Genomic DNA, 56,269 nt, shown 5'->3' with positions numbered 1-56,269 from the left:
GTCCAGCCGCTGCCGGGGCCTCTGCCTGAACAGCAGGCTCGCTTTCCCTGCACACAGCAGCGGAAGCCTTTGCCGTCACCCGGATGCGGGCAGGCTTGCCCCCGAAGAGGCCGAAGAAACCGCGCGACGGCTGCTCGATGACCTCATAGTCAACCTGCGAGGCATCGACCCCCAGCTGCGCCAGTGCCGTTTCCAATGCTGCGTCTACTGTTTTACCGGATGCTTCCAATACTTCTGCCATATCAGGCAGCCTCCTTCTTGCTATCCTCACCACGATACATCCACCACTGCTGGGCAATCTGTACCACGTTCATCGTTACCCAGTACAGGACAAGGCCAGACGGGAAAGACAAGCTGATCCAGCCGATGAACAGCGGCATGACTGTCATCATGATCTTCATCTGCTGATTCATTTCCGTCGTCGTCATCTTCTGCTGCAGGAACGTCGTCAATGCCGACAGGATTGGCAGGATGTAGAGCGGATCAGCCTCCGACATGCTCGGCAGCCAGAGGAACTTAGCCGCCTCGGCCGACGGATACGTGAAGTTGAACAGCGCATAGTACATGCCCATGAGAATCGGCATCTGGATCAGCAGCGGCAGGCAGCCAGCCAGCGGATTGACACCAGCCTCCTGATAGAGTGCGCCGATCTTCTGCTGCATGACCTGCGGATTGTCCTTGTACTTCTCCTGTATCTTCTTCATCTTCGGCGACAATTCCTGCATCGCCTTCATGGATTTTACCTGCTTGACCGTCAGCGGATACAAGAGCATCTTGATGATGACCGTCAGCAGGATGATTGCCAGACCATAGCTACCTACACCGGCAAGGTCAGTCAGTGAATATAACGTCTCAAGCACAAAGTGCAGGAGATTCTCAATCGGTGCAAATATCGTTCCAAAGAAACCCAAACCATCACGTCCTAATCTAAAACTATAACCAAAAACTTCAACTTATGGGACAGGATCATAACCGCCCTTGTGGAAAGGATGGCAGCGAAGGATGCGCTTTGCAGCGAGCCAGCCGCCACGGCATGCTCCATATCTTTCAATTGCAATCAAGGCATACTCCGAACACGTCGGGATATACCGGCAGGAAGGCGGCTTCAGCGGCGAAATGAAGTTGCGATAGAACTTTATCAGCAGCAGCAGCACTTTCTTCATTCTCTTGCCTTCTTTCGTACCGGTGGCTCCGTCCCTTCAAAGATGCCCGCCCGGCGCCCTAAGGACACGAAGGCCTTCTCGACCACATCGCACTTGACATCGACCATGGCCTTGCGGCCCACGAGCAGTAGCGCCAATCCCGGCTTTATCTGTGCCTGGTTCTTGCGGTAACTCTCACGCAGCAAGCGTTTGACGCGGTTGCGCACGACAGCGCAGCCGAGCTTCTTGCCAGCGGCAAAGCCGACCTTGCCATCGAGATGGTCCGAGGCAAAGACATACAGCACAAAATACCGGTTTGCCCACGAGCGGCCCGTGCGGTAGACCCGCTGGAAATCACTGCGCCGCTTGAGCATCCGCTTTCTCGGTAATTTAAGCATTCGTAATTTCACCAAAATCTATAAAAACACTTCGGATGATTATCCGAAACTACTTGATAACTAAAAGAAAAGGCCACATAAAGTGACCTTACTGTAAAATTTATGCCGAAAGCTTCTTTCTACCGCGCTGGCGTCTTCTCTTCAGAACGAGACGGCCGCCTTTCGTCTTCATGCGCTCACGGAAGCCATGAGTCTGCTTTCTCCAATGGTTGTTCGGCTGGTAAGTCTGTTTCATTCGTTAAACACCTCCTTATTCTAATTTCTGACTTTTCGTATAGAAGCAAAAAGCATCAGATCGTTTTCATGCGAAGCGCAGGGCTGCCCCCGCACTAAGAATCACTGTAAATTATATCTTGTCCCCTAGATGGTGTCAAGATTTTCTCTGTGCATTTTTTCCACGGAATTGTGGATAAAATACACGCTTGCTGTACTTTATCCCCGAAAAACTGTTGATAACTTACTTTTATTCTGATAAGATATTGTTGATTATTGTGCGGAAAACTCCACAGGAAGCGAAAAAAAGCAAAAAAGCCTATCTATATATATTATCTGCAATTCCCGCCTCTTCTCCTGGGAATACCTTCAGTTATCCACATGTGTGGATAAAAATGTGGATAAAATTATACACCTGTGGAAAAAGCTTTCTACATATTCTATAAGCAGAAAGGGTTATTTTAATGGAGCAATCACAGTTGCAGGCAGTCTGGGAGCAGATTCTTGACAATATGAAAGAACAGCTCGCAGCATCTGCCTTCAAATGGCTCAATCCGGTCAAACCACTCTCCCTGACCGACTCCGAACTCGTCCTTGGTGCACAGAACGCCATGTCCAAGGAGTGGATCACGAGCCATTACCTGACGATCCTCGAGGATGCCGTCGCTGACGTACTGGGCACACCTCACAAGATTGTCATGAAAGTCATCGAGGCCGAAAAGCCAGAGGAACCAGAGGCGCCAGCAGCGCCGGTACGCCGCCCCGCCAAAGGGGAGAACCCCGATCAGGGAACGCTTTTCCAGGAAGGGAATGGCGCCAGCGCACCAGCTGAGACCAATGATATGCACATCATGGCCGCCGGTGACAGCTCCTCGCTGAATCCGAAATATACTTTTGATACCTTCGTGACCGGCAGCAGCAACCGCTTCGCTCATGCCGCAGCCATGGCCGTCGCCGAGTCGCCGGGCAAAGTCTACAACCCGTTCTTCATGTACGGCGGTGTCGGCCTTGGCAAGACGCATCTGATGCATGCCATCGGCAACCGGGTCCTGCAGAACCATCCCGAGATGCGTGTGCTCTATGTCTCCAGTGAGCAGTTCACCAACGAGATCATCCGCAGCATCCAGGAAGGCACGGCCGAGAAATTCCGGCAGAAATACCGCAACATCGACGTACTGCTCGTCGACGATGTCCAGTTCCTGTCGGGCAAGACCAGTACCCAGGAGGAATTCTTCCATACGTTCAACACGCTGCACGACGCTCAGAAGCAGATCATCCTGTCCTCGGACCGTCCGCCGCGTGAGGTCGAGCGCCTCGAAGACCGCCTGCGTTCCCGCTTTGAGTGGGGTCTTATCACGGACATCCAGGCACCGGATCTCGAGACGCGTATCGCCATCCTCAAGAATAAGGCACAGCTCGACCATTTCAGCGTGCCGAACGATGTCATGGTCTATATCGCCAGCCGCATCGACAGCAACATCCGTGAGCTCGAAGGCGCATTGACGCGCGTCGTCGCTTACGCCTCGCTGATCAAGCGTCCGGTCACGACGGATCTCGTCGCTGAGGCGCTCAAAGACGTTTTCCCGAACAACAAGACAAAGGAAGTAACGATGGAAGTCATCCAGGAAATCGTTGCCTCCTATTTCAAGATAAAGATCGATGACCTGCATGCCAAGAAGCGCACGCGCAGCATCGCCTACCCGCGGCAGATCGCCATGTACCTCTGCCGCGAGCTTACCGATACGTCACTGCCGCAGATCGGCAACTTCTTTGGCGGCCGCGACCATACGACCGTCCTGCACGCCTGCGACAAAATCAACAAAGAAAAAGAATCCGATAAGAAGCTCGGCAGTATCCTGACCGAACTTATCGAGCGCATCCAGAAAATGTGACGCCAACGCGCTTATTTATGAACAAAATCGTCGTGGATAACTCTGTGGAGAGCCTTGCGAATTTCTTGTTGACAGAATGTGGATAAATGAGAGGGGAGATTATCACCGTGGATTGTGTGGATAACCTCCCCTCTTGTTATGAACATGTTACCCACAGCAAAAACGTTGATAACATCGCCTGATTCTGGCTTATCAACATTTCCACAGGTCCTACTACTACGACGGCTATTTATTTAAAAATACTCCGAGTAATATTAAAAAAAAGAAAGAGGCCAAGCAAAATGAAAATAACATGTGCCAAAAGCGAATTAGTGAGCGCCTTGCAGATCGTATCCAAGGCCGTAGCCAGCAAGCCACAGACCCCCATCCTTTCGGGTGTTTATCTGAGAGCAGAAGCTGGTGTTTTGGAGCTCCAGGCAACAAATTATGAGATCGGCATGATTTCCCGCATTCCCGTAGAGATTGCCGAGCCAGGACAGATAGCCATCTCCGGACGTTATTTCCAGGAAGTTGTCCGCAAGCTGCCTGGGGATAGTGTCACCATTTCCTTCAATCGTGAAGAAAAGATCGTGCATATCTCTTCCAATCAGGCAAATTTCACTCTTCTGAGCATGAACGCTTCGGAATTCCCGACCATCAAAGAGATGGAGGGCAACCTGCAATTCAAGATCAAGGACAATGTCCTGCGTTCTCTTATCAAAAAAACTGTCTTTGCTTGCTCCACAGATGAATCCCGTCCTGTATTCACAGGCTGCTACCTCGAAGTTGCCGATACGAAAGTGACGATGGCAGCGACGAACACGCACCGTCTGGCTGTCAAATATGAGACCTTCGATGAGTCCATCGGCAATATCAAGATCATCATTCCCTCGCGTATCCTTCAGGAACTTCTCCACAATATGACATCGGAAATCCCGACGGATGTGACGGTCACCTGCACTTACAACCAGATCAGCTTCTCCTTCGAAAACCTCTATATGACTTCACGTCTGATCGAAGGTGCTTTCCCAGACTACCATCGCGTCATCCCACCGGAATTCGCTACGAAAATCACGCTCAATGCCGCCGAGTTGAACTCAGCCGTTGACCGTGTCTCGCTGATTTCGCGTGCTGGCGACTACAATATCATCAAGCTCGAATTCGCCAACAATCAGGTGCATATCACCTCGAACAATCCGGAAATCGGCAATGCAGAGGAGACGATCCCTGCGACGATCGACGGGCCAGAGCTCTCGATTGCCTTCAATGCCAAGTACATCATGGATGTGATGAAGACTGTTGACAGCGAGACTTGCCAGATCAAACTCAACCAGCCGCTTTCCCCGGCAGCTATCCGCGAGTCCGACGATGAAGAGTTCATCTACATCGTGACGCCGGTCCGTACGGCTCATTGATTTTTTGCAGGAGGTTATACACATGCAGATTGAGGATATCACGATCGATACCGAAGAAATCCAGCTTGACCAGTTCCTGAAATGGGCTGGCGTGCTGGCTTCGGGCGGCGAAGTCAAGGCTCTGCTTGCCGAGCGACGCATCAAGCGCAATGGCGAGACGGAAAGTGCCCGCCGCCGCAAACTCCATCCCGGTGATGTCATCGAGATCGAGGGCATGGGTGCCTGGAGGGTGGCAAAGGGCTGAGGCCATCCGTTACCGAACAGGAGATTAGAAATAATGTTTGTACGTTCGCTTACATTAAGAAATTATCGGAACTATTCGGAGCTGCACCTGGATTTCGACCAGAATATCAATGTTTTCTTGGGCCAGAATGCCCAGGGCAAGACGAATATCATCGAGGCCGTCTATTATGCATCGCTGGGCCGCTCTCATCGCACGCACACGGATACGGATCTCATCTTTTGGGATAAGCCGGCGGCATCGGTGCAGCTCGATTTCGACCGTCTCGGTGTTGGCAATCATCTTGAATTCCAGTTCAGCCGCGAGAAACGGCGGCGGATACTCTTGAACGAACACCCCATCCGCCCCAAGGAGCTGATCGGCAGCATCAATACCGTCCTGTTCTCACCTGAGGATCTGTTCCTTATCAAAGGAGCGCCGGCTGGCCGCCGGCGCTTTTTAGACGGTGAGATATCGCAGGCGAGTCCTGCCTACTATCACGAGCTGCAGCAGTACACGCGCATCGTGACGCAGCGCAATACGCTCCTGAAGCGCATCCGTGAGCGCAAGGCAGCCCCTGACATGCTGGACCTCTGGGACCCGCAGCTCGTGGACAGTGCCGTCAAGATCACAAGGAAGCGCCAGGAGGCCGTGCGCAAGCTCAACATGCTGGCTAACCTCATGCAGCGCCGCATTTCGGGCAACCAGGAAAACCTGGCGATCACCTATGAAATTCATGGCATGGAGGCAGAGGACATGACAAAGGACCTCGCTTCATGGTATAATAAAGAGCTTGCATCTCACCGGGAGGTCGATATCCTGCGTGGTTCCACGAGCCGTGGGCCGCATCATGATGATATCATCCTGACGGTCAATGGCATCAATCTGCGTTCGTTTGGCTCGCAGGGACAGCAGCGCACTGGCGTACTGTCCCTGAAGCTGTCTGAGCTGGAGTTCCTGCGGTCAGAGACGGGGGAATACCCAATCCTGCTGCTGGATGATGTCATGAGCGAGCTCGATGTGAACCGGCGCCATCAACTCATGGAGTTCATCCGCCGCGAGCGCATCCAGACGATGATTACAGCGACGGACGCGGCCTATTTCCCGCAGGAGCGTATCGGTACCTATTTCCATGTCAAGGCGGGCCAGATCACGAGGTAATAAGATGGCGAAGCGCAATCCAAAGCTGGAGAAGGTGAAGGAAATCCTCCCGCGCTGGGTGAAGGGCAAGGGCGAGGCTTTTGGCAAGAAATTCTATGCGCATTGGGTGCTTTGGCACTGGGCGGATATTGTCGGCGAGTTCAATGCAAGACAGGCAGAACCCCAGGGAATCCGCAAGGATATCCTGTATCTGTATTGCGGCAACTCGACGCTGCGCAATGAACTCATGATGATGCAGGAGCAGATCACGCAGATGGTCAATAATTATGCCGGCCAGCGCATGATCACGGGCATTGCTTTCGGCAGGCGCTGGGAGCATCCGGACACCGAGGAGATCGATGAGATCCGTCTTGCCCATGCGGCTCCTGAGGAGAACTGGGGGCAGGCACGGCGCAAGATTGTGCTGTCGGCTGAGGAAGCTTCGGCCGCAGATGGTATCGGGGCTGAGGTGCAGGACGAAGAACTGGCGCAGAAGGCGCGGCAGCTCTACAAGAAGCATCTGCAGATGGAAAAGCTGCGGGCCGAAAGGGACTGGCATCCCTGTGCAGTATGCGGGACGCTCTGCCCGCCGGAGAAGCGGTATTGTCCGGTGTGTGCGAAGAAGCAGCGCGATCAGCTGCTGGCGGATATCCGGCAGGTGCTCAGGGATATTCCCTGGGCGCGCTGCAAGGAGGTACAGGAGTACGTTCCCGGATGCACGCCGAAGCTCTTGAATGAGCAGCGGGCGGCGATGGTCCAGCAGCTGGCTTCTGAGGTCGATGTCAATGACAAGACGAGCATCAAGGCGATGAATCTTGTCATGCTCTGCCGCTGCCTGCCGCCGGAGCACCTCACCGAAGAGGAGATAACGCGCACGCTTTATGGGCTGCGGTTCAACCTGCACCGCCCGAAGGACTACAAGGCGCCGAAACGGTACTCGGTCATCCCGTTAGGGAAGAAAGGCAAGAGGAAAAGCTGATGTTCCTGCATTTAGGCAACGGTGTTTCCGTGCGGACAAAAGACGTCATCGCCATCCAGAGCTATGCCCTTTTCCAGGATGGCCCGGGAAGTGCCCTGCTGGCAGCCGGACAGGCTGACGGCAAGGTCATAAATACCCTCGACCTCGGCTCTGAGGGCGAGGGAGAATCCATAAAGTCGCTGATCCTGACTACGGATAAGATTTACCTGTCGGCTATCTCGCCGCTGACACTCAAACGGCGTTCAGAGCTGGCATTTCATACGATAGATACGTCAGATACTACTGACAGACCAGATAAAACAGAGATGCGTGATATTGCTATTACGGATACGGAATGATGGGAGCGTAGGATTTTCATGGCAAATGACAAGGAAACGAAAGTAATTGACCTGACTCCGGCAGAGGAACAGCCTGTTGTCGATGAGTTTGCAGACAAGGACCTCGATACGACCGGTGTCGAAATCCATACGGATGAGGAAAGCGCGGCCGTGACGGCTGTCGACGCTGACTATGGCGCTGAACAGATCCAGATCCTTGAGGGTCTGGAGGCTGTACGCATGCGTCCAGGCATGTATATCGGCAGCACGTCGGAGCGCGGCCTGCACCATCTCGTCTACGAGGTCGTCGATAACTCCATCGATGAGGCCTTGGCTGGCTTCTGTGACCATATCGATGTCACCATCAACAAGGACAACAGCATCACGGTAGTCGATAACGGCCGCGGTATCCCCGTCGATATGCACGAAAGCGGCATGCCGGCCGTCGAGGTCGTTCTGACGGTGCTGCATGCCGGCGGTAAATTCGGCGGCGATGGCTATAAGGTGTCGGGCGGCCTGCATGGCGTCGGTGTCTCGGTCGTAAATGCCTTGTCGACATCGATGGATGTCCAGGTAAAACGCGATGGCAAGATTCATGAGATCGCATTTGAACGCGGTGTCACGACGCAGCCGCTGACCGTCACGGGAGACACGGAAGTGACGGGGACGCGCGTCCATTTCGTCCCGGATCCGGAGATCTTCTCGGTCACGACGTACAGCTATGAGACGCTGCGCCACCGCCTGCGTGAGCTGGCGTTCCTCAACCACGGCATCACGATTGCCCTGCACGATGCGCGCGGCGAGGAACTGCGCTCGGAGACGTTCCATTTCGAGGGCGGCATCAGTTCCTTTGTCGAGCATCTCAACCGCAAGAAGGAGAAAATCAATCCGCAGCCGATCTATTTCAATGGCTCGAAGGATGATACGGTGGTCGAGGTCGCTCTGCAGTACAACGACAGCTATCAGGAGAACATCTACTCCTTTGTCAACAACATCAATACTGAGGAGGGCGGCACGCATCTGGCTGGCTTCAAGCTCGCCCTCACGCGTGCGGCCAATGACTTCGCGCGCAAGCAGGGCATCCTCAAGGATAAGGACGGCAACCTCTCGGGTGATGATGTCCGCGAGGGTCTGACCTGCGTCATCAGCCTCAAGATTCGCGAGCCGCAGTTCGAAGGCCAGACGAAGACGAAGCTCGGCAACAGCGAGGTCCGTGGTATCGTCGACAGTATCGTGACGGAGGGGCTCTCGGAGTATTTCGAGGAGAACCCGGTCATCACGAAGAAGGTCATCGAGAAGGCCATCATGGCAGCGCGGGCGCGTGAAGCCGCCCGCAAGGCCCGTGAGCTCACGCGCCGCAAGAATGCGCTGGAGGTATCGAGCCTGCCAGGCAAGCTGGCAGATTGCTCGGTCAAAGATCCGGAGCAGGCAGAGATCTACCTCGTCGAGGGTGATTCGGCAGGCGGCTCGGCCAAGCAGGGCCGCGACCGCCGCTTCCAGGCTATCCTGCCGCTGCGCGGTAAGATCCTGAACGTCGAGAAGGCACGTCTCGACAAGATTTTCGCCAATGCCGAGATCCGTACGATGATCACGGCGTTTGGAACGGGCATCAGCGAGGATTTCGATATCGCGAAGCGCCGCTATGGCAAGATCATCCTCATGACAGATGCCGATGTTGATGGCGCGCATATCCGCACGCTGCTCCTGACTTTCCTTTACCGCTACATGAAGCCGCTGATCGAGCATGGCCATGTATTCATCGCCCAGCCGCCGCTCTATCAGATCCGCAAGGCTAAGAAGCATTGGTATACTTACAGCGATGAAGAGCTGGCCAAGAAGCTCGACGAGGTTGGCCGCGATGGCACGACGGTACAGCGCTACAAAGGTCTGGGCGAGATGAACCCAGAGCAGCTTTGGGAGACGACGATGGATCCTGCGACCCGCACGATGCTGCGCGTCGACATGGAGGACGCCGAGGCTGCGGATGAGCTGTTCACGATCCTCATGGGCGACAAGGTCGAACCGCGCCGCCAGTTCATCGAGGAGAACGCCAAGCTCGTGCGCAATCTCGACATCTAATCAAAATATAATCTGACTTTTTGATATTTATCACTTGTAAAGTCAGTAGAGCTATGCTATATTATATCCATAGCCAAACAAAAGAATACTTCCACAAGGGGAGTAGCTGAACGGTCAGATATCGTCAATACGGTGCATGGCACCCGGTATGGCCGGCTAAGATTAGTAAGCAAGACCTTGTCTTACAGGTGGCCTGCGGGCGGCGTGTGGGACAAGGTCTTTTTGTATGAAAAAGAAGGAGTTGTAAAGGACGATATGGAAAATCTACTAGCGGGGATGTTCAGTCCCGAATGGTTTGCTGCACTGTCGGGAATCTTGCTGCTGGATCTGCTGTTATCCGGTGACAATGCTATCTTGATCGCGCTGGCGTGCAAGAACCTGCCGCATCACAATCGCAAGAAGGCGATACTGGTCGGTGGTCTTGGTGCGGTGCTCATCCGCATTCTCTGTACGCTGGGAGCCACGAGCGTGCTCGCGGCCCCTTATATCGAGTTCATCGGCGGTGCTGCGCTGCTCTACATCGCGGTGAAGCTCGTGACTGACCACAAGGGGGAGAACAAGGAGGATGGCGAGGCGCCCGCAAGCTTTGGCGCGGCGATACGGACGATACTGATTGCTGATTTCATCATGAGCATCGACAACATCCTGTCGCTGGCTGGCGTGGCCAATACCGTCCCGGATGGCAAATGGAGCCTTATCATCTGCGGTCTGCTGATCTCGATCCCTATCGTGCTGTTTGGCGCGCAGTTCTTCCTGATGATCATGCTCAAAGTGCCGGCGCTCATCTATGGCGGTGCCGCCATCCTCGGCTGGACGGCAGCGGCTCTGATGGTCGGAGACAAGGCCCTGGGCGTCTATCTCCTGCCGTATGCACTCGTGCTCAAAATCGTATTTGTCGCTGCCGTTCTGGGCATCGGCTGGTATATCAATCATAGAAATAAAAAATAAAGAGGAGTGACAGTTATGAATAACCTCAAAACCCTTATGCTGATGGTGCTGATGGCCGCCATCATGATGTTTATCGGCGGTATGTTGGGCGGAAAGACTGGTCTTATGTTCATGTTGATGATATCGCTGGGCATGAATTTCTTTTCGTACTGGTTCAGTGATTCCATGGTGCTAAAAGCCTATAATGCGCAGGAAGTGACCCGCGAGGAGGCACCGCAGCTCTATGGCTTGGTAGAGAGACTGGCAGGCAATGCCAACCTGCCGATGCCGAAGGTCTGCATTATCAATTCTGACGTGCCGAATGCTTTCGCTACGGGCCGCAACCCGGATCATGCAGCTGTCGCCGTTACCACGGGCATCATGAATGCCCTCGACTACAATGAGCTCTCGGGCGTCATCGGCCATGAGCTGGCTCATGTCAAGAACCGCGATATCCTGACGTCGACGATTGCTGCCATGATGGCTACGGTCATCACCTATGCTGCCCAGTTCATGGCCTTCTTCGGCGGCCGCTCGGATGACGAGGAGAGCAGCAACCCGCTGGCGGCAGTTGCCACGATCATCCTGGCACCGATTGCGGCCATGCTGATCCAGATGGCTATCAGCCGTTCGCGTGAGTATGAGGCTGACCATGATGGTGCCGAAATCTGCGGCAACCCTAACTTCCTCGCAGATGGCTTGGAGAAAATCGAGTATTATGCAACGCATGCACGTCCGATGCAGGATGCCAGCCCGGCAACGGCGCATATGTTCATCATCAATCCTTTAAAGGGCGCAGGCAAGACGCTGGCAAATCTTTTCAGCACGCACCCTGATACCAGTGAGCGCATCGCTCTGCTGCGCCAGCAGGCCAGAGATATGCGGGTAGGCTGAAAAGGCTGATTGGAAAAAAACGTATAAATAAAAGGCTGGGCCGGAAGTCAAGGAACTTCCGGCCCAGCCTTTTTCGTTTTGGCAATCATGACAGGGCGGCAAGCAGGGCGATTATGGTGAAGCAGGGGCCATAGGCGAAGTACTCGCCGCGTTTCTTCTTGCCGGTGATGAGCAGCAGCAGGGCGGCGATGCCGCCGAGGACGAGACCCGCGGCAACTACGCCCAGCAGGGCATCAGATCCCAGCCAGAGCCCGAGAGCGGCAATCAGCTTGATATCGCCGCCGCCGATGCCGCCGCGGGTGAGCACTGCCAGCAGCAGGAAGACAGCACCGCCTGCCACAGCGGCCAGCAAATGGTCAAGGACTGGCAAGCCCAGCATCGTGGTATAGAGTGCACCGAAGATGGCAAAGGGCAGCAGCATGTCGTCAAAAATAACTTCTTGCTCGAAATCTGTAAAAGTATAGAGAATGAGGAAATATTCAAAACCAATCACGAAATACAGCCGCAGGGGGACGAGATCTGCATGTTGGAGCGCTGTAAAGGTGAATAGGAATGCGAGCAGTGGTGCCAGACAGCGTTCACGAATACGGCTGCGTTGGGCCAGAGTTTCCGGATAGCTCAGGATAGCTATAGATTTTGCGTAGAGTTTTCCTATCCAGCGGTTGCCGGCAATACTGCCCAAAACAGCTAGGATAATAGTCATGCTGGTCAAAAGAAAAGTAGTCATAATATCTCTGTCCTATCTCATAGAAAAATAATTTATCTATAATCAGTATACGACTAAACACATGGGAATAGCTATAATCATTTAAAATTTTGACATGATTTTTTATAAAAATACATTTTTTATGAAAAAATTACGTTTTGAGAGGACAAAAATTTATCTATGAAAGAAAACGAAATAAAAGTATTCTGAAAAAAACATTTTACAATGATAAGAATTATGCTATACTCATAAGGGTATTAAAACAAGATTAATAATAAATAAAGGACTTTTGAACTACTTATTCATGACAGGGAGATTGTTGTAGATGTTGAAAATGCCGAATTCATCGGGAAGTTTCAAGGATTTACTGGACAAGATCACTTACCGGCAATGGGTTATCATGGCGGTCATGTTCAGCTGTATGATGGGATTGTTCGTATTCTTTTCGTTATCAGGAGTGGATTCCAATGCGGAAAGTGCGGCCAAAGAAATCAAGGTAAAAGTAGTAGTAGCAAAGCAGGATATACCAGAGCGTACGATCCTCAAGGAGGAAATGCTCAAGGTAATCGAAGTTCCTGCAGATATTGCACCAGCAGGAGCGTTCAGCGAGGTGTCGGAGGCGGCTGACCGCCCAACTTGTGCGGCGATCCAGCAGGGCGACATCGTGACGGATAAGAAAGTCTATACGGATGTACGCATGGCAGGTTTTACGGGAACGATTCCTCCTAACTGCCGGGCGGTATCGGTAGCCATCACGGACATCACAGGTGTATCGGGCTTTGCCAAAGCTGGCGACTATGTAGACATCATGGTCGTAAGCGGTAAGAAGGAAAACGGACTAAAGGGCGAAGTGCTGATGCAGAACGTCCTCTTGCTGGGCATAAATAAGACCGGCGAGCAGGCGGTGAAGGACGACGACAAAAAAGACGATTCGAAGGACAAATCAAAGGATAAGAGCGAGGGAAATATCGAAGGCTCTAAAGATGCGATGGCTACGGCAACACTAGCCTTGCCGCTCAATGAGGCGCTGAAACTGGCAGTGGCTTCGCAGAAGGGCACGATCTATCTGGCTTTGCGTCCGTATAATCCGACGGATATCTTTACCCTTGACAAGGATTTCTATATGCCTGGCGACAAGCGCGAGGCATCCCCTGCGCCGCAAGCTGCGGCACCTGCAGCGGCGGCAGCACGTCCTGTCGCCGCTGCCCCAGCACCGGCCCCTGCGCCAGCGCCGGCGAAAGCTGCAGCAGCGCCAAGCTATGGAACGGGCATTGAGGTCATACGCGGTGTCAAATCAAGCAGAGTGGGGGTAAACTAAGCAGATGAAACAGTGGAAAACAGCTTTCACCCTCGGCCTTACTACTGTGACGGCCGCCGCTATCGCGCCGGCACCAGCCTATGCCTATGTACAGCCAATCTGGCTTGGGGTGAATCAGTCGTACTACATGAATACGGGCAGCGCCATTACCCGCGTAGCCGTAGCGAATCCGGAAATCGCTGATGTCAAGATACTCGGGGCAAGTGCCTTGAATGTCGTGGCATTCAAACCGGGAACGACAACGCTCAATATCTGGACGCAGAACGGTATGCGTCAGGAATACAGCGTGACGGTATCGAAAGAGGACAAGGGACTGGCGGCCATCATCCAGAAGGCCATCGACTTGCCGCATGTCGAAGTGACGATGGTCGGCGATCGTATACTGCTGAAGGGACGGGTCAAGAATCAGTATGAACGGGATTTGGCCTTTAAGATCGCTTCGCTCTATGTTGGCGATGATGCCGTAGCGAACAAGAAACAAGTCAAGAAAAAGATGCAGAACGGCGTAGCTGGCCAAGATGCGGATATTGAAGGTGAAGAAGATATCGATACGAGTGCCAAGGTCGTCAATCTGCTGGAGATGATAAATCCTGACCAGATAAACATCGAAGCGATGGTTCTGGAAATCAACTCGAATGATGCGGCCAAGCTCGGTATGGAATACAGTTCGCCGGAAGGTATAACGGGAGAATTTTATGCTGGTGAGACATATGGTGTCCAGCGCAGCAAAGGCAGCCATTGGTATACGCGCAATTGGCTCTATACGCATTTCTCGCAAATCAATGCGCGTATCCATGCGCTGATATCCGATGGTCGGGCCAGAATCATCTCGCGCCCGAATATCACGACCATGAGCGGCAAGACTGCCGGCATACTGGTGGGCGGGCAGATTCCTGTACCGGTAAAGAGCGATAACAATGTATCGGTGGAATATAAGCCCTATGGCATTCAGCTGAATCTGATAAGACCTACGGTGGATAATGATGGAAATATTACTTCGGATGTACAGGCTGTTGTTAGTCGTTTGGACTGGGCTAATGCGGTAACGGTCAATGGTTTCAATATGCCGGGCCTGATTACGCGCCAGGCCAATACGATGGTCAATATCCCGACAGGCATGACGATGGCTATTGGCGGCCTGCTGGATTCGACGGACAGCAAGTCGGTCAGTAAGGTGCCACTACTCGGCAATATACCGATACTTGGCGAGTTGTTCAAATATCATAATGACTCGAATCAGAAATCGGAAATCATGATACTGATTACGCCGCGTGTTGTCAATGAGCAGACAAGGGTGGCGATGTCGCAGAAGATGAAGAAAGCGTTCAATGACAGCCGCCGCGAAGTACAGAAGATGGAACCAGTGGATGTCAATGGGACGATACCGCCCTCTGAGGAGGAACTCAAGGTTAAGAAAACGACGGAAGCCGCTGAGATGGCTAAAGATCTGTTGAACAAGCCATCGTTTGCCGAGCGCTATGCGGCGCTGCGCAAGGAGATGCAGGCGGCTAAGGCAGCGAAGGAAGCGTCACTCGATAACATCCTGCCACCGGATCAGGTGCAGAAATAAGCCATGCAGAAAGGAGCAGCGGTAATGCTGGAATTAGAAAAAGAAGTCAATGGCGTTGTCATTACTTTCTTCAGTACGGCCTCGGCCGTAGGCAAGACGCTTATCAGCTGCAATATGGCCTCGGAGCTTGCAAGGCAGGGGAAAAGCGTTTGCCTGGTGGACTATGACTTGCAGTTTGGCGATGTCTGCAACTATTTGCAGCTGCTGCCGAAGAATACGATTGCCGATGTGCAGCGCGGCTTCACTCTGCAGGGCGATGCCTGCCATGTGGAGGAATATCTGACACCTTATGAGTATCGCGGTGTCCTGTTCTATGTCATGGCTGCCCCGCGGAAGCTTGAAGAGGCTTATAACATCAAGACGGAATATGCCATCAAGGTTATCCGTCAGCTGCAGCTGAAATTCGATTATGTCATCGTCGATACGACTTCGATGTTCAGCGTACTCAATCTCGATCTGCTGGACATGTCGACCATCGTGACGTTCCTCGGCATCGTGGATTTCATTCCGACCATCAAGAATATGAAGATTGGCCGGAATACGCTCAATGAACTCAATTATGACCGGCAGAAACTGCGCCTTGTGCTCAACCGTAGCAATGCCAAGACGCGCATCAGTATCGATGATGTGGAGAAGCTGCTTGGCGAGGAGTTCTACCATATCCTGCCAAACGATTTCCGGGCGGCCAGCCAGTCCATCAAGGATGGTATCCCGCTGGTACTCAAACAGGAGCACACGGAGCTCGGCGAGGCCTTGCGCGACTTGGTCCTGCGCTATACGAATCAAGGGCAGATGGATTTTGAAGAGGATGATGCTGAGGAAGCCGGGGAGTCCTGGCTTAGCAGGATTTTTAGCTGATATTACAGGAGGAAGGAGGGACGTACATGGGAAATCGCGTTATGCTGGTAGAGCGTGATCGCCTGATGCTGGAAAAGCTCACGCAGGTCGTGCAGGGCACGAATGGCTTTGAACTGGTAGCCCGCTACCAATCAATCAGCGATGCGCTCGGACAGGGAACCATATTCAATCCGAATCTTATCCTGCTCGATATCGAGGAGCAGAATTCTGTGGCCTTGATTGCTGACTTCTTGAAGGTATATCCGAAGGCAGCAATCCTGTGCATGGGCGAGAAATGGAAGGCCGAAAGCGCCAGCCATATCGTCCAGGCTGGCGCCCGCGGCTATATCATCAAGCCATTCACAGGGCTGGAGCTGCAGGAAGCGGTCGATACTTTCGTCAAGCTCGGCACGGAGGCTGGCTGTGAGACGTTGGTATTCTTCAGCCCCAAGGGCAAGAGCGGCAAGACGACGCTGATTGCCAATCTGGCAACGGCATTGGCCCGCAAGACCCATGAGCAGGTCGGCATCATCGATGCGGATCTGCAATTCGGCGATATGTCGGTATTTTTCAATCTCGCACCTAAGACGACCATTGTCGAGGCGGCGCGCGATGCCAAGTTCCTGTCGCCCGTCACTTTGCATCCCTACTTTATGCCGGTCATGCAGAATGTCAGCGTGCTTTGCGGCACGGCGACGCCAAATCTTATCGACAAGGTATCGATCCGCCGGTTCGAGAATATCATCAGCATGAGCCGCAGCCTGTTCCGTTATTTGCTTATCGATGTACCGCCAGGGTTCAATCCGACGAGTATTGCGGCGGCGGAACAGTCGAATACGACCTTCTTGGTCAGCATGATCAATGATGCCTACGAAATCGACCATATGAAGCGGGCATTGGAGATATTCAAGGACTGGGAGGATTATGAAGAGCGGGTAAAGGCCATCTTCACGCGGGTCGAGCCGTGCAACAGCCAGTCCCAACGGGAGCTGGCGCGCCAGCTCGGTTATCCGGTCACGGCCATCATCCCGAACGAATACGGCATCGTCTCCGATGCTGCGGATAATGGCAAGATGGCCACCGATATCCGTCCGGACAGTCCCCTCGCGCAAAGCGTGGATCGTCTGGCCGATGAAATCACGGGCCGTGGCCATAGGATAAGGTGGTCGGCATCATGAGGTTTCTACTGGCAATATTGGCGACAATCCTATGTCTGGCGTTTTTCCTGCTGCTGCTGCGCATCAAGGCGCGTGAGCATAAGAATATCGTCAATCGCATGGAATATTTCTCGGGCAGTGCTGTAAAGCTGCGCCAGCAGCAGCTCCGCAAGAAGCGCAGTGCTGCCGTGAAGGGGAAGTTCCGCGATGTGGTCCATAGGATCGCGATGAAGCTGCAAAGCATCCAGAAGGAAAACCGGATGGATATGAAGATGCAGCAGGCAGATTGGCCGCTTCTGGGCTCCGAATACGAGGTCATGCTCGTGATTTTCGGTGTCCTGTGCGGCATCATCACGCTGGCGGCCACGCTAAAACCGTGGATAGCTTTAGCGGCGGGCTTAGCCGGAGTGATTTTGGGACTTATGTTCCTGGATATATACATAAAAAGGCGGCAGAAGGCCTTCACCAACCAGCTCGGTGATATGCTCACCATGGTGGCGAATGCCCTGCGCGCCGGATTCAGTTTCATGCAGGCCTTCGAGCTGATTGCGCGGGAAATGGATGCGCCAATCGGCCGCGAGGTACAGAAAGTCGTCAATGAGGTGAACGTTGGCGCGACGCTTGATACTGCGCTCGAGAATATGAAAAAGCGCGTCGGAAGCCCCGATTTCGAGCTGGTGGTGACGGCTGTGCTGATCCAAAGGCAGGTCGGCGGCAACCTCGCGCAGATCCTCGACACTATAAGTGAGACAATTAGTGAGAGAATCAAGATGAGGCGCGAAGTAAAGGCTCTAACTGCGCAAGGGCGTGCTTCCGGGGTAGTGTTAGCAATATTGCCTGTTGCATTGGCTGGTATATTGATGCTTGTCAATCCTGGATATTTAAAACCTTTGTTTGAAGAACCTATCGGTCAGGTTTGTATGGCTGGAGCGGTGGTATTAGAAATAGTTGGCTATTTTGTCATCCAACGGATTGTTGATATCAAGATTTGATTGTATGTGATATCCTTTGGGGATTTTACATAAATATATTCATTTATTTTTAGAGGAGGAATTATTTATGTTGGAGATTTTGAATTACCTGAAAGCTCGTTATGTAAGCGAGAAAGCACAAGGCATTGTGGAGTATGCTTTGGTACTTGCTTTTGTCGTAGTAGTGGCTGTGGCATTGGGAACGAGTGGTGATCTTACTAAAAAGGTTACGAACGCTTTCAGTGATATTACTAATGCGTTTGCATCTAAACCTGCTGGGAAATAATTAATAAAAGATAAGGGAGGGAGTAAAATGCAGCAATGGCAAAGAGGTCAAGGTATAGTTGAATTTGCACTAGTACTCCCTCTTTTTTGTTTATTGGTATTTGGTATTGTTTTTGCAGGTATGATGTTTGCTGATTATATGACACTGGCTAATATTGCCCGTAGCAGTGCAAGAGCAGCAGCAAAAGCGGATGCAGCCGCTTTTGCCAATCGATATAAGCTAATTCGTGACGATTATCAAAATCAAAGTTTGCCACTTGGTTTTTTTACTTGGGACCCCAAGGATGAAAAGTATTTCAAGATAGAATATGATAGGACGCATAGCAATGTCATTGTTAAGATGTACGCGCCGATAAATACAGTCGGTTCAACTGTTGCTAATGTTGTTAATTATTTAACAAGTAATAAAAATGACCCAATAAATTTGCAAGTTACTTATACGATGTATAGTGAAAATAAACACTGATAGTATTGAGGGAGTGGAGATACGATGTCGCTATTGACGCGCCTGGGGCGTATGGATGGGAAAAATAAGCAGGTCATGATTTTTGCCTCGCATGACGAAAGCCAGGAAATGGCCGAGGAAGTTTCCTATCAGAATATCAAGCATCGTATCCACCAGCGTATCGTTGAGGAGATGACGCCGGAAGAGCAGATAGTTCTTTCCTCTGTCAATCAGGATGCGCATCAGGTTGAGACTGTTATCCATAAATACTGCAAGGAAATCATGGATGAGGAGCCATTTGCGGTACCGCGCGGCGAAATCCATCATTTGATTGCCGATATCCAGGATGAGATGCTGGGGCTTGGCCCTATCCAGTCGCTGCTCAATGATGATTCCATCACCGAGGTCATGGTCAATGGCCCGAAAAAGGTGTTCGTCGAGCGGCTCGGCAAGCTCGAGCTTACCGATGTGAAGTTCCATGATAATGCGCATCTGATGAATATCGTCGAGCGCATTTTGATGCCGCTCGGCCGCCGCATCGACGAATCTTCGCCCTTGGTCGATGCCCGCCTTGAGGATGGTTCGCGTGTCAATATCATTATCCCGCCACTTTCGCTCGTTGGCCCGGCAATAACGATCCGTAAATTCTCGAAGACGCCACTTAGTGTGGAAAATCTGATTTCTTTTGGTACAATGGATGAGAAGATGGCGCTTTTCCTGCGGGCCTGTGTCAAAGCGCGCATCAATATCCTTGTATCGGGCGGCACTGGATCGGGCAAGACAACGACGCTAAATGTCATCTCGTCCTTCATTCCCGAACAGGAACGCATCGTGACCATCGAGGATGCGGCTGAGTTGCGCTTGCAGCAGGAGCATGTCGTGACGCTGGAGTCTCGTCCCTCCAATATCGAGGGCAAGGGACAGATTACGATTCGCGATTTGGTGCGCAATGCCCTGCGTATGCGTCCGGATCGTATCATCGTCGGTGAGGTCAGAAGCGGCGAGGCTCTCGACATGTTGCAGGCCATGAATACCGGTCACGATGGCTCACTGACGACGGCACATGCCAATAGTCCGCGTGATGCCTTGTCTCGTCTGGAGACGATGGTGCTCATGAGTGGTTTGGAGCTGCCGGTGCGTGCCATCCGCGAGCAGATTTCCTCAGCTATCGACCTTATCATCCAGCAGTCGCGTATCCGCGATGGCAGCCGCAAGATTACCTATGTGACGGAAGTTCAGCATATGGAGGATAACACCATCACGACGCAGGATATCTTCCGCTTCGAGCAGACCGGCTTTGATGAATCGGGAAAGGCTATCGGCCATTTTGTGCCGACGGGGCTTCAGCCGGGCTTCCTCGATAAATTCGAACTCAATGGCGTTGAGCTGCCTGATGATTTCTTTATGCCGGATGGCGGCGATAGCAGGAATTATAACAGGAGTGTGTTCTGATGCTGATATTTTGCTTTGCCATGTCGCTGGCAGTCGTGATATTCCTGCTTTTATACGGGCTGATTGAGAAGAAAATCCGTCCCCAGTCGCAAATCCATAAACGCATTATGAGCATTCAGGATGATGCGGATAAAAAAGGCGCGGGGTACCGGCAAGCGGCTAGGGAGCGGAAACTCAGCGACATTCCTTTTGTCGAGCGTGTGGTTCAGCCTTTGCTGCGGGCTTTGGTACAGACTGTGACAAGGCTGGCACCGAAAGAAATGAATCAGGTGATTGCCGCGCGCATCGCTATGGCGGGCAAGGCAAAGGCCTGGACGGTCAATGAATTCATCCTATCCTGCTTGCTAGGCTCGGCGGTCATGTGGGGCTTGATGCTTATGTTGACCTGGAATGCGCACTATGCGTTAATCCAGAAAATCATGTTCCTGGTATTTAGCGGCCTGCTGGGTGGTGCCATGCCTATCGTGGTGCTCAATATCATGATTCAGAAGCGGCAGGAATCTATCCAGCATCAGCTGCCAGAGGTGTTGGATTTGCTTTGTGTCAGCGTTCAGGCTGGTTTATCCTTTGATGCATCCATGCGCAAAATCATTGACCGCATGAAAGGGCCCTTTGTCGATGAATGCCGCCGCATGCAGGAGGATATCCGCATGGGCATGGTACGGCGGACGGCCATGCACAATGTTTCCAAGCGCTGTCAGGTACAGGATGTTTCGCTATTCATGACATCGCTGATTCAGGCCGAACGGCTCGGCACGAGCATGGGGCAGACGCTGAAAAATCAGGCGGATAATATCCGGGAACGGCGGCGGCAGTATGTAAAGGCGAAAGCCATGAAAGCACCGGTAAAGATTGTCTTTCCGCTGGTGTTGTTCATTTTTCCAGCTTTATTCGTCGTGACACTGGTACCGACGCTGTTGTTCCTCGTAAAGAATATGTAAGCGGAGGCAGATTGATGGAGATAGACGTGGGCGGAAAGAAAGATGTGCAGCTCCGGCTGGAGATTGCGGATTCTTTTTGGCAACGTTTCCTAGGCCTGATGGGCCGGAAAAAACTAGCCAGGGGTACAGGCTTATTGCTGGCTCCTTGCAATAGCATTCATATGTGCTTTATGCGTTTTAGCATTGATGCGGTGTATATTGACAAGGAATACCGCGTGCTGAAGGTAGTCCGGGATTTGCGTCCCTGGATAGGAATATCCTGGTGCCCAAAAGCCTGGGCAGTGATTGAAATGAATGCCGGCGAAGTAGCGCGTTATGGACTCGAAAAAGATATGATATTGCATACTAAAAAAGTCACGGATTGGCCGTGACTTTTTTAGTGCCAGTAAATGATTGGGAATCAGACCAGAGTAATCGTATAATCGCCAGTAGTTTGGCTGCCTTCAGAGGAAGAGCTGCTGTCATCCGAAAGCGGCAGATATTTGGTATAATCCTTGAAATGGTATTGGGCACCATTGGCCTCAAGGCGAATGCTTTCACTGACAATGCTTCCATAGAATTTGAAATTATTATCGTTGCAGTAAACTCTTGCATACGGCGCATAGATAATACCGTAGAAACTGCCACCGCTTCCATCGAAGTTAATATCTTTTGTACCCAGATAGGTGTAAATGATAGGCTGGTTCTCGTTGGAACTATTGTTGTTCAGATAAATTTTGATGGTTGAAGCTGAATCAACGGTAATATGGATAGGATCATTGCTTATTTTATTGGTATTTTGCGATAAGTCAAGGACAGCTTCATTGGCATTCTTTATATAATATTCGGTTTGGTTGATTGCGTTTGCTGATAGCCGGAAATTGTCATTTTCCCGATTGGAATATTTTGTGGTGTTTTTATATTTTTCCTTGAGTGTATTGGCATAGGAATAAAGGTTCAAGTTCTGGTGTTTGGCGGTAAATCCCTTGGCGACCACCTCAGGATCATTGGCGCGTTTTCCTTTTGTTTCTGAAGGGTAGAAAGCCTTGGCAGTCGGATCGTCGGCATTATACTGAAAGGTACTTGTGCTGTTGGTATAGACGATATTGCCATTGAAGGTGGTAAATATCGTCTTATTATTCGGATCGAGGTTCATGACGTTCTTGGTGGTCAAATCCTTGGTAAAGGTAAAAAGGTTCTTGAAGGGGTTATTATTCGCTGGCGTTCCTTTATAGGTAATCGCGGCGATGCTTTTTGCTGGTACCGTAAAGGTATCTTTATCGTAGAAGATTTTCAGGAAATAAAGCGGAACTTCCTTGGAAAGTTCTACATGAAAACGAGTGATATTTTTATCGGTGTCAGCTGTATATATTGGTTCGGCTATAGGTTCATCGGTGTTAAGATTATGATAGTCACCCTGTATATATTGGCTGGCTGTTGTGTTGGCATATGGATGCTTGCTGGTCGTTTCGTTATTGACGGCATAGGCTTTTGCTCCGGCCAGGGCAGCGGCGTCTGCTGTGTTTTGCAGACGGGTTTTTTGTACGTAAATATTGCCTAAATCAACGGCTAATCCTGTTCCGCAAATCAGCATAGGAAGCAGTAATGCTGTCAGAATCAAAATGGCGCCTTTTTGGTGTAGATATTTTGCGAACATATGCCAACCTCTTCCTTTATTTTGATGAGATAATATTATATATCTATATACAATATTTTACCCTTTTTCTCCTGTTTTTGAAAGAGAAAAAGGGTAAATTTCAATACGAAATACGAAAATAATCGAGATGTTTTTTGAAGGCATCCTGTGCAGTCAGACAAGTATCGCGAAGCCAGCCTTTTTCGTTTTTCCAGTTGGCTAATCCGCGGTAATAAAAGAGTTTTAGCTGGTCGGTTATGATAAAGGGGACGATTTTATGATGCAGACATTCTTTGAATAAAAGGAGGCGGCCAACGCGGCCATTGCCGTCCTGGAAGGGATGAATCAGTTCAAAGCGATGATGGAATTCCAGCAGATCGTCGAAGGATATGTTTTTTCGTTCGTTGTACCATGTTAGCAGTTCTTTTATCTTGGTGGCTACTTCCTCGGGAGGACAGGTGGGGTTACCGCCGACTTCATTGGGAAGGCGTTTATAGTCGCCGACGGCGAACCAGCTTTGGCGGCTGTCAGAGGTCCCGCTTTTGAGCTGCCGATGGAGTTCCTTTATCATTTTTTCGGTAATGCGATTTTCGGCTGTGTCGATGATTCTATCGATGCAACGGAAGTGGTTCATGGTTTCGACGATGTCATCGACATTGATGTTTCTATTGTTCGTTTGGCCGATAGTATTCGTTTCATAGATATAGCGCGTTTCTTCGTGGGAAAGGCGGCTGCCTTCGATATGATTGGAGTTGTAGGTCAGATCAATCTGTATCCGGTGGTAGATGCCCCCTTTTTGCTGATTGGCTTTTTCCTGCCGGAGTATGGTCAGTAGTGTACGCGGCTTTGTTCCTGTTCGTGGTTTGCGGTGGGGAAGCTGAGCATCAGCAGGGATATTCCAGCTGCGGCCAGTCTGAAAAGCACCGGCAATGCGGCCTGCTGCGCAGTAATTTCGCACGCTGCGCGCTGAAAGGCCCCATTTTTCAGCTGCTTCCTGTACGGACAGATAAGTCATAGCAACTTCCTTTCTTGCCATTTACGGCAAAATATAGCCAATAAAAAATACATATATCGAAATATAAATTGCCGATATCGGCAATTTTATTATAACGCTCTAGTTTGTGATTGGCTATAGGTAGAATGAAAAACACCGCTAGATAATCTAGCGGTGTGGAGCTTACGATATCCTTGTTCATTTTATCATGGCGTTGAAGTCCTTTTGCGGGATGACTGTGGTGAGCCCCATGATGGACAGGAGCTGGACGAGCGCCATTTCCGGTGTGCCGGTGTTCTTGATGACATAGGTCGCGATTTTCCAGGTGTCGAATTCTTTGTTGTTTTCGGCATACTGGAGGTGGTATTTGATCTCTTCGTTGGTGTGGCCGGTATTCAGCATGCGATCGATGAGTGCGACGTAGTCGACCATGAGATAGACGGTCGCAAGCTTTTTCTTGATGAGCTTGTTGAGCTGCTTGATGCCGTTGGCCTCGAGGATCATGACGCTGATTTGATGGTCCTTGAGCGAGTTGAGGATGTCATCCTTGCGGATGCCGAAGGCATCGCCCTTGTGCGTGAACTGCACGACGAGGTCGAGGGAATTGAACTCCTCACGGCTCACACTGCGGTAGAGGTGGGCACTTTCGGATTTCTGATGCGTTTTGCCACGCTCCGGGAAGACATAGGTCGTATATGTCGGTATGAAATGGATGCCCATGGACATGAGGTGTGAGGCGAGTGTCGCCTTGCCGGATGCATGAGGACCTACTAGTGCATAAATCTTATTTGTCATAGTATATTCATCCTTACATTACAGCTTTACAGAAAATCTATATGTCTATTTTAGCATAGGAATGCAGGCAATACAAAAGCGGGAACAACCGAACGTTCCCGCTTTTGCCGCCTCTATACCTTCTGCCTACAACAACATATACAACATGTTGTTGTTCTCCCATAGATATAATACAACATTTGCCAAGTTATTTCAATAGGGTATATTTATAAAAATTTTAATTCCAAAGTGTAAAGGGAATTGTACAGTTTTGCCGAATACCTATGTTAAGATATTCTTATAGAAAAGGGGGCTTATCCATGTACTTTTATTGTGAGAAATGCAAGAAACAGTATCCACTCAATAGTCATTCCTATATGTGTGAATGTGGCGGCATGTTCCGTCTGCATAAAGATACCGATGATGAGCCAGTCCATGAAATCAGTCTGGGAGAGTTCCAGACGCCGCTGCTGCCGTTCCGGGATGGCAAGCTGGAATTCCTGCTGAAGCTGGAGAACCTGCTGCCGACTGGCTCCTTCAAGGATCGTGGTGCCTATACGCTGATCAATGAAATCCATCATCTGGGGGTCAAGAAGATTGCCCTTGACTCGGCAGGTAATGCCGGTGCAGCGATTGCAGCCTATGCGGCAGCAGCAGGGATGGAGTGCACGGTATATGTGCCCGATGATGTGTCGAATGAGCTCGTGACGCAGATCGAGGCCTATGGGGCCAAGATCATCAAGGTCGCCAATGGCCGCATGAAGGCCTGTGCAGCAGTCAAACAGAATCTTGGTGATGCATACTATGCTTCCCACGTCTATAATCCCCTGTTCTTTGAGGGCATGAAGTCGATTGCCAAGGAGATGTATGAGCAGCTCGGCGGCCATGTGCCCGACTATATTTTCGTGCCGGTGGGCAACGGCACGCTGCTTATCGGCTTGTTCCTGGGCTTTATGGAGATTGGCCGTTTGCCACATTTCGTGGCAGTACAGAGCCGTAAATGTGCGCCGCTTTATGATGCCTATCATGGCTTGCCGGAGCAGCCAAAGAAAACGACGATTGCTGAAGCTATCCGCATCGAGCGGCCGAAGCGGCTCGATTGGATGATTGAGGCAATCAAGGCCAGCAATGGCGATGTCGTGACGATTGAGGATTGCGAAATCCTGCGGGCCAAGAAACACCTCGCACATTGTGGTATCTATGTGGAGATGACCTCAGCGGCAGCACTGGCTGGAGCTGAAAAGTTCTTCCAATCGGGCAAGCCAGATAATTACCGTGTAGTGGTACCTCTTACGGGCAATGGCCTCAAACGTTGAAATAAATCCTGGCGGGAGTGACAGTATGCTTCATGGAATCATAGATATCGGTTCGAATACGGTGCGCATGGCCATCTATCTGATAGAGGGCAGCCACATCGAGATGCTGCTGAAGAAAAAACATACGGTGGGGCTGGCCGCCTATCTGCGCGATGGTGTGATGCAGCAGCAGGGCATCGATAAGGCGGTGGAGATCCTCGGGGAGTTCAAAGATTTCCTGGCGACGTTCCGCATCACGCAGGTGACGGCCTTCACGACGGCTGCGCTGCGCAATGCCAAGAACAGCCGGGCGGCCGTAGGCGAGATTGAGCGGCGGACAGGCCTTGCCATACGGGTCATAACGGGCGATGAGGAGGCGACGTTTGATTTCATCGGGGCGACGCATAATCTGCAGACGTCATCGGGGCTGCTCATCGATATCGGTGGTGGCAGCACGGAGATCGTGACGTATCGCGAGCGGCAGATACAGTATAAGACTAGCTTGCCGCTGGGGTCGCTGGCCTTCCGCACGAAGTATGTGAGCAAGCTCCTGCCGTCGCTCAGCGAGTGCATGTCCATGCGGGCGGAAGCTGAGGCGACAATCCAGGCTGCTAAGGATTTTGCCTATGTCAACGAAGCGGAGATCGCCGGTATCGGCGGCACGTTCAAGGGCGCCTCGGCTCTCTATAACATCATGTTCAATCAGCCGGCGGCCAATACGCGCATGGAGACGAAACGCCTGAAGTCCATCATCGGGATGTTCACGAGTGAGCAGGAGATGACGCAGGACATGGCCATCATGCTGATGCGGGCTGTACCGGAGCGCATGCATACCATCATCCCTGGGCTCATCATTGCCGATGTGCTGGCGCGCCGCTTCAAGAGCGGCGTCATCACTTACAGCGATTCGGGGGTGCGCGAGGGCTATATTTATGACCAGATCATCGGGCAAAAGGCGTAAAATCCATGGGGATTGGGAGTATTTGTTTGGATTTCCGGCCTTTTTATGGTAAAATATAAGTTACTGAAAAGTCTTTTTTAAGCCTTCCTCAGAGGGGAAGGCTTTTACTTTGTAAGCTAAGAATTTGTTTTGAGGTGAGATTGTGGATTTTGGTCAGGGAAAGATAGTCCCGGTCAATCTGGAACACGAGATGAAGAACTGCTACATCGACTATGCGATGAGCGTCATCGTCGCGCGTGCTTTGCCAGATGTCCGTGACGGCCTGAAGCCGGTACATCGCCGCATCCTTTATGCGATGCAGGAAGCCGGCATGGGTTCCAATAAACCGTACAAGAAGTCGGCGCGTATCGTCGGCGAAGTTCTCGGTAAATATCACCCGCATGGTGATTCCTCGGTCTATGATGCCATCGTGCGTATGGCACAGGATTTCTCGATGCGCTATATGCTCGCTGACGGCCACGGCAACTTCGGTTCGGTCGATGGCGACCCGGCGGCAGCAATGCGTTATACCGAGGTCCGTATGTCGAAGATTTCCGAGCTCATGCTGCAGGATATCGACAAGGACACGGTGGAGTTCGTGCCGAACTACGATGAGTCGATGAAGGAGCCGTCGGTGCTGCCGGCGAAGTTCCCGCAGCTCCTCGTGAATGGTACTTCGGGCATCGCCGTCGGCATGGCGACGAATATCCCGCCGCACAACATGAGCGAGGTCATCGATGGCACGCTGATGCTCATCGATAATCCGGATGCGACCGTCGATGAGCTCATGACGGTCATCAAGGGACCGGATTTCCCGACGGCTGGCCTTATCCTCGGCAAAGAGGGTATCCGCCAGGCGTACACGACGGGCCGCGGCATCATCAAGATGCGTGCCAATGCGCATATCGAGACGATGTCGAATGGCAAGCCGCGCATCATCGTGACGGAATTGCCGTATCAGGTCAACAAGGCACGCCTGGTCGAGAAGATCGCCCAGCTCGTCCGCGACAAGCAGATTGAGGGCATCACTGACCTGCGCGATGAGTCTGACCGCAATGGTATGCGTGTGGTCGTCGACCTGCGCAAGGACTCCAACCCGAATGTCATCCTGAATCAGCTCTACAAGCACACGCAGCTGCAGGAGAGCTTCGGTGTCATCATGCTGGCGCTGGTGGATGGCAAGCCGCAGGTACTTAACCTCAAGCAGGTCCTGCACTACTATATCAAGCATCAGGAAGATGTTATCACCCGCCGGACGAGATACGAGCTCGCCAAGGCGGAGGCCAGGGCGCATATCCTCGAAGGTTTGACGATTGCCCTCGATCATCTCGATGCAGTCATCACGACCATCCGTGAGAGCCGCACGGCCGATATTGCCCGCGAGGCCCTGATGTCGGGCTTCAAGCTCAGTGAGAAACAGGCACAGGCCATCCTTGACCTGCGCTTGCAGCGCCTGACCGGTCTCGAGCGCGACAAGATTCAGGAGGAGTATCAGGAAGTCTTGAAAGCTATCGAGGAGTACAAGGCGATCCTCGCAGACGAGCAGCGCATCCTGGGCATCATCAAGGATGAGCTCACGGCTGTCAAAGAGAAATACGGCGACGAGCGCCGCACGAAACTCACAATCGATACGTCGGAGATCGATGTTGAAGACCTCATCGCTGAGGAAGATGTCGTCATCACGCTTACGCATAACAACTACATCAAGCGCATCCCGCTCGATACCTATCGCCGCCAGAATCGCGGTGGCAAGGGAATCAAGGGAATGGGAACGAAGGAAGAGGACTTCGTCGAGAATATGCTCATCACGACGACGCATCATACCATCCTGTTCTTCACGACGCGTGGACGCGTATATAACCTCAAAGCCTATGAGATCGCTGAGGCCAGCCGTCAGGCGAAGGGCACGGCCATCATCAACCTGCTGCAGCTGGAGCAGGGCGAAAAGATTACGGCCATCATCCAGGTCAAGGGCTTCGATCCGGAGCGTTTCCTGTTCATGGCAACGCGCAAGGGTATCGTCAAGAAGACGAGTCTGTCCGAGTTCAGCAACATCCGCAAGGTGGGCCTGATTGCCATCAACCTCGATGACGATGATGATCTCATCGGCGTCAAGTTCACGGATGGCGAGAGCTATCTGATGCTCGGCACAAAGGGCGGCAAAGCCATCGCATTCTCGGAGGATGATGTCCGTGCGATGGGCCGTACGGCTCGCGGCGTCAAGGGTATCAGCCTGGGCATGGGCGATGAGGTCGTCGGCATGGATATCCTCACGCACAATGCTGAGGTACTGACGGTCACCGAGGGCGGCTATGGCAAGCGCACGCCGACCGAGGAATACCGCAGCCAGACGCGCGGCGGCAAGGGCCTCATCAACATGAAGGTCACGGATAAGACAGGCTATGTTGTCGGCATCAAGGTTGTCCATCCGGAGCAGGAGCTCATGCTGATAACGACGGACGGCATCGTCATCCGCACGAACGTCGAGGACATCTCGGTCATCAGCCGCAACACGCAGGGCGTCAAGCTCATGAGTACGGCAGAAAATGACAAAGTCGCATCGATGGCCACGATGGATCAGAAGAATGATTGATTATAAGAATAGATGAGCAGAAAAATAGCAGGTTCCTAAGGGAACCTGTTATTTTTTTATACAAATCAAATGACGAATCTTCCTGTCAGGTGAAAAAGGATTTTCCGGTTGCTTGCCGAAGTATTGCCCATAGGGAATTTTGTCCGTTATTGGATATGTGATAAGGAAGAGAGGTTGAGAACTATGGGAATAAGGCAGAAATTCTATGTATTGGCTGGTGTTATCGGTGCATTACTGGCGGTAGTATCTGTCATCGGTTTCTACATGGCGGATACGAATCTGGAAAAGGCAGTAGAACAGGAATTGACGGCAACGATGGGGGATGCTGCTTCGCAGATGGACGGATGGCTGCAGTCTAAGGGAGTATCGGCTCAGCATACGGCTGATTTATTGACAGAGTTCAATGGCGATGAAACCCGGACCAAGAGCATCGATTCGCTGGCTATCGGAGCTTCGGATAAGGAAATCCTCGATGTCAACGTGGGAATGGAAGATGGTTATTTTGCCTCTTACCGCACGCAGAATAAGAGTACAGGCACGCTCGATCCCCGTACCCGGCCTTGGTATAATGATGGTAAGAAGGCTGGAAAGATGGTCTTTACGGACCCGTATGTAGACAAGAATACGGGGAAATTGGTAGTTTCGGCGGTGGCTCCTTTCAAGAAGGATGGACAGTTTGCCGGTAACATTTGCACGGATATCGACTTGGCGGTAGTTGATGCCCAGGTCGATAAGCTCAAATACCATGGTGAGGCTGGCATGGCAGCGGTAGCAGATAAGAGCGGCATGATTCTGGGCATTGGCACGGATGAGGCTATTGGCTCCAAGTTCCAGGATTTGCCAGGGATTGGTACTCATTTTGAAGAAATGCAGAAAAATGGCAAAGGTGTCTTCGTCTTTGACAGTCCGCACGATGGCAAGATGATTTGCGGATATACGGTGGTGCCAAGCACGGGCTGGCTGCTGGCCATGAGTGTTCCTTATAGCTATGTATTTGCTTCGGTTACGACACTCAAGACGGTATATGCCATCCTGACGGTGGTCGGACTTATCCTGGTACTAGGCGTATGCTTCCAGTTCGCTGGCCGTATTACGCGCCCGCTGGTGGCTCTTGAGGCACATGCAGCTGAGATGGCTAAGGGAAATCTCGGGCTCAAGCCGCTGCCCGTGGAAACGAGTGACGAGATTGGCTCGCTTACCGGCGCCTTCAATACGATGAAAGAGAATCTGCATGAATTAATCTCGCAGATGGCTTCGACGGCAGAGCAGGTGGCAGCATCCTCGGAGGAGCTGACGGCTAATGCCCAGCAGTCGGCAGATACGGCCGTACATGTAGCGGAAACCGTAGGCGATGTCAGCACACAGGTAAATCAGCAGCTTGGCGAAGTGGAAAAGGCAAAAGAAAGCGTGGATGGCGTTTACCACGATATCGACATCATGTCGGAAAAGGCCGTGCAGGTAACGGTAGCTTCCACGCATACAGCAGAAGCGGCAAAACGTGGAGCTGACCTTATGGAAGAAGCCATCCGCAAGATGGGCTCTATCGAGAAGAGTGTTCTGGAGTCGGCTGCTGTGGTCAAGGCGTTGGGCGAGAATTCACAGCAGATTGGCCAGATTGTCGAAGCGATTTCCTCAATTGCCCAGCAGACGAATCTCTTGTCGCTCAATGCAGCGATTGAAGCAGCTCGCGCTGGTGAGCAGGGCCGCGGTTTTGCTGTCGTGGCGGAAGAGGTAAGGAAGCTGGCGGCTGAATCGCAGGAGTCGGCTGAGCAGATTAAGGCACGTATCAGTTCGATCCAGCAGGATACGGCGCAGGCAGTTGAGTCTATGCAGAATGGCACGAATGAAGTGACACAGGGAACGAAAGCTATCCGTGATGTCGGCGAGCAGTTTGAGGATATCATGACGAAAGTCGATGATATCAATAAACAGATGGAACAGATCAACGATGCGGTCAGCAAAGTTTCGGCCGGTGCAGAGCAGATTGTCACGGCAGTGGATGCTATTGATAGTGTTAGCAATAAGACTTCGAACAGCACGCAGACGATTTCGGCTGCAACGGAACAGCAGTCGGCATCGAATGAGGAAATTGCTGCGGCATCGCAGGCTTTGTCGACGCTGGCTAGCAAGATGCAGGAGGCAGTAGGCAAGTTCAAGATTTGATTTCGGTTGAAAAGCAGAGAAAAGGCGTAGGCCGGAGCGGTTGCTCCAGGCATACGCCTTTTTTGCTTTGGTATTATTTGCTTATTGAGCCAGCAGCTGGCGCGTGTGCGCAGCAACCATAGCGGGGGTCATTTCCCGGTTGCGGGCGACGCCGGTCTGGCGGGCAGCATGGGCTACGGCGGCGGCAACTGCCGGTGCGACCTCGGGATTGAACGGGCTCGTGATGACGTGGTCTTCGTCGAGCTCCTCCGGCTTGATGAGGTCAGCAATCGCCTTGGCAGCGGCGACTTTCATGGCCTCGTTGATCTCGCTGGCGCGGACGTCGAGGGCGCCGCGGAAGATGCCCGGGAAGGCCAGGAGGTTGTTGACCTGGTTCGGGTAGTCGCTGCGGCCGGTGCAGACGATGCGTGCGCCAGCCTCCTTGGCCAGCTGGGGCAGGATTTCCGGTTCGGGGTTGGCCATGCCCATGACGATGGCATTGGGGTTCATCGTGCGTACCATATCCTGCGTGACGCAGCCAGCGACCGAGACGCCGATGAACACATCGGCCTTGCGGATGACCGATTCGAGGGGGCCGGCTTCGTTCTGCGGGTTGGTGATCTTGGCGATATCCTCCTTATATGGATTCATGCCGTTCGGACGGCCGGTGTAGATGGCACCGCGGGAGTCGCAGAGGATGATATTGCGGCCACCAGCACTGTACAGGAGACGCGTGATGGCCTGTCCGGCAGCACCTGCGCCATTGACGACGAATTTGGCATCGGCAAAGGTCTTGCCCGTGAGCTTGAAGGCATTGATGAGGGCCGAGACAACGACGATGGCCGTGCCGTGCTGGTCGTCGTGGAATACGGGGATGTCAAGGCTCTTCCGCAGGGCTTTTTCGATGTCGAAGCACTGCGGGGCCTTGATGTCTTCCAGATTGATGCCGCCAAAGGTCGGTGCCATGAGCTCGACAGCCTTGATGACCTCGAAGGGATCCTGGGTATCGAGACAGATGGGGACGGCGTCCACGCCGGCAAAACCCTTGAACAGGATGGCCTTGCCCTCCATGACCGGCAGGCCGGCACCCGCACCGATATTGCCAAGGCCGAGGACGGCCGAGCCGTTGGTCACGACGGCTACCATATTGCCCTTGGATGTGTAATCGTAGATTTTCTTTGGATCGTCCTTGATTTCGAGACAGGGGGCGGCAACGCCGGGAGAATAGGCAAGTGTGAGGTCGTCGGCGTTCTCCAGAGGAACCTTGCTCGTGACGGCAATCTTTCCCTGTGCTTGCTTATGTAAGGCTAAAGCCGCAGCATTTACATTACTCATGGTGATGACTTCCTTTCCCAATACTGTTACGTAAGAAATGTTACATTTTATAAATATATTTTGGTAATATTTTCGTAAAAGTGTAATCATACAGCTAGAATACATTATAGACGAATGCAGGATAATTACCAATACAGAATATTCATATCGCCATAGTTTTTGGCTATTTCGTAGCAGAAGAAAGAGGCTGACGCCAGCGTGGTTGCTGGTATCAGCCTCTTGGGATATGCTATTGCGTTTTTGCTGGCGCTGCGGAGCGGCTAGGTACGGAACGATCCGAAGCTGCCGGGGTGCTTTCGCGGCTGGAGCCAGTGTCATTGTCCGCCGCGTCGCGGCCCGAACGATTGTCGCTGGCAGAGGATTTGCTGCGCTTCTTCTCCTCGGCATTGTCTTCACGCTGCTCGCTGCGCTTCTTGGCCGTGCTGTCAGCAGCTTTGTGTTTCTTGGTGCTTTCTGTGCTGCGGCCGATGGAGGTATCGCTGGCGGGAACTTCGCTGGCATTCGCTGGAATGGAGTTCTCGTATTCGCGGGCATCCTGCTCCAGACGGTGGCGGACCTTGGCGCTCATCGTGACATCAAGGGTATCGGCGACCGTGGAACGCAGCTGCGTGAGGTCAGGGATCCAGTAACTGATGCCGTCGATATAGAGCGGGCGGCCCGGGACCATATCGGTCTTGAGACCGTTTTGCTTCGATTCCTTGAGCGTGCCGGCGAATTCGAGCAGCTGGCGGAAGCTCAGGTCGGTCTGGATGGAGTCCATGACCTCGCGGATGATGGTCGGGAGCTTCGGGATGATGGCCGGCGAGACCATCTTGTCAAGGCAAGCCTTGATGAAGTCCTGCTGGCGGCGGATGCGGCCGAGGTCGCCTTCCTCATCGCGGTAACGCACATAGGTGATTGCCTTGGCACCGTCCATGTGCTGCATGCCTGGCCTGAAATCGATGATGAGGCCGCCGTCATCGTCCCAAGGGTCCTCATAGTACATGCGCTTGGGCACGTCGATGTCGATGCCGCCGAGGGCATCGATGATCTTGGCGAAGGATTTCGTGTTGATGATGACATAGTGGTCGATATTGACGCCGAGCAGGTTCTCGACAGTATCCTGCGTCAGGCGCTCCTTGCCATAGGCATAGGCGGCATTGACTTTGTCAAAGCCATGTCCCTTGATCTTCACGCGGGTGTCGCGCGGGACGGAGAGCAGCGAGGCCTGGTTCTTCTTCGGATCGATCGAAGCGACCATCAGCGTGTCACTGCGGCCGACATCATCGTCGCGCTCGTCGACGCCCATGATCATGATGGTGGATTTGTCTTTGGCGGTCAGCAGTCCGTCGTCGATGGCATGTTCGATTGGCTTGTCGAGCAGGCTACTGCTGGCAAAAAGGGCTCCGCCGATGGCGGCAGCGGCAAAACAAAAAAACAGAAGAAGCCAAGGCCAGATGCGGCGTTTCTTCTGTGCCCTCCGTGGAGGGATATTGGATTTTTGCAAAGTCATACCTTCTTTTCGTTTAGTTCCGTACAGGTGTTAAGCACTACATAGCTATTATAAAGAGATACGCGGCATTGTGCAATTACAATTTTCATATCGCGCGTATATATATGGAATCTTACGCTTCCTTTCTGAAAAACGCGGGGAGAGCCGGTGATTTTGTCATGTTTATAGTAATTTTTAATTTTGGGGCTGAATTGCCAGTGTTTTGTAAACTGTGTTTTGGCGGGAAGCTTATCCACAGAATTTGGGGGTAAAATCGGGGGATAAAAGCACAAAATATGGAAAAAGGCAGGAAGAAAGACCTAATATATGGGGTTATCCACGGATTTATCCACAATATCCACAGAAAATGGGGATAAGGATACGAACATTATGAACAAGATGCTTATATATTATAGAAGGAAACTGAAAAGTTTTATGTGTGTTCGCTTTTGTTATCCACAGGTGTGGATTGTTTTGTGGATAACGAAAGACTGTTTGCTTATTTCTTAGCAGGAGAATCAAGCATAAATGACGAATATTATAGTGATTAACGGATAGGGAGATGAGAGCATGCTGACAGAGGGCGAATTGTTTTTACGGCTGGTCCTTTCCTGTGTGCTGGGCGGCATCATCGGCTATGAACGCCAGTCGCGCCGCAAGTCGGCTGGCCTGCGCACGAATGTGCTGGTCTGCCTGGGCGCTTGTCTCATCATGGTATTGTCGCAGGCGATGTATCAGCAGGTCGAGGGCTTGACGAACGCCGATCCGGCACGTCTGGCAGCACAGGTGGTGAGCGGCATCGGTTTCCTCGGTGCAGGTGCCATCATGAAGGAGGGCCTGACGGTCACAGGACTCACGACGGCAGCTTGCCTATGGGTAGTGGCTGGTGTCGGCTTGGCGGTCGGCGGCGGCTTCTATTCGGGGGCGCTCATCACGACGGCGCTGGTCTTTGTGACGCTCGGCAGCCTGTCACGGCTCGATGACTGGGTGGATCATGAGAAGAATCTGTCTTTGACCATCCATACGGTGGACAGGCCGGGACAACTCATGCGCATCAGCCGCTGCCTGGAGGACCTGCAGCTCAAGGTGCGTGGCGTCAAGGTCAAGGCGGATGAGGACGAGGCCGATGAGAAGGATGAACGCTGCATGTATATCGATTTTGAGATCTTCAACAAGCAGAGCGTCAAGAGTGTCATGATCGTCGATGCTGTGCGTCAGATCGATGGCGTGATCCGCGTCGATGTCGTCTGAAGGATTTTATTTTGCGCGCGAGAGGATTTTCGCCGTCCGGTGCGGAATAATATCCAAAGAGTAAATATACGGCTTTTCCAGTCAGAAGGAGAGGGTTTGGAATGAATACAGAAATCGTAGATACTATGGTGCGCGTTGCCATGCAGGCGATGGATAATGCGTATGTGCCTTATAGCAAAGCAGCTATCGGTGCCTGTGTACTGGCGAGCGATGGCACATTCTATACGGGATGCAACATTGAGAACGCCATCCCGCGCTTGTCGGTTTTTGCGGAAGAAGTAGCTATGTATCGCGCTATCGCTGATGGCAAGCGGGAATTCGACGGCATTGCTGTCATCGCGGATACGGAAAAGCCGTTCATCCCGAACGGTGCAGTCTGCCAGCTGCTGGCAGAGTTCAACGTGCAGGAGATCATCATGGCCAATATGCATGGCGTGCTCAAGACGGTGACGCTTGACGAGCTCATGCCCTATGCGCGGGAACTCATCGGCAATCCGATGCAGCCTGACGAAGAAGATTTTTGAATAGCCAGCCGCTCCTTCAGGAGCGGCTTTAAGTTTGCACCGGTTTTCGCCGATATATGGAGAAAGGGAGGTGCACAGCATGGCAGGTGTGAATATGGATTCCCTGCTGGTTCTGCAGAAACTGGCGGAGATGCAGAAGGATAAGAAGCGGCAGGATGATAAAAAGGACAGTGCCAGCGGCGAGGCTGCGGCAAGCTATAAGGATATCTGGGCGCAGGTCCGGCGGGAGCAGGAAGAGTGGGACAAGACGCTCAACGAGGTCGATATCACCCAGTACAAGCTCGCCCTGATGGACAGCTTCTGGTCGGACCGCCACGATGCGCAGAACTATCTGGCCAGCTATTATAAGCGGCAGCAGCGGGCCATCAACCAGCAGTCGCTGACGGAGATCACCCAGGATATCGCCTGGCTCAACCAGCTCAACAACGCTGGTATCCTGAACCCAGCCATTGGCACCGAGGCCTCCCAGCAGCTTGGCAAGGCGCTGACAGCAGCGCTGCAGACCTCGGTGATGGCCAGTATCCAGAATATGCAGCTCCAATCGCTTTGGGGCTTCTGACATACAAAAACAGCTCATCTTGCGATGAGCTGTTTTTGTTGTATGGAATTATTGCGATTATCCTTTGAGCGGCTTCTTGAGCACGGAGAGGATAGCACAGCCGACGATAGCGCCGACGAGGATAGCGACGAGGTACATGACCGGGTTGCCGATCGTCGGAACGACGAAGATACCGCCGTGCGGTGCACGCAGCGTGCAGTCAAAAGCCATGGTCAGAGCACCAGCCGTAGCGGAGCCGATAACCATCGACGGGATGACGCGCAGCGGGTCACCAGCTGCGAACGGGATAGCACCCTCGGTGATGAAGGAAAGGCCCATGACGTAGTTCGTCACACCAGCTTTGCGCTCGCTCTCGGTGAAGCGGTTCTTGAAGAACGTCGTGCAGAGAGCAATGGCGAGCGGCGGAACCATACCACCAGCCATGACAGCAGCCATGACGTGGAACTCGCCGGAAGCCAGCAGGCCAGTACCCGTTACATAAGCAGCCTTGTTGATCGGGCCACCCATGTCAACAGCCATCATACCGCCCATGACGATACCGAGCAGGATGCGGGCATTCGGGTCCATGTTCTTGAGGGTGTCCACCATCCAGGTGTTCAGAGCGCCGACCGGCGGAGCGATGACGAACATGCTGATGACACCGATGATCAGGATACCGAAGAACGGATAGAGCAGGACCGGCTTGATGCCGTCCAGGGATTCCGGCAGGCAGCTGAAGGCCTTCTTGAGGAAGTTCACAGCATAACCACCGACGAAACCAGCGACGAGAGCGCCGAGGAAGCCGGAACCCGTCGTGCCAGCCAGAGCACCGCCGACGAAACCGACAGCCAGACCCGGGCGGTCAGCAATGGACATGGAGATAAAGCCGGCGAGAACTGGCAGCATGAAGCCAAAGGCAGCGCCACCGATATCCTTGAAGAATTTAGCCACCGGCGTGTTGGAGCCGAAGTTCTTCGGGTCGATGGAGTAATCATCGAGCAGGAAGGCGAGGGCAATCAGGATACCACCGCCGACAACGAAAGGCAGCATGTGGCTGACACCGTTCATGAGGTGTTTGTAGATCTGACGGCCGAGGCTCTCGCCTTCCACATCAGCAGCGCCCTCAGCAGCGTCGGAGCCGTTTGCCTGGTATACCGGGGCATTGCCCGAAAGCGCGCGGTCGAGGAGCTCGTCGGCTTTGTTGATGCCGTCAGCAACCTTCGTGATGACGACGCGCTTGCCAGCGAAGCGGGCCATAGCGACGTTCTTGTCAGCAGCGACGATGATGCCGTCAGCAGCAGCGATTTCTTCATTCGTCAGGATGTTCTTCGCACCGCCGGAGCCGTTGGTCTCGACTTTGATGCTGATGCCGCGCTTCTTGGCATGCTGCTCAAGGCTCTCGGCAGCCATGAACGTGTGGGCGATACCCGTCGGGCAAGCCGTGACAGCGAGGATCTGGATGTGGTCAGCAGCCGGAGCAGCCGTCTCTTCTTCAGCAGCCGGAGCGACGAACTTGCCGTCTTCTTTGTCGTCAACGAGCTTGAGGAATTCTTCCTTCGTCTTAGCGGCGATCAGAGCCTCTTTGAAGTCCGGATCCATGATCATCGTAGCGAGCTTCGACAGGATGGCGAGGTGCTCATCATTGGCCGAATCCGGTGCAGCAATCATGAAGAACAAGCGGCTCGGGTTGCCATCCATGGACTCAAAGTCCATGCCAGATGGAACTGTCATGGCAGCAAGGCCAGCTGCTTTAACGCCTGCGCTCTTGGCATGCGGCGTGGCAATGCCATCACCGAGGCCCGTCGTGCCCGAAGCTTCACGGGCAAAGACGTCTTTCGTGTATTGTTCCTTATCGGACAGGTTGCCGCCGGCCTCCATGAGGTCAGCGAGCTGATTGATTGCAGCGGCTTTGTCAGCCGGAGCCGCACCCAGCAGGATGCTGTCGCTCTTGAGCAAATCAGTGATACGCATGGTATTCTCTCCTTTTTTTGAATGATGTATATGATTTATATGATACTAACAGAGTTTCAGGCAATAGTAGCCAGCAGTGCTTCGACTTCCGGACGCGTAGCGAGATTCTCGCTGAAGGCAGAAGCCGAGCCCGTTGCGACACCCATGTGGAAGGCTTTCTCGAAGTCGCCGTTGGACTCCATGTAGCCGGTGATGAAGCCAGCTACCATCGAATCGCCAGCGCCGACGGAGTTGATGAGCTTGCCTTTCGGTGCCGGGCACTTGTAGGACTTGCCCTCGGCCGTCAGCAGGATGGCACCGTCGCCAGCCATGGAAATCAGCACGTTCTGCGCGCCTTTTTCCTGCAGCTTCTTGGCATAGGTGATGATCTCTTCGTCGGTCGTAAGCTTCACGCCGAACATGTCGCCGAGCTCATGGTTGTTCGGCTTGATGAGGAACGGATGATACTGCAGAACGTTCAGGAGCAGGTTCTTCTCGGCATCGACAACGATGCGGATGCCCTTGCCGTCAAGGCGGGCCATGATTTTCTGATAGATGTCATCCGGCAGCGTCTTGGGAATCGAGCCAGCCAGGACGAGGGTGTCGCCTTCCTGCAGCTTGTCGAGCTGTGCGAAAAGCTCTTCGCGCTTGGCTTCGCTGATGTCCGGGCCCTGACCGTTGATTTCGGTCTCGCAGTCAGCCTTGGCCTTGACGTTGATGCGCGAGAAGCCCTTCTCAAGCTGGACGAATTCGCTCTTGACGCCGAAGTCCTTGAGCTGGTTCTTGATCTCTTCGCCCGTGAAGCCGGCGAGGAAACCGAGTGCCGTGCTCTCATGGCCGAGGTTCTGCAGGACGATGGACACGTTGATGCCCTTGCCGCCAGCCAGGACCTGCTCGTAGTTCACGCGGTTGATGGTACCGGCAGTGAACTTGTCCAGGCGGACGATGTAGTCCAGCGACGGGTTGAATGTTACGGTGTAGATCATGAGTTATAAATCCCCCTCAATGATAGTGGTGTAGTCCCGATACTTCTTATCTTCCAGCTGTCCCGTGATGATCGAGGCACTGGAGATATTCGCAAAGGTGATGGGCGAAATCTTGTTGAATTTCGACCGGTCAGCCAGAATGAACGCATGGCTGCAGCGGGAAAGCGCTGCGCCTTTGATGATGCCTTCGCTCGAGTCTGGCGTAGAAAAACCGGATTTGGTGCTGATACCGTTGGTACCGAAGAAACCTTTTGTAAAGTTGTAAGATTTCAGATTATTCAGTGCCTCCGTACCGACCACAGCTTCGGTGACGGCCTTGATCTCACCGCCGAGGATGAAGACCTTGAACCCCTTGGCAGCAAGACGGGCTGCATGGGAAATGCCGTTCGTCACATATACGGCACTGGTTTCAGTCAAGAAGTCAATCATGCGCAGGGTGGTAGAACCGGCATCGATGTAGACGAAATCCTTGCGCTTGATGAGACTGGCTGCCTTACGGGCAATGGCGATCTTTTCCTCCGGGTAGAGATCGCGCTTCGTCTTCATGTCTTCCTCCGACGAGCTGTAATTGTTGTCGATGGAAGTAGCGCCGCCGTAGACCTTGTAGAGGCGGCCGCTTTTGTGCAGCGCCGTGAGGTCGCGGCGGACGGTGGATTCCGAGGCATCGAGAGCCTTGGTCAGATCCAGTACGGTAACAGCCTTTTTCTCTTCGAGAATGCGGAGAATCGTTGCATAACGTTCTTCCGTAAGCATGGCTATCACTCCTTATTTCTTAATATAATACAACTAAAGTCCGTCAAAGTCAATCAAAAGCACGATAAACCCCGCAAAAAAAATTATAAAAGGGCATAGTCTGGCAAAAAACACCGACCAAAACGATAATCGTTGACCAAAGTCACGAATTTTATTAAAAATTAATGGCAGGAAAAGCAAGAAGTTGGCTATAATATAAATAGGTAGAAGTCTATGACGGGAGTGTGAACCTATGGAAGAAAAGAAAAAGATTGTCCAGCACCGGCCCAAGTCGTTTTATGTGAAGAAGTACCTGACGATATTCTTCGGCGCGATCATTGCGGCAGTGGGCTTGGAGCTGTTTTTGATCCCGAATGAAGTCATCGATGGCGGCATCGTCGGTGTCTCGATCATGATGAGCTCGCTGACGGGGATGTCCCTTGGTGTATTCCTGGTTTTGCTCAACATCCCGTTCCTATATCTGGGCTATAAGCAGATCGGACAGAATTTTGCCATTGCGACCCTTGTCGCCATCTGTTTCCTGGCTGTATGGTCTGCGGTGTTTTCGCCCTTTCCGCAGGTCACTGACGACCCGTTCCTCGCGGCCATCTTTGGCGGCATCATCGACGGTCTGGGCGTCGGGCTGATCATCCGTGCGGGCGGCAGTCTCGATGGCACGGAGATCGTCGCCATCATCATGGATAAGAAGTCGGTGTTCTCGGTCGGCGAGGTCGTCATGTTCATCAATCTCTTCATCCTGTCGAGCGCGGGCCTGCTCTATGGCTGGGACAAGGCGATGTATTCCCTCGTGGCCTACTTCGTCATCTCGAAGATGATCGATGTGGTCATCAAGGGACTGGATGAGTCGTATGCCGTCATGATCGTGACGAATGAGCATGATGAGATCACGTCGGCACTCAATGACCGCCTGGGCCGCGGTGTGACGCTGCTGCATGGTGCCGGCGGCTATACGGGGGAGAGCAAGGAAGTGCTCTACTGTGTCGTCACGCGCCTGGAGGTCGACAAGCTCAAGGAAATCGTGCTGGAGAAGGATGAGAACGCATTCGTCACCATCAACGCCGTCCACGACATCATCGGCGGACGGTTCAAGAAAAAGGCGATCCATTGATTCGATGAAGGGAGGAGAAAGCATGCGACGTATTGCATTGCTGGCATTTCTTGTCATGTTGTTCCTGACTGCGGCCGCAAGTGCGGCCGAGCGGGTTCCCTTGCGGGTCGCGCAGCTGCCGCTGCGGGTACAGAGCTGCTATCAGCCGTCGCAGCAGGTGATTGATGGCCTGGAGCGGCAGGTAGACCGCAGCCTGCATGTGCCACTCAACGAGACGCTCAAGGCTGTGGAATTCATTCCGGAGCGGCAGTGCCTGGCGGCATTGGCAGAGACGGCCGATGAGGTCGGCGGCAAGCCGCGGCTGAAGGATATCGTGAAGCCGCTGGCCGAAAAGCTGCAGGCTGACCTCGTAGTCGTGCCGGTGGTCACTGGGTATGAGCAGTATACCTATATGAGCTGGAACTGGCGGCGCGGGCAGATGCTCCACAGCTACGCGGCGGTGCAGATTGTCGGCTATGACCGCAAGAAAGACGAGGTCTTCAAGAAGGAGGGATCGCGCCGCTATGATGACGAATACATGCCCTCCGGCGAGGTGACACGGCTGGTGGCGGAAGCTATGGATGATGCCCTGCGCGAGGCTGCAGTCCATGACCGCGTCTGGAGTTGGAAAACGAATATAAAATGAGAGTAGACAGGCTTTGGCAAGAAATGGCCAAAAGCCTGTTATTTTTTAACAAAAAGTATTGACACTTAACAATGTTACAGATATAATGTAAACATATTAATCAGATATGTTTACAAAACGCATAGCTTACGAAAAGAGGTAATCGCCATGAGTGAAGAGAGAAAATACAGATTTGAGACCCTGCAGCTCCATGTCGGTCAGGAGCAGGCTGATCCAGCCACCGATGCCCGTGCCGTTCCAATCTATCAGACGACGTCTTATGTGTTCAGCGACTGCGAGGATGCTGCTGACCGCTTCGCTCTGAAGAAAGGCGGCAATATCTATGGCCGTCTGACGAACCCGACGGAAGATGTATTCGAGAAACGCATTGCAGCGCTGGAGGGCGGCTCGGCGGCTCTGGCGGTAGCCTCGGGTGCCGCTGCTGTGACCTATGCCCTGGAGGCTCTCGTGCATCATGGCCAGCACATCGTGGCTGCGACGACGATCTATGGCGGTACGTATAATCTCTTTGCCCATACCTTCCCGAGCCGTGGGGTGGAGACGACCTTTGTCGATCCGACGCAGGGTGTGCAGGTATTCGAGGATGCAATCCAGGAAAATACCCGCGCCGTCTACATCGAGTCCATCGGCAATCCGAATGCCAACCTCATCGATATCGAGGCGGTAGCGGCTATCGCTCATAAGCATGGTCTGCCGCTGGTTGTTGACAGCACCTTTGCGACGCCGTATCAGCTGCGTCCGTTCGAGTATGGGGCAGATATCGTCGTCCATTCGGCGACGAAATTCATCGGCGGTCATGGCACGACGCTGGGCGGTGTCATCGTCGAGAGCGGCAAGTTCGACTGGAAGGCTTCGGGCAAGTTCCCGCAGCTTGTCGAGCCGAATGAGAGCTACCATGGCGTAAGCTTCTACGAAGCGCTGGGCCCGGTGGCCTTTGTCACCTATATCCGTGCCTTGATCCTGCGCGATGAGGGAGCGGCTATCTCGCCGTTCAACGCCTTCCTGCTGCTGCAGGGGACAGAGACCCTGTCGCTGCGCGTCGAGCGCCATGTGGAGAACGCACTCAAGGTTGTCGACTATCTGGCGAAGAATCCGAAGGTCGCCAAGGTCAACCATCCGGCAGTAGCCAACCATCCGGATCATGAGCTTTACAAGAAATACTTCCCGAATGGCGGTATCTCCATCTTTACCTTCGAGATTGCTGGCGGTGCGGCAGAAGCCAAGAAGTTTGTCGATCATCTGAAGGTATTCAGCCTGCTGGCCAACGTCGCTGACGTCAAGTCCCTCGTCATCCATCCGGCATCGACGACGCATAGCCAGATGAATGAGCAGGAACTGGCCGCTTCGGGCATCACGCCGGCGACTGTCCGCCTGTCCATCGGTACGGAGCATATTGACGATATCATCTATGATCTCGATCAGGCTTTCCAGGCGGTAGACTGATATAAATAACGAACAGCCTCCTTTGATTTTGCTGATAAAATTAAGGGAGGCTTTTATCATGGTTAAAGTTTTGTGAGAATTGTCTGATTATGGTTGAAATAGTCAGTCTATATAAGTATAATCGAGGAGGATGATAACAATTCTTGGTTGATTTGGAGGGATTTTTAGTGGAATTCAAAAAAATATCGCGCAAAGCTGCCGCTGCTATGCTGCTCAGTGCTTCTTTGGTGGGTGGTGAGCTGGCAATCGCTCCGCCGGCAACGGCAGAGGCTTTTTCGCTCAGCAATATCAACGATATCGGCAGCATCGTCGTGACGGGGGTGAAATATGCGCAGCTGCGTTCGCAGATCAAGCAGCAGACGGATTATCTGGACAACGACCCAAATGGCCGGCAGGTGATGTATAACGATTGGCGCAACAAGACCGGCGTTGACTATAATGAGAATCTGAACTGGCGTCTGGAAAATATGATGCAGAATATGACGGCTGCAGTCCGCGCGGTGGATGCCTCGATCGACAAGCATCCCTACTATTATTACCTGAATCCGGACGACTCGTTCAACGCCTTCTGTGGTTTAGGGCATGTCATGAGTGTCAATCATGGTGCCTTCGACTACATTTCCTGCGATGATGAGCTGGCTGTCATTGTCGGCCACGAGATGGGCCATGGGCAGAAATCCCATGCAGCGAATGGCATGGTGAAGACGTTGGACAAGCAGCTGTTGGCATCTGTGGCCTCATCGGTGGCTGGGGGAACGGACCTTACCGATATGGTAGCGGGGATGGCGCTCAAGAATGGCGTCGTACATGCGACTAAGAGCAACGAGTGGGAGGCGGACAACCTTTCCTGGGAATACATGACGCATTCCAATTACAATCCAGGGGCCTGTGCTGCTATCTGGCAGCGCGTCATCGACAAGCTCGGCAATAACAGCCAGAGCGGTGCAGCTCTCTGGTTCAACCCGTCTGACCATCCGAACCATGCTGCCCGCCGCGACAATTACGCGAAGAAGCTGACGGCTTACAGCGGCAAGCATGTCACGGATAAGGACGGCGTGGTCTATGTCAATGGCAAGAAATTCGTCACGCCGGCACCGGCTGGCGGCATGAGCACCAAGGAGCGTTCGTATTTCGTCATGGGCAATCTGGCAGCCGCCTATCATAACGGCCATAACAAAGCTGGCGTCACGGCGAATGGCAATACGGTCATGATGGGGGCACAGCCCATCCTGACCTGCACCGCAGGCGATGAAGCGGCGCAGACGTTGGCTGATCGTCTCAACTCCATCAAATAAGATTGATAAAATCCTCTTTCTGCGGTACACTATTTGGTACGACGGTACGCACAGGATGGTGCGACTGTACAGAAAGGGGATTTTTATATGTCTGAATTTGAAAAATACCAGCAGATATGCCGCGAAGCCGGATGGACCGGGGCAGCTCTGCTGGTTCTTATTGTGTTCTGGATCTTTGCCGGCTTTGGGCTCGCTGGTGTCAAAGGCGAGCTTTTGGGCCTGCCGCTTTGGGCAGTGACCTCGAGCCTCGGTGTCTGGTTCTTTGCCATCGTATTGGTGAAGCTGCTGACAAGATTCGTGTTCCGCGATATGGAGCTTACGGAGGGAAAGGGGGCTGGACGGGATGAATAATGGCAATCCGGCAGCGCTGCTGCCTTTATTGGTATTCATGGCTGTGATGGTCGGCATCGGCTTCTATGTGCGCCGCGTGCAAGCCCGTGGCTTTGCCCATAATTTTGTGCAGCAGTATTTCATTGGCAGCCACGATTTGGGCGGCTTTGTCCTCGCGATGACGACCGTAGCCACGTATAGCTCGGTGAGCTCCTTTGTTGGCGGCCCAGGCATGGCCTGGCAGATTGGCTTTGGCTGGATTTATATGGCGGTCGTGCAGGTTACGGCCATCTTCCTGGTGCTGGGTATTTTCGGCAAGCGCGTGGCCCTGCTGTCGCGCAAGTTCGATGCGGTGACGGTTGTCGATATCATCCGTGAGCGTTTCCAGTCGGACGGACTTGCGAGCCTGGCGGCTTTTATTATCGTGCTGTTCTTCTGTGCGACGATGACGGCGCAGTTTGTCGGTGGTGCGAAGCTGTTTGCGACGGTCACGGGCTACAGCTATGAGATGGGGCTGCTGCTGTTCGGCCTTGTCGTCGTCATCTATACGAGTATCGGCGGTTTCCGTGCGGTGGCCCTCACGGATACCTGCTGTGCCGTCATGATGATGATCGGCATTGTGCTGCTGCTCTACTATGTCTTGCAGGCAGGTGGCGGTTATAGCAATATCATGGCCAATATCCATGCCAACCATCCGGAGATGCTGGAGCCGTTGTCAGCGGGGCATATGCCTGTGGGCCTGTATCTTACGCAGTGGATCCTTGTCGGTATCTGTACGATTGCACTGCCTCAGTCAGTCGTGCGTGGCATCAGCTACAAGGATACGAAGAGCCTGCATCGGGCAATGCTTATCGGTACGGTGGTTGTCGGTTTCATGAATATCGGTATCAACTTCACGGGTATCCTCGCCCATGGTGTACTGACCGATAGCCTGCAGAGCTATGGCGGTGTTGACTATATCATACCGAAGACGATTGTCACGGCAATGCCACCAGCCTTGGTTGGCCTGGCCATCATCGGCCCGTTGGCTGCTTCGATTTCGACGATTTCGGGGCTGCTGATTGTCGCATCTTCGGCCATCATCAAGGATGTTTATCTGCATCATAAGGCCAAGCGGGGCATCCAGCCGTCCGCAGGCAAGCTGCGTCTGCTGTCGATGGCAGCTACGGCTGTGATTGGTGTCGTGGTGTTCTGCATTGCATTGACACCGCCTAGCCTTATCTGGATCATCAACATGTTTGCTTTTGGCGGTTTGGAGACGGCGTTCTTCTGGACGCTGCTGCTCGGACTGTTTTGGCGGCGGGCCAACAAGCTCGGTGCCATCCTGTCGATGGGGGGCGGCACGCTGGCTTATTGCTTGACGCAGGGCATGGGATTCAAAGTCCTAGGACTGCATCAGATAACCATCGGTATTACGGTTTCGCTGCTGTTCTTCCTGCTCGGTGCTTATATTGGCAAACCGCAGGATGAAAAAGTGCTGGCAACATTTTTTCCTAATAAAGGTAAATTGTAATAATTCACTACCAATCGTAGAAAAACTGTGATATAATACATTTACCCTTTAGGACTTATGGGGTAAAATGACGCTATAAATATTTATGTAAATAAAAAGCAATATAAAGATTGTTTATATAACTGTTGCGTAGGAGGAGAAGTAAATGGTTGTGGCAGTCAACAACACAACAAATAAGTTATTTAAATTCAAGACGGGACGATATAATCTCAAGGAGAAAGCAGCCTGGAAATCGCGGACGGCGTTTGTAGAGGATACGCTGCAGGAAATCATCCGCGAAGCCGCCCATCGTGAGCCTATCGCATTTGCCAAGTGCTGCTACGATATAAAACTCACGCGCAGCGATGTGGAAGATCGCTATGTACTGTCTTATGTTGATGCTGTACGTTACTGGAAGACGTATTGTGATGCACGCGTCTACCAAATCGCATAAAGATTGTCATTTCTGAGGATAGCAATGGCAGACAGAACCGGCCCCGCCTTATGGTACATAAGGCGGGGCCGGTTTTCGTTCCTGCTGTCATTCCGCGACGAGGGGGTAGAGCTCTTTGTCTTCGCGCTGCAGCCGTTCCAGCAAGGCGCCGATGACCCGCTGGGTTTCCTGGCGGAATTTGGGGATATCGGCCTTGATCTTTGACGGCGTCATGAATGCTTCCTTATAGGCCGTGAAGGTTGCGGCCAGTCCGCCCATATCCTGCTCAAAGCGTACAGCCATCTGCCGGATGGTGTCGTCGGGACTCTGGCTGAGGCTGGGGTAAAGGAATTTATCCTCAGCGGCAAGATGGATGGAGATAAGCCCTGCCAGCCGTGCCAAGGCTTTGGCGATGTCATCGGCCTGCTGCCCGACTTGCAGGTCGGAATGGCAGCTGTTGATGGTGCGGATGTATTCATAGATGCTGGCATGGTGGTCTTTCAAGATTTCAAGATACATGAGATAGCCTCCTTGGTTTGTCGTTTTTCTGGTCTTATTGTAGCGGCTGGCGGCTGACGGGTCTGTTGTCATGGCAACAGATTGTGATTTTCTGGATATGCCAGACTGCTGGTGTATGCTAGAATAAAACCAAAATAGGAAACGGAGGCTGTGCGTATGATGGGGAAAGAAAATCTATGCAGGAAGTATGAGCAGGTTTTGGCGAGCTGTCCCCTGCTGGCGGGAATACCTGCGGCAGAATACGAAAAGACGCTGCATTTCCTGTGCGGGAAATGGCAGCGCCTGGGCAAACATGAGATATTCCAACGGCTGGATGAACCGTTCCGCTATGCGGGGATTGTGGTGACGGGTTGTATCGAAGGGGCCTTCCTCAACGAAAATGATGCGAAGATCGCAGTCAGCCGCTTTGGGGCGGGGGAATTCTTCGGCGAAGCGTTGGGCTGCGTGCAGCCTGCGCATAGTCCGATACAGCTTGAGGCCTTGGAGGACAGTCTGGTCATCCTTGTTGACCTGTCAATCCTGCAGCGGCCACAGGGGGAAAGCACGGCGATGACTTATCAGCTCGCGCAGAATCTGATCCGTGGGCTGGCGGCGCAGAATGTCTATCAGAACCGCAAGGTGCGGATCTTGAGCCAGAAGAAACTGCGTGACCGCATCGGCATATTCCTTGGCGAAATGCCGCGGCAGTCCGATGGCGCTATTCGCGTGGAGCTGACGACGACCGCTATGGCGGAATTCCTCGGCGTCAACCGCAGTGCCCTGTCCCGGGAGCTCGGTGCGATGCAGGATGAAGGGCTGCTGCGCATCGAAGAGAGACGCTATTTCCTGCTCAGACCAGAAGGAGCTCGGTGAAGAAGACGACGAGGCAGCAGGCCGCTGAGACCTTGAACAGGCTGGCGCCGTACCAGGCGAGGGCGATGCCGGCGATGAGGGCCATCAGACCGGACACCGGTGTCTGCGTGGCGTCCATGATGGCGGGGAATGTCATGACGGCAAGGGTTACATAAGGCACATAGAACAGGAAGGAACGCAGGAAGCGGTTCTTGATCTGCTTGCGGATGAGCGTCAGCGGGACGATGCGGATGGCGATAGTCACGGCGCTCATGATGAATAGATAGACATAGATGTCATGCTGCATGGTCGTTGTCCTCCTTGTCTTTTATGGGGAAGAACGCGGCGCCAAGCCCTGCGATGACAACGGTCAGGATAATCGTGCGCGTGCCGGCGGACAGCTCCATAAGACCGGGCAGATGTGCCAGAGCAAAGCTGGCAATGAAACTGGCGATTACGAGGCCGCCGACGATGTGGTTGTCGCGGGCCGTCGGGATGATGACCCAGAGGAACATGCCGAACAGGGCGACAGACAGGGCACTGACGGCCTGCAGTGGCAGCAGGTTGCCGGCGACGACGCCGAGGGCGGTACCGACGGACCAGCCAGGCAGGGCGACGGCCATAGCGCCATAGTTATAGTAGGGATTGAGCGGACCTTTGCGGGCAATCGTGATGCCGAAAATCTCGTCCGTGATGTCGAAGCCGACGAGAATGCGATGCCAAAGTGGCGTATCCGCTGCGAATTTCTGGCTGACGACACAGCTCATGAGCATGTAGCGCGCATTGGCCACAAGGGTGATGATGGCCATCTCGAGGTAGGGGGCATCGGCGGCAATGACCGTGAAGGCGGCGTATTCGCCGGCGGAGGCATTGTTGAAGAAGCTGGCCAGAAAGCCCTGGAAGGGCGTGAGGCCGGCGTTCCTGGCGGCAATGCCAAGGGTGAAGGAGACGACGAAATATCCCAGGGCAATCGGGATGCCGTCATGGATGCCTTCGAAAAACACATCCCGGCGGGTCTTGCCCAGTGGCAATGGTATGGCTGACATGAAAAGCCTTCTTTCTAAGAATAAGTGTATGCCTACTATTGTATGGCTAAGTGAAGGAATTGTAAAGATGTAAATAAAGCGACCTCCTGCCCAATGGCAGGAGGTCGCTTTGCCTAGCAAGCTGGCGTATCAGTTCAAGGCCTCTTTGGCATTCTTGGAGGCTTCCTCTTCGGCGAGGTAGCTCTTCGTCTCAGCGACGACTACACCGGAGAGGGCGATAAGGGCGATAAGGTTCGGGATAGCCATGAGGCCGTTGACGATATCGGCAAGGATCCAGATGGCTTCGAGCTTGAGGAAGGCACCTGAGGCAATCAGTGCGATGAAGATCACACGGTACGGCAGGACGCCTTTGGTACCCATGAGGTAGATGCAGGCGCGCTCGCCGTAGTAGTTCCAGCCGAGGATCGTCGTGAAGGCAAACAGGGCCAAAGCAATCGTCAGGAGCTGGCTGCCGAGGAAGCCGTAGACGCTGGCAAAGGCGGCGCTGGTCATAGCGGCACCCGCAGCATCTCCCTGCCATACACCCGTGAGGACAAGGGCCAGGCCCGTCATCGTGCAGATGATGATCGTGTCGATGAAGGTACCCGTCATGGAGATGAGACCCTGCTCAGCCGGATGCTTGGTTTTGGCAGCAGCGGCGGCGATCGGGGCGGAGCCGAGACCGGATTCATTGGAGAAGACGCCGCGGGCGATACCGTTCTGCATGGCCATCATGATGGTGGAGCCTGCAAAACCACCGGCAGCAGCCGTGCCTGTGAAGGCACTCTCGAGAATCAGGGAAACGGCAGCCGGGACGGCATCGAGATGCATGAGGATAAGGCCAAGGCTGATGGCGATGTACATGACGGCCATAAACGGGATGACCTTGGAGGCGACTTTGGCGATGCTTTGCAGGCCGCCGAGGGTGATAGCGGCAATCAGCAGCGTCAAGACGATGTCCGTAGCGAGCTTGGGTACGCCGAAGGAGATGTTGACACTGTCGACGATGGCGTTGACCTGCGGGAAGGTACCGATGCCGAGATAAGCGACGAGGATCGTTGCGACGGCGAAGAAGGTAGCGAGCGGTTTATACTTTTCGCCCATGCCGTTGCGGATGTAGAACATCGGGCCGCCGGCAATCTCGCCTTTTTCATCGGTGCTGCGATACTTGACGGCGAGCAGGCCTTCGGCGTATTTCGTTGCCATGCCGAAGAATGCGGCCATCCACATCCAGAAGATGGCACCCGGGCCGCCGACCTTCACAGCCGTGGCGACGCCGACGATGTTGCCTGTGCCGACCGTAGCGGCGAGGGCGACGCAGAGTGCCTTGAAGCTCGAGACATCACCTTCGCCGTGGTTCTTGGCTTTGAAGATAAGGCCGAGCGCTTTCGGCAGGCGGAATACCTGCAGCAGGTGCAGGCGGATCGTCAGGAAGATGCCCGTGCCGACCAGAAGCGTGATCAGCGGCGGCCCCCACATGAAGGAGTCGATGGCATTGAGTACAGGGATGAATGATTCCATGGGAATGTCCTCCTCAAATGAATAGAATAACAGGAAGTGTCTCTTGTGAATATACAATGATATACGAAATTAAGACAATAAATATATTAGCACATCTGTGGACATTTGTCTCGCTTTTTTTATAAAAAAATGCGAACAAGCCGTCAGATTGGGCTTTGTTCGCATTTTTTCGTGTTTTGACGGATTTAGTTTCCTGTTGCGTGCTCATCGGTGATGATCCCTGCCATGCGCAGCAGATACTGGGCATTCGTGGTCTGGCAGCGCCCTGGCTTGAGCTTGTAGTCGAACCGTATCTTGTCGTCTTCGTAGTATTCTTCGAAGTGACAATTTGTTACAGGTATCTCGTTGGGGGAGTTCAGGTCACAGAGCTCGAAGTCGTGCGTGGTGACAAGGGTGATGCACCAGGCGCGGGTCAGATGACGGATGGCTTCCTGCGCACCGATGATGCGGTCGGCGGAGTTGGTGCCTTTGAAGATCTCATCGATGCAGATGAGCATGGGCTGCTCCTGGCGGCTGAACTCGACCATCTGCTTGATGCGCAGGAGTTCGGCGTAGAAGGTCGATATGCCCTGGGACAAGTCATCGTTGACCTGGATGGAGGTGAAGATATGCAGCGGCGACAGCGTGAACTCTGCGGCACAGACCGGTGCGCCGGCATAGGCGAGGACGGCTGCACTGGCAAGCGTGCGCATATAGGTGGTTTTGCCGCTCATGTTCGATCCCGTGATGATATGCGTGCCTGCGGCAAGCCTGGCATCGTTCGGGACGGCTTTCTCCTCGGGGAGCAGCAAGGCGCTGAGGCTGCGGGCGCGCAGTGACGGCGAGCCTGCTGCCAGCTGCGGGAATACCCATGTTGTCCGCGTGTGGCCGATTGTCGCCAGTGACAGCAAGGTTTCCATTTCGGACCAGATGTCGATCCATTCGCGCAGGTTGCTGGCAGCATCGTCGCGCCAGCGGCTGAGCTGGACGGCCATATGGCAATCCCAGAGCAGCAGGGTGTTGGCAAGCACGAAGAAAAAGAGGTTGTGGTCCAAAGAGACGCAGTCGGCCAGCCGGGCCAGACGGCGCAGGCTTTGGCTGGCGCCGCCCGTGCGCAGGCGCTGCTGCAGACCGCTCAGCGTGGTGCTGGCAAAATCTGCCTGCTCGAGCTCGCGGAACAGCGCCTCGTAGTGGTGCAGCTCATGGGTGAGATCGGCGAGGGGGGCGAGCACCTCCTGGTTGTGACGGTGGAACAGCATCGTGAGCAGGAATTGCAGTCCGGTCAGCAGGCCGGGGAGGCTCCAGCTCACCACATCGAAGGACGCAAGCAGCAGGCTGATGAGCGTGAGGACTGGCAGTATCCAGGCTGTGCGGTAGCGGACGATCGAGTGGCTGCCGCTGGGCGGTTCTTTTTCAATCTCTGCCAGCAGGCTGGTGGTATCATGGCCCTTGGCGAGCATGGCTGCGCGGGCCATGAGGTTCAGGCAGAAACGCGGGTGATCGATGAGTTCTGCCACGGCTTGCTGGCGGGCGAGTATCTTTGCGGGAGCAGGCGGTGACGTGGCAAGGGACCGGGCCAGCCGCTGGCGGCCGCGCTGGGTACGGGCGCAGGAAAGGTACTGGTACAGGGAGGCAGGGCCGAAGATATGCAGGTCGGTTTCCTGTGGCCGGTCGGCGCGGTGGAAGCTGGCCCCATTGTCATTAAAGTCCTTCCATTTGCCAGTGAAGCGATCGATATAGGAAGAAGTCGCGTCGAGATGGCAGGCAAGCAGCTGCTGTTGCTGGCGCAGCCTGTTGTGCTGGCGGACGAGCAACAGGAAAAAGATGAGTAGCAGCAGGCCGAGGACGGTTCCTGCCGGATGGCCATCGTAGCCGGCCGCAAAGGCGAAGACCATCGTGAGGAAGGTGCCTGTGCGCAGCGCCATATAGCGGCTGCTACGCTGCTGGAGCTCATGGATGGTACAGAGGTCAGCCTCACGGATGGCTTCATAGAAGTGCCGTTTCTCCTGGGTATGTTTCAAAGAAAATCACCTCACACAATAATCTGGATGATTTTATTATAGCATGATGTAGGTTTTTCGAAAAAAATGTCGAAATCAGTAACAGAAAGCTTGGCTCAGGGGTATAAGAAGAGAAAAGCTTTTGCAAGAGAAGCAAAACAGGATAAGGAAAGGATGATTGCAAATGATGAAGGGAAAGAAATTCTTAGCGGCAGCAGGTCTTGCTGTGTCACTGACGTTTGGCGGAACCGCGCTGCCGGTACTGGCAGCGGAGCAGGCTCCGGCTGTGCAGCAGGCGGCTGTCGTAGATGCCAAGGCACAGCTGAGCAAGGATTTGGCTAGCCTGGCTGAGTATAATAAAGGGACGATGGCGTTTGACATGGATCTGTCCTCGCCACTGCTCAGTTTATGCTATAAGGGATCACTGTCCTTCAATGTCGAGCCGAAGATGGCTGCCAAGGGCACGCTGGCCATGGAGATGATCGTACCGGGGGCACCGTCGTCCATCGAGCAGAGCGCATTCTATATGCAGGAATCGGATAAGGACCTCACGGTCTATGTGCAGAAGGCCGATAAGAGCTGGGAAAAGACCGTAGCAGAAAAGAAGGAACAGAAAAAGACCGTGGATCAGACGGTAGATCAGGCATTGGCTGTTGATCTGATGAAATGTACCAAAGAGGTAACTCTCGGCAGCAGCGAGGGCAGCAAGCAGAGCTATCTTGTCACGCTCGACGGGAAAAAGTTCTATCCGTATCTGTTCCAGCTATTGGAGCTCGACAAGAAAGATGCGAAAGATAAAAAGGCTGCGAAGGATACCGAGCAGCTCAAAAAGGTATTGCAGAGCATGGGCGATATCGAATACACTGTGACCATTGACAGAAAAGAACATATGATGACGGATTTGCACGCCAACCTGACGACGCAGATGCGCAAAGCGTTGACTTCGCTACTCAAAGAACAAAAAATGACGGCGGAAGATGAAAAGGGACTGCTGGAAATCATCAATGGCAGCACGCTGGAAATCAGCTTCAGCGGCCGCAAGCTTGAGTCGGAGTCGGATCTTAATGTACCGGCTGATGTAGCTGCGAAAGCTAAGCTGACGGATGCCAAGATGCCGGGTGTATTGCCGAAAGTCCTGCCGGCAGGGAAAAAATAATATCCTGTGAACATGAATGCCAGTCCGGGAATTCTGCTTCCCGGACTGTTTTTTCTTGAACTGGCAGCGATAACCCTGTAAACTGGTAGGAGCAGGAAAGCTACAGGAGGGAAGAATGGATGAAAGCGGATAACACCGAGGCGATGGCCCGCATCCAGCAGAGCATCGACAGCATCGAGAAGCGGATGCGCGTGGATTCGAACGATCTCGACTACGAGACGCATCTGCGCCAGAAAAGACAGCTGCAGCAGATACTCGACCGCATGAAAGCTAGAAATCTGTAAAATCTCAGCAGATTTTCAGCTGGGATTGATAAACTATAAACATCAAAAGGTCAAAAGAAAGGATGAACCTCAAATGTCTCAACGTATGACGATGGACGAAGTCCTCAAACAGTATGGCGTCCCGCAGATCAAGCTCGATGTCCATGCGACGCGCAGCGAGCTCTTGAAGCTCCGCGAGAAACTTATGGCAATCCGTGATTTATCCAATGGCCAGGAACAGGGATACCTCGACATTGACTGCAAGCTCTACATCGATGTCGATGATATTGACCGGTATCTGTCGGGTGAGCTCGATACGGTGGGCGAGATCTACGCCTTCCCCGAGGATATCAAGTCCTATAAGGAAGAATAATCTGTGATACTATATATGAAGGAGAGTTGACATCATGAAGTTGAAGAAATTAGCTGCGGCAGTTATGGCGGGGCTTATGGTCGCTACGGCGGTGCCGATGGTCACAGCCGTCACGGCTGATACGGCAACGGTGGCCTATGCGGCCAAAGGCGGCGCAAAGCTGGGCGGCGGGGCAAAATCTGCGCCGAAACCGGCAGCCCCGAAGGCATCGGCACCGGCAAGCAACAGCAAATCGGTATCGGGCAATGGCGAGGGCTACAAGCCGTCCAAGGATGCCAAGAGCCTCGATAAGAATGCACCGGCAGCCAACAGCAAGAGCAATACGGCGGGTACGGCCAATGCGCAGAGCGGCAGTCGTTGGGGGAGTGCCCTGCGCAATATCGGCCTGCTGGCTGGCGGCATGATGCTCGGCAGCCTGCTGGCGAGCATGTTTGGCGGCCTAGGCGGCGGCCTGCTCGCGGATATCCTCGGTGTGGTCATGAATGTCATCCTGGTCTTTGCAGCCATCATGGTGATCAAATGGCTCTGGAACAAGTTCCGTGGCCGCAAGAATGAGGGCAATGTCTACCGTTCCTCGATGCGTGATCTCAACATGCGCCAGGAACCACAGGATGTCACGCCGCAGCGCAGGGAAATCCAGGATATCCGAGGCCCTGAAAGCGGCTATGAAGCCAAAAGCATGGCTGACAGATATCGCAATCGTTAAAAAGGAGTTTTGTTTGAATTGGTGAAGGAATCGACAAGAAATAAAGTAAGCGAATTGATTGAACGTTATCCGGCCCTGTCGGTCTGTAAGGCCGACCTTGAGGCGGCGGTGGAGGCCATCTGTGAGAGCTATCGCAGCGGGCATAAGCTCATTGCCTGCGGCAATGGCGGCAGCGCCTCGGATGCCGAGCATATCGTCGGCGAGCTCATGAAGGGCTTCCTGCTGCCGCGCAAGCTCGGCAGTGATATGGAGGCCAAGATGCGCGCGGTATGCCCGGATGAGGCAGACTACTTTATGGAGAATCTGCAGGGCGCATTGCCGGCACTGTCGATGGTCAATCAGGTAGCGCTCAATACGGCGTTCGCCAACGATCAGGCACCGGATCTCGCCTTTGCCCAGCAGCTTTTGGGCATGGGCGATGTGGGCGATGTCCTCGTGGCGATTTCGACATCGGGCAACAGCACGAATGTTATCTATGCGTTGCAGATGGCGAAGGTCAAAGGGGTAAAGACCATCGCACTTACGGGTAAGTCGGGCGGTAAGATCAAGAGCCGCCAGCTCGCAGATGTCTGCATCTGCGTGCCCGATGATGAAACCTTCCGTATCCAGGAACTTCACCTGCCGGTCTACCATATGCTCTGCATTGCGGCCGAGAATGAATTCTTTGGCGAGTAACCTGCAATAAGGGCGGCTCGTTGTCTCCTACGTGAGACGGCGAGCCGTTTTTGCTAT

The 56,269-nt window shown here is 53.3% G+C and carries 58 protein-coding genes (1 of these 58 cut by a window edge); 39 read left to right on the top strand and 19 right to left on the bottom strand.

All coding sequences use genetic code 11. The annotated features are described in order from the left end of the window. The 5 genes from jag to rpmH all read right to left on the bottom strand — a co-directional run. A protein-coding gene (gene jag / locus FZ041_RS05880) for an RNA-binding cell elongation regulator Jag/EloR (protein ID WP_075442849.1) crosses the window boundary here: on the bottom strand, window positions 1-241 show its 5' end (the start). 512 nt of this gene lie to the left of the window's left edge; only the first 241 of its 753 coding nucleotides appear in the window; the start codon lies at window positions 239-241; the stop codon falls past the left edge of the window. Window position 242: 1 nt separating this feature from the next. Continuing rightward, the gene (locus FZ041_RS05875) at window positions 243-911 is read right to left on the bottom strand and encodes a YidC/Oxa1 family membrane protein insertase (RefSeq protein ID WP_075442848.1); all 669 of its coding nucleotides are present in this window, start codon (window positions 909-911) and stop codon (window positions 243-245) included. 42 nt (window positions 912-953) lie between these two features. Then, the gene (yidD, locus tag FZ041_RS05870) at window positions 954-1,163 is read right to left on the bottom strand and encodes a membrane protein insertion efficiency factor YidD (protein WP_075442847.1); all 210 of its coding nucleotides are present in this window, start codon (window positions 1,161-1,163) and stop codon (window positions 954-956) included. Further along, complete coding sequence (gene rnpA / locus FZ041_RS05865; RefSeq protein WP_075442846.1) at window positions 1,160-1,540, bottom strand: ribonuclease P protein component; 381 nt, start codon at window positions 1,538-1,540, stop codon at window positions 1,160-1,162. Before rnpA ends, yidD begins: the two co-directional genes overlap by 4 nt. A gap of 100 nt (window positions 1,541-1,640) precedes the next feature. Then, window positions 1,641-1,775, bottom strand: a complete 135-nt coding sequence (gene rpmH / locus FZ041_RS05860; protein WP_075429623.1) for a 50S ribosomal protein L34 — start codon at window positions 1,773-1,775, stop codon at window positions 1,641-1,643. A gap of 442 nt (window positions 1,776-2,217) precedes the next feature. On the opposite strand from rpmH, the gene dnaA reads away from it, so the two are divergent. From dnaA to htpX, 9 genes are all read left to right on the top strand, one after another. Continuing rightward, window positions 2,218-3,645: a chromosomal replication initiator protein DnaA gene (dnaA, locus tag FZ041_RS05855; protein ID WP_149188895.1), complete on the top strand. Its 1,428-nt coding sequence runs from the start codon at window positions 2,218-2,220 to the stop codon at window positions 3,643-3,645. A gap of 281 nt (window positions 3,646-3,926) precedes the next feature. Beyond that, a complete protein-coding gene (gene dnaN / locus FZ041_RS05850; RefSeq protein ID WP_149188894.1) occupies window positions 3,927-5,039 on the top strand; it encodes a DNA polymerase III subunit beta in 1,113 nt (370 codons plus the stop codon). A gap of 22 nt (window positions 5,040-5,061) precedes the next feature. After that, window positions 5,062-5,283, top strand: a complete 222-nt coding sequence (locus tag FZ041_RS05845) for an RNA-binding S4 domain-containing protein (RefSeq protein ID WP_173371644.1) — start codon at window positions 5,062-5,064, stop codon at window positions 5,281-5,283. Between the two features lie 33 nt (window positions 5,284-5,316). Then, on the top strand, window positions 5,317-6,420 hold the full coding sequence (gene recF / locus FZ041_RS05840; protein WP_149188893.1) for a DNA replication/repair protein RecF: 1,104 nt from the start codon (window positions 5,317-5,319) through the stop codon (window positions 6,418-6,420). 4 nt (window positions 6,421-6,424) lie between these two features. Continuing rightward, window positions 6,425-7,378 (top strand): DciA family protein, encoded by a 954-nt coding sequence (locus FZ041_RS05835; protein ID WP_187626320.1) that lies wholly within the window; start codon window positions 6,425-6,427, stop codon window positions 7,376-7,378. Continuing rightward, entirely contained in the window at window positions 7,378-7,716 is a 339-nt protein-coding gene (gene remB, locus FZ041_RS05830) for an extracellular matrix regulator RemB (protein ID WP_075442841.1), read from the top strand. The genes FZ041_RS05835 and remB overlap by 1 nt, the downstream gene beginning before the upstream one ends. Window positions 7,717-7,734: 18 nt before the next feature. Then, window positions 7,735-9,774: a DNA topoisomerase (ATP-hydrolyzing) subunit B gene (gene gyrB / locus FZ041_RS05825; protein ID WP_075442840.1), complete on the top strand. Its 2,040-nt coding sequence runs from the start codon at window positions 7,735-7,737 to the stop codon at window positions 9,772-9,774. A gap of 255 nt (window positions 9,775-10,029) precedes the next feature. Then, window positions 10,030-10,722, top strand: a complete 693-nt coding sequence (locus FZ041_RS05820) for a YjbE family putative metal transport protein (RefSeq protein ID WP_075442891.1) — start codon at window positions 10,030-10,032, stop codon at window positions 10,720-10,722. Window positions 10,723-10,737: 15 nt separating this feature from the next. Next, entirely contained in the window at window positions 10,738-11,595 is an 858-nt protein-coding gene (gene htpX / locus FZ041_RS05815) for a zinc metalloprotease HtpX (RefSeq protein WP_149188891.1), read from the top strand. 85 nt (window positions 11,596-11,680) lie between these two features. Here the strand turns inward: htpX and FZ041_RS05810 are convergent, their stop codons facing one another. After that, on the bottom strand, window positions 11,681-12,322 hold the full coding sequence (locus FZ041_RS05810; RefSeq protein ID WP_255449272.1) for a prepilin peptidase: 642 nt from the start codon (window positions 12,320-12,322) through the stop codon (window positions 11,681-11,683). A 304-nt stretch (window positions 12,323-12,626) separates the two neighbouring features. Here FZ041_RS05810 and cpaB point away from each other — a divergent pair, with 304 nt between their 5' ends. The 10 genes from cpaB to FZ041_RS05760 all read left to right on the top strand — a co-directional run bounded on the left by cpaB (window position 12,627) and on the right by FZ041_RS05760 (window position 21,648). After that, window positions 12,627-13,619 carry a Flp pilus assembly protein CpaB gene (gene cpaB, locus FZ041_RS05805; protein ID WP_255449271.1) on the top strand — a complete coding sequence of 331 codons (993 nt, stop codon included), beginning with the start codon at window positions 12,627-12,629 and terminating at the stop codon, window positions 13,617-13,619. A 4-nt stretch (window positions 13,620-13,623) separates the two neighbouring features. After that, window positions 13,624-15,189: a type II and III secretion system protein family protein gene (locus tag FZ041_RS05800; RefSeq protein WP_149188890.1), complete on the top strand. Its 1,566-nt coding sequence runs from the start codon at window positions 13,624-13,626 to the stop codon at window positions 15,187-15,189. 24 nt (window positions 15,190-15,213) lie between these two features. Further along, on the top strand, window positions 15,214-16,047 hold the full coding sequence (locus FZ041_RS05795; RefSeq protein ID WP_075442837.1) for a CpaE/TadZ family protein: 834 nt from the start codon (window positions 15,214-15,216) through the stop codon (window positions 16,045-16,047). 26 nt (window positions 16,048-16,073) lie between these two features. Continuing rightward, the gene (locus tag FZ041_RS05790) at window positions 16,074-17,204 is read left to right on the top strand and encodes a CpaE/TadZ family protein (RefSeq protein ID WP_149188889.1); all 1,131 of its coding nucleotides are present in this window, start codon (window positions 16,074-16,076) and stop codon (window positions 17,202-17,204) included. Next, window positions 17,201-18,175, top strand: a complete 975-nt coding sequence (locus FZ041_RS05785; RefSeq protein ID WP_149188888.1) for a type II secretion system F family protein — start codon at window positions 17,201-17,203, stop codon at window positions 18,173-18,175. The genes FZ041_RS05790 and FZ041_RS05785 overlap by 4 nt, the downstream gene beginning before the upstream one ends. Before the next feature lie 67 nt (window positions 18,176-18,242). Next, window positions 18,243-18,440 carry a pilin protein gene (locus tag FZ041_RS05780; protein WP_149188887.1) on the top strand — a complete coding sequence of 66 codons (198 nt, stop codon included), beginning with the start codon at window positions 18,243-18,245 and terminating at the stop codon, window positions 18,438-18,440. Between the two features lie 27 nt (window positions 18,441-18,467). Next, window positions 18,468-18,905, top strand: a complete 438-nt coding sequence (locus FZ041_RS05775) for a TadE family protein (protein ID WP_149188886.1) — start codon at window positions 18,468-18,470, stop codon at window positions 18,903-18,905. A gap of 24 nt (window positions 18,906-18,929) precedes the next feature. Next, a complete protein-coding gene (locus FZ041_RS05770) occupies window positions 18,930-20,336 on the top strand; it encodes a TadA family conjugal transfer-associated ATPase (RefSeq protein ID WP_149188885.1) in 1,407 nt (468 codons plus the stop codon). Further along, window positions 20,336-21,277, top strand: coding sequence for a type II secretion system F family protein (locus FZ041_RS05765; protein WP_149188884.1), 942 nt, complete (start codon window positions 20,336-20,338; stop codon window positions 21,275-21,277). Before FZ041_RS05770 ends, FZ041_RS05765 begins: the two co-directional genes overlap by 1 nt. Before the next feature lie 14 nt (window positions 21,278-21,291). Further along, window positions 21,292-21,648 (top strand): DUF192 domain-containing protein, encoded by a 357-nt coding sequence (locus tag FZ041_RS05760; RefSeq protein ID WP_149188883.1) that lies wholly within the window; start codon window positions 21,292-21,294, stop codon window positions 21,646-21,648. Between the two features lie 29 nt (window positions 21,649-21,677). Here FZ041_RS05760 and FZ041_RS05755 read toward each other — a convergent pair whose 3' ends face one another. The 3 genes from FZ041_RS05755 to FZ041_RS05745 all read right to left on the bottom strand — a co-directional run bounded on the left by FZ041_RS05755 (window position 21,678) and on the right by FZ041_RS05745 (window position 24,681). Next, window positions 21,678-22,913, bottom strand: coding sequence for a pilus assembly protein TadG-related protein (locus tag FZ041_RS05755; protein WP_149188882.1), 1,236 nt, complete (start codon window positions 22,911-22,913; stop codon window positions 21,678-21,680). 100 nt (window positions 22,914-23,013) lie between these two features. After that, on the bottom strand, window positions 23,014-23,907 hold the full coding sequence (locus tag FZ041_RS05750) for a Fic family protein (RefSeq protein WP_149188881.1): 894 nt from the start codon (window positions 23,905-23,907) through the stop codon (window positions 23,014-23,016). A 177-nt stretch (window positions 23,908-24,084) separates the two neighbouring features. Next, window positions 24,085-24,681: a hypothetical protein gene (locus FZ041_RS05745; protein WP_075442827.1), complete on the bottom strand. Its 597-nt coding sequence runs from the start codon at window positions 24,679-24,681 to the stop codon at window positions 24,085-24,087. Window positions 24,682-24,980: 299 nt separating this feature from the next. On the opposite strand from FZ041_RS05745, the gene FZ041_RS05740 reads away from it, so the two are divergent. The 4 genes from FZ041_RS05740 to FZ041_RS05725 all read left to right on the top strand — a co-directional run bounded on the left by FZ041_RS05740 (window position 24,981) and on the right by FZ041_RS05725 (window position 31,651). Further along, window positions 24,981-25,976 (top strand): pyridoxal-phosphate dependent enzyme, encoded by a 996-nt coding sequence (locus FZ041_RS05740; protein WP_149188880.1) that lies wholly within the window; start codon window positions 24,981-24,983, stop codon window positions 25,974-25,976. A gap of 25 nt (window positions 25,977-26,001) precedes the next feature. Then, a complete protein-coding gene (locus FZ041_RS05735) occupies window positions 26,002-26,916 on the top strand; it encodes a Ppx/GppA phosphatase family protein (RefSeq protein WP_149188879.1) in 915 nt (304 codons plus the stop codon). A 142-nt stretch (window positions 26,917-27,058) separates the two neighbouring features. After that, on the top strand, window positions 27,059-29,488 hold the full coding sequence (gene gyrA / locus FZ041_RS05730; RefSeq protein ID WP_149188878.1) for a DNA gyrase subunit A: 2,430 nt from the start codon (window positions 27,059-27,061) through the stop codon (window positions 29,486-29,488). A 183-nt stretch (window positions 29,489-29,671) separates the two neighbouring features. Beyond that, a complete protein-coding gene (locus FZ041_RS05725) occupies window positions 29,672-31,651 on the top strand; it encodes a methyl-accepting chemotaxis protein (protein WP_149188877.1) in 1,980 nt (659 codons plus the stop codon). An 81-nt stretch (window positions 31,652-31,732) separates the two neighbouring features. Here FZ041_RS05725 and FZ041_RS05720 read toward each other — a convergent pair whose 3' ends face one another. Next, window positions 31,733-32,965 carry an NAD(P)-dependent malic enzyme gene (locus tag FZ041_RS05720; protein ID WP_075442822.1) on the bottom strand — a complete coding sequence of 411 codons (1,233 nt, stop codon included), beginning with the start codon at window positions 32,963-32,965 and terminating at the stop codon, window positions 31,733-31,735. Between the two features lie 229 nt (window positions 32,966-33,194). Then, the gene (locus FZ041_RS05715; protein ID WP_149188876.1) at window positions 33,195-34,457 is read right to left on the bottom strand and encodes an LCP family protein; all 1,263 of its coding nucleotides are present in this window, start codon (window positions 34,455-34,457) and stop codon (window positions 33,195-33,197) included. Window positions 34,458-35,006: 549 nt separating this feature from the next. On the opposite strand from FZ041_RS05715, the gene FZ041_RS05710 reads away from it, so the two are divergent. The 3 genes from FZ041_RS05710 (at window position 35,007) to FZ041_RS05700 (ending at window position 36,770) form a co-directional block, all read left to right on the top strand. Beyond that, the gene (locus tag FZ041_RS05710; RefSeq protein ID WP_173372145.1) at window positions 35,007-35,687 is read left to right on the top strand and encodes an MgtC/SapB family protein; all 681 of its coding nucleotides are present in this window, start codon (window positions 35,007-35,009) and stop codon (window positions 35,685-35,687) included. 101 nt (window positions 35,688-35,788) lie between these two features. Beyond that, on the top strand, window positions 35,789-36,211 hold the full coding sequence (locus tag FZ041_RS05705; protein ID WP_149188875.1) for a cytidine deaminase: 423 nt from the start codon (window positions 35,789-35,791) through the stop codon (window positions 36,209-36,211). 79 nt (window positions 36,212-36,290) lie between these two features. Further along, window positions 36,291-36,770, top strand: a complete 480-nt coding sequence (locus tag FZ041_RS05700) for a hypothetical protein (protein WP_149188874.1) — start codon at window positions 36,291-36,293, stop codon at window positions 36,768-36,770. 57 nt (window positions 36,771-36,827) lie between these two features. Here the strand turns inward: FZ041_RS05700 and FZ041_RS05695 are convergent, their stop codons facing one another. The 3 genes from FZ041_RS05695 to FZ041_RS05685 are packed head-to-tail and all read right to left on the bottom strand — an operon-like array spanning window position 36,828 to window position 40,438. Beyond that, window positions 36,828-38,720, bottom strand: coding sequence for a PTS fructose transporter subunit IIABC (locus FZ041_RS05695; RefSeq protein WP_149188873.1), 1,893 nt, complete (start codon window positions 38,718-38,720; stop codon window positions 36,828-36,830). A gap of 56 nt (window positions 38,721-38,776) precedes the next feature. Next, window positions 38,777-39,685, bottom strand: a complete 909-nt coding sequence (gene pfkB / locus FZ041_RS05690; RefSeq protein ID WP_149188872.1) for a 1-phosphofructokinase — start codon at window positions 39,683-39,685, stop codon at window positions 38,777-38,779. Between the two features lie 3 nt (window positions 39,686-39,688). Further along, window positions 39,689-40,438 carry a DeoR/GlpR family DNA-binding transcription regulator gene (locus tag FZ041_RS05685; protein ID WP_149188871.1) on the bottom strand — a complete coding sequence of 250 codons (750 nt, stop codon included), beginning with the start codon at window positions 40,436-40,438 and terminating at the stop codon, window positions 39,689-39,691. A 232-nt stretch (window positions 40,439-40,670) separates the two neighbouring features. On the opposite strand from FZ041_RS05685, the gene FZ041_RS05680 reads away from it, so the two are divergent. From FZ041_RS05680 to FZ041_RS05650, 7 genes are all read left to right on the top strand, one after another. Beyond that, complete coding sequence (locus tag FZ041_RS05680) at window positions 40,671-41,546, top strand: YitT family protein (RefSeq protein ID WP_149188870.1); 876 nt, start codon at window positions 40,671-40,673, stop codon at window positions 41,544-41,546. A gap of 22 nt (window positions 41,547-41,568) precedes the next feature. Next, the gene (locus FZ041_RS05675; RefSeq protein WP_149188869.1) at window positions 41,569-42,171 is read left to right on the top strand and encodes a hypothetical protein; all 603 of its coding nucleotides are present in this window, start codon (window positions 41,569-41,571) and stop codon (window positions 42,169-42,171) included. 147 nt (window positions 42,172-42,318) lie between these two features. Then, entirely contained in the window at window positions 42,319-43,614 is a 1,296-nt protein-coding gene (locus FZ041_RS05670) for an O-acetylhomoserine aminocarboxypropyltransferase/cysteine synthase family protein (protein ID WP_149188868.1), read from the top strand. 167 nt (window positions 43,615-43,781) lie between these two features. Then, window positions 43,782-44,909 (top strand): M48 family metallopeptidase, encoded by a 1,128-nt coding sequence (locus FZ041_RS05665; protein WP_255449269.1) that lies wholly within the window; start codon window positions 43,782-43,784, stop codon window positions 44,907-44,909. Between the two features lie 87 nt (window positions 44,910-44,996). Next, complete coding sequence (locus tag FZ041_RS05660; RefSeq protein ID WP_149188867.1) at window positions 44,997-45,260, top strand: YhdT family protein; 264 nt, start codon at window positions 44,997-44,999, stop codon at window positions 45,258-45,260. After that, window positions 45,253-46,752, top strand: coding sequence for a sodium/pantothenate symporter (panF, locus tag FZ041_RS05655; protein WP_075442812.1), 1,500 nt, complete (start codon window positions 45,253-45,255; stop codon window positions 46,750-46,752). Before FZ041_RS05660 ends, panF begins: the two co-directional genes overlap by 8 nt. Window positions 46,753-46,897: 145 nt before the next feature. Further along, complete coding sequence (locus FZ041_RS05650) at window positions 46,898-47,185, top strand: hypothetical protein (RefSeq protein ID WP_149188866.1); 288 nt, start codon at window positions 46,898-46,900, stop codon at window positions 47,183-47,185. Between the two features lie 87 nt (window positions 47,186-47,272). Here the strand turns inward: FZ041_RS05650 and FZ041_RS05645 are convergent, their stop codons facing one another. Beyond that, window positions 47,273-47,683: a hemerythrin domain-containing protein gene (locus tag FZ041_RS05645; protein WP_075442810.1), complete on the bottom strand. Its 411-nt coding sequence runs from the start codon at window positions 47,681-47,683 to the stop codon at window positions 47,273-47,275. A gap of 156 nt (window positions 47,684-47,839) precedes the next feature. Here FZ041_RS05645 and FZ041_RS05640 point away from each other — a divergent pair, with 156 nt between their 5' ends. Next, a complete protein-coding gene (locus FZ041_RS05640; protein WP_149188865.1) occupies window positions 47,840-48,535 on the top strand; it encodes a Crp/Fnr family transcriptional regulator in 696 nt (231 codons plus the stop codon). On the opposite strand, the gene FZ041_RS05635 is transcribed toward FZ041_RS05640, so the two are convergent. The 4 genes from FZ041_RS05635 to FZ041_RS05620 all read right to left on the bottom strand — a co-directional run bounded on the left by FZ041_RS05635 (window position 48,513) and on the right by FZ041_RS05620 (window position 53,060). Then, a complete protein-coding gene (locus tag FZ041_RS05635; protein WP_149188864.1) occupies window positions 48,513-48,821 on the bottom strand; it encodes an AzlD domain-containing protein in 309 nt (102 codons plus the stop codon). The two genes, FZ041_RS05640 and FZ041_RS05635, sit on opposite strands and share 23 nt — an antisense overlap. Next, window positions 48,811-49,560, bottom strand: a complete 750-nt coding sequence (locus FZ041_RS05630; protein ID WP_149188863.1) for an AzlC family ABC transporter permease — start codon at window positions 49,558-49,560, stop codon at window positions 48,811-48,813. The genes FZ041_RS05635 and FZ041_RS05630 overlap by 11 nt, the downstream gene beginning before the upstream one ends. 129 nt (window positions 49,561-49,689) lie before the next feature. Then, window positions 49,690-51,060, bottom strand: a complete 1,371-nt coding sequence (locus tag FZ041_RS05625) for an alanine/glycine:cation symporter family protein (RefSeq protein WP_149188862.1) — start codon at window positions 51,058-51,060, stop codon at window positions 49,690-49,692. A gap of 185 nt (window positions 51,061-51,245) precedes the next feature. Continuing rightward, the gene (locus tag FZ041_RS05620) at window positions 51,246-53,060 is read right to left on the bottom strand and encodes a MutS-related protein (RefSeq protein ID WP_149188861.1); all 1,815 of its coding nucleotides are present in this window, start codon (window positions 53,058-53,060) and stop codon (window positions 51,246-51,248) included. A gap of 163 nt (window positions 53,061-53,223) precedes the next feature. Here FZ041_RS05620 and FZ041_RS05615 point away from each other — a divergent pair, with 163 nt between their 5' ends. The 5 genes from FZ041_RS05615 to FZ041_RS05595 all read left to right on the top strand — a co-directional run bounded on the left by FZ041_RS05615 (window position 53,224) and on the right by FZ041_RS05595 (window position 56,212). Further along, a complete protein-coding gene (locus FZ041_RS05615; protein ID WP_149188860.1) occupies window positions 53,224-54,195 on the top strand; it encodes a hypothetical protein in 972 nt (323 codons plus the stop codon). A 119-nt stretch (window positions 54,196-54,314) separates the two neighbouring features. Continuing rightward, a complete protein-coding gene (locus FZ041_RS05610) occupies window positions 54,315-54,479 on the top strand; it encodes an aminoglycoside phosphotransferase (RefSeq protein WP_075442798.1) in 165 nt (54 codons plus the stop codon). Window positions 54,480-54,552: 73 nt separating this feature from the next. Beyond that, the gene (locus tag FZ041_RS05605; protein ID WP_075442797.1) at window positions 54,553-54,831 is read left to right on the top strand and encodes a hypothetical protein; all 279 of its coding nucleotides are present in this window, start codon (window positions 54,553-54,555) and stop codon (window positions 54,829-54,831) included. Between the two features lie 34 nt (window positions 54,832-54,865). Further along, window positions 54,866-55,537 carry a hypothetical protein gene (locus tag FZ041_RS05600; RefSeq protein ID WP_149188859.1) on the top strand — a complete coding sequence of 224 codons (672 nt, stop codon included), beginning with the start codon at window positions 54,866-54,868 and terminating at the stop codon, window positions 55,535-55,537. Window positions 55,538-55,555: 18 nt separating this feature from the next. Beyond that, complete coding sequence (locus FZ041_RS05595; protein WP_149188914.1) at window positions 55,556-56,212, top strand: D-sedoheptulose-7-phosphate isomerase; 657 nt, start codon at window positions 55,556-55,558, stop codon at window positions 56,210-56,212. Window positions 56,213-56,269: the final 57 nt, after the last annotated feature.

This window comes from Pseudoselenomonas caprae (assembly GCF_008271345.1).
GTDB classification, from domain to species: domain Bacteria; phylum Bacillota; class Negativicutes; order Selenomonadales; family Selenomonadaceae; genus Selenomonas_A; species Selenomonas_A caprae.
This window is presented reverse-complemented; position numbering and strand designations above follow the sequence as displayed.

Excerpts from the sequence above, each read along its gene's own strand:
- gyrB (WP_075442840.1), top strand. The coding sequence starts at position 7,735 with ATGGCAAATGACAAGGAAACGAAAGTAATTGACCTGACTCCGGCAGAG.
- FZ041_RS05700 (WP_149188874.1), top strand. The coding sequence starts at position 36,291 with ATGGCAGGTGTGAATATGGATTCCCTGCTGGTTCTGCAGAAACTGGCG.
- FZ041_RS05685 (WP_149188871.1), bottom strand. The coding sequence starts at position 40,438 with ATGCTTACGGAAGAACGTTATGCAACGATTCTCCGCATTCTCGAAGAG.
- FZ041_RS05615 (WP_149188860.1), top strand. The coding sequence starts at position 53,224 with ATGATGAAGGGAAAGAAATTCTTAGCGGCAGCAGGTCTTGCTGTGTCA.
- FZ041_RS05715 (WP_149188876.1), bottom strand. The coding sequence starts at position 34,457 with ATGACTTTGCAAAAATCCAATATCCCTCCACGGAGGGCACAGAAGAAA.
- FZ041_RS05660 (WP_149188867.1), top strand. The coding sequence starts at position 44,997 with ATGTCTGAATTTGAAAAATACCAGCAGATATGCCGCGAAGCCGGATGG.
- rnpA (WP_075442846.1), bottom strand. The coding sequence starts at position 1,540 with ATGCTTAAATTACCGAGAAAGCGGATGCTCAAGCGGCGCAGTGATTTC.
- FZ041_RS05775 (WP_149188886.1), top strand. The coding sequence starts at position 18,468 with ATGCAGCAATGGCAAAGAGGTCAAGGTATAGTTGAATTTGCACTAGTA.
- FZ041_RS05740 (WP_149188880.1), top strand. The coding sequence starts at position 24,981 with ATGTACTTTTATTGTGAGAAATGCAAGAAACAGTATCCACTCAATAGT.
- FZ041_RS05635 (WP_149188864.1), bottom strand. The coding sequence starts at position 48,821 with ATGCAGCATGACATCTATGTCTATCTATTCATCATGAGCGCCGTGACT.
- FZ041_RS05755 (WP_149188882.1), bottom strand. The coding sequence starts at position 22,913 with ATGTTCGCAAAATATCTACACCAAAAAGGCGCCATTTTGATTCTGACA.
- FZ041_RS05760 (WP_149188883.1), top strand. The coding sequence starts at position 21,292 with ATGGAGATAGACGTGGGCGGAAAGAAAGATGTGCAGCTCCGGCTGGAG.
- FZ041_RS05720 (WP_075442822.1), bottom strand. The coding sequence starts at position 32,965 with ATGAGTAATGTAAATGCTGCGGCTTTAGCCTTACATAAGCAAGCACAG.
- FZ041_RS05795 (WP_075442837.1), top strand. The coding sequence starts at position 15,214 with ATGCTGGAATTAGAAAAAGAAGTCAATGGCGTTGTCATTACTTTCTTC.
- FZ041_RS05670 (WP_149188868.1), top strand. The coding sequence starts at position 42,319 with ATGAGTGAAGAGAGAAAATACAGATTTGAGACCCTGCAGCTCCATGTC.
- FZ041_RS05630 (WP_149188863.1), bottom strand. The coding sequence starts at position 49,560 with ATGTCAGCCATACCATTGCCACTGGGCAAGACCCGCCGGGATGTGTTT.
- FZ041_RS05845 (WP_173371644.1), top strand. The coding sequence starts at position 5,062 with ATGCAGATTGAGGATATCACGATCGATACCGAAGAAATCCAGCTTGAC.
- dnaA (WP_149188895.1), top strand. The coding sequence starts at position 2,218 with ATGGAGCAATCACAGTTGCAGGCAGTCTGGGAGCAGATTCTTGACAAT.
- FZ041_RS05750 (WP_149188881.1), bottom strand. The coding sequence starts at position 23,907 with ATGACTTATCTGTCCGTACAGGAAGCAGCTGAAAAATGGGGCCTTTCA.
- FZ041_RS05650 (WP_149188866.1), top strand. The coding sequence starts at position 46,898 with ATGGTTGTGGCAGTCAACAACACAACAAATAAGTTATTTAAATTCAAG.
- FZ041_RS05625 (WP_149188862.1), bottom strand. The coding sequence starts at position 51,060 with ATGGAATCATTCATCCCTGTACTCAATGCCATCGACTCCTTCATGTGG.
- FZ041_RS05705 (WP_149188875.1), top strand. The coding sequence starts at position 35,789 with ATGAATACAGAAATCGTAGATACTATGGTGCGCGTTGCCATGCAGGCG.
- panF (WP_075442812.1), top strand. The coding sequence starts at position 45,253 with ATGAATAATGGCAATCCGGCAGCGCTGCTGCCTTTATTGGTATTCATG.
- FZ041_RS05710 (WP_173372145.1), top strand. The coding sequence starts at position 35,007 with ATGCTGACAGAGGGCGAATTGTTTTTACGGCTGGTCCTTTCCTGTGTG.
- recF (WP_149188893.1), top strand. The coding sequence starts at position 5,317 with ATGTTTGTACGTTCGCTTACATTAAGAAATTATCGGAACTATTCGGAG.
- pfkB (WP_149188872.1), bottom strand. The coding sequence starts at position 39,685 with ATGATCTACACCGTAACATTCAACCCGTCGCTGGACTACATCGTCCGC.
- FZ041_RS05610 (WP_075442798.1), top strand. The coding sequence starts at position 54,315 with ATGAAAGCGGATAACACCGAGGCGATGGCCCGCATCCAGCAGAGCATC.
- FZ041_RS05725 (WP_149188877.1), top strand. The coding sequence starts at position 29,672 with ATGGGAATAAGGCAGAAATTCTATGTATTGGCTGGTGTTATCGGTGCA.
- FZ041_RS05835 (WP_187626320.1), top strand. The coding sequence starts at position 6,425 with ATGGCGAAGCGCAATCCAAAGCTGGAGAAGGTGAAGGAAATCCTCCCG.
- FZ041_RS05605 (WP_075442797.1), top strand. The coding sequence starts at position 54,553 with ATGTCTCAACGTATGACGATGGACGAAGTCCTCAAACAGTATGGCGTC.
- FZ041_RS05640 (WP_149188865.1), top strand. The coding sequence starts at position 47,840 with ATGATGGGGAAAGAAAATCTATGCAGGAAGTATGAGCAGGTTTTGGCG.
- FZ041_RS05645 (WP_075442810.1), bottom strand. The coding sequence starts at position 47,683 with ATGTATCTTGAAATCTTGAAAGACCACCATGCCAGCATCTATGAATAC.
- FZ041_RS05680 (WP_149188870.1), top strand. The coding sequence starts at position 40,671 with ATGGAAGAAAAGAAAAAGATTGTCCAGCACCGGCCCAAGTCGTTTTAT.
- rpmH (WP_075429623.1), bottom strand. The coding sequence starts at position 1,775 with ATGAAACAGACTTACCAGCCGAACAACCATTGGAGAAAGCAGACTCAT.
- FZ041_RS05675 (WP_149188869.1), top strand. The coding sequence starts at position 41,569 with ATGCGACGTATTGCATTGCTGGCATTTCTTGTCATGTTGTTCCTGACT.
- FZ041_RS05790 (WP_149188889.1), top strand. The coding sequence starts at position 16,074 with ATGGGAAATCGCGTTATGCTGGTAGAGCGTGATCGCCTGATGCTGGAA.
- yidD (WP_075442847.1), bottom strand. The coding sequence starts at position 1,163 with ATGAAGAAAGTGCTGCTGCTGCTGATAAAGTTCTATCGCAACTTCATT.
- htpX (WP_149188891.1), top strand. The coding sequence starts at position 10,738 with ATGAATAACCTCAAAACCCTTATGCTGATGGTGCTGATGGCCGCCATC.
- FZ041_RS05820 (WP_075442891.1), top strand. The coding sequence starts at position 10,030 with ATGGAAAATCTACTAGCGGGGATGTTCAGTCCCGAATGGTTTGCTGCA.
- FZ041_RS05600 (WP_149188859.1), top strand. The coding sequence starts at position 54,866 with ATGAAGTTGAAGAAATTAGCTGCGGCAGTTATGGCGGGGCTTATGGTC.
- FZ041_RS05745 (WP_075442827.1), bottom strand. The coding sequence starts at position 24,681 with ATGACAAATAAGATTTATGCACTAGTAGGTCCTCATGCATCCGGCAAG.
- FZ041_RS05695 (WP_149188873.1), bottom strand. The coding sequence starts at position 38,720 with ATGCGTATCACTGATTTGCTCAAGAGCGACAGCATCCTGCTGGGTGCG.
- dnaN (WP_149188894.1), top strand. The coding sequence starts at position 3,927 with ATGAAAATAACATGTGCCAAAAGCGAATTAGTGAGCGCCTTGCAGATC.
- FZ041_RS05735 (WP_149188879.1), top strand. The coding sequence starts at position 26,002 with ATGCTTCATGGAATCATAGATATCGGTTCGAATACGGTGCGCATGGCC.
- FZ041_RS05800 (WP_149188890.1), top strand. The coding sequence starts at position 13,624 with ATGAAACAGTGGAAAACAGCTTTCACCCTCGGCCTTACTACTGTGACG.
- FZ041_RS05780 (WP_149188887.1), top strand. The coding sequence starts at position 18,243 with ATGTTGGAGATTTTGAATTACCTGAAAGCTCGTTATGTAAGCGAGAAA.
- FZ041_RS05810 (WP_255449272.1), bottom strand. The coding sequence starts at position 12,322 with ATGACTACTTTTCTTTTGACCAGCATGACTATTATCCTAGCTGTTTTG.
- cpaB (WP_255449271.1), top strand. The coding sequence starts at position 12,627 with ATGTTGAAAATGCCGAATTCATCGGGAAGTTTCAAGGATTTACTGGAC.
- FZ041_RS05770 (WP_149188885.1), top strand. The coding sequence starts at position 18,930 with ATGTCGCTATTGACGCGCCTGGGGCGTATGGATGGGAAAAATAAGCAG.
- FZ041_RS05765 (WP_149188884.1), top strand. The coding sequence starts at position 20,336 with ATGCTGATATTTTGCTTTGCCATGTCGCTGGCAGTCGTGATATTCCTG.
- remB (WP_075442841.1), top strand. The coding sequence starts at position 7,378 with ATGTTCCTGCATTTAGGCAACGGTGTTTCCGTGCGGACAAAAGACGTC.
- FZ041_RS05785 (WP_149188888.1), top strand. The coding sequence starts at position 17,201 with ATGAGGTTTCTACTGGCAATATTGGCGACAATCCTATGTCTGGCGTTT.